Source organism: Novosphingobium percolationis (assembly GCF_020179425.1).
GTDB classification, from domain to species: Bacteria; Pseudomonadota; Alphaproteobacteria; order Sphingomonadales; family Sphingomonadaceae; genus Novosphingobium; species Novosphingobium percolationis.
Genome location: NZ_JAILYM010000003.1, coordinates 56766 through 113920 on the forward strand (window position 1 = coordinate 56766; position 57155 = coordinate 113920).

Below are 57155 nucleotides of genomic sequence, written 5' to 3' on the forward strand. Positions count from 1 at the left end.
CGGCCGATGCCCGACAGCACGGTGGCAAGGTGTTGCGCAGGCGTGACCATCAGCAGGATCGGGGCTTGGGCAAGGTCTGCAAGATCGCCCGTGGCGCGGATCGTCGGGTGCAGGTCCGCCGAGGGCAGGAACAGCCCGTTGCGGCGCTCGGCGTTGATCTGCGTAACCAGTTCGGGCTCGCGCGCCCAGAGCAGGACTTCGCGCCCGTCGCTGCTGAGCATCTGCGCCAGCGCGGTCCCCCATGCTCCCGCCCCCACGACGGCAACCTCGCAGCTCATCCCTTCACTCCCGCTCCGCGCACCGGCGCGGCATTGGCGTCGAGCGGCCAGCGCGGGCGCGCCGCCACGTCGAGGCCATCGGTATAGCCCAAGGCGAAGCGTTCCGCGCCCGCCCAGCCGATCATGGCCGCATTATCTGTGCAAAGTTTTGGAGGCGGGGCAACCAGCGGCAGGCCGACGGAAGCGGCCAGTTGTTCCAGCGCACCGCGCAAGGCGGCGTTGGCGGCGACGCCGCCCGCCACGACCAGCGCGGTGACCGGGCCGCAGACGCCCAGCGCGATGCGGGTGCGGTCGATCACGCAATCGAGCGCGGCCTGCTGGAACGACGCCGCGATATCGGCATCTGCGAAGGTTCCGGCCTGCTTGGCGCGCATCACCGCGCTCTTGAGGCCCGCGAACGAGAAGTGCGGCTCGCCGCTGCCCACCAGCGGGCGGGGGAGCGGCACGGCCTTCGGATCGCCTTCGCGCGCCAGCCTTTCGACCGCGGGGCCACCGGGATAGCCAAGGCCGAGGATCTTGGCGGTCTTGTCGAACGCTTCGCCCAGCGCATCGTCGATGGTGGTGGCCAGGCGGCGATAATCGCCGAGCGCGCGGACTTCCAGAATCTGGCAGTGCCCGCCCGAAACCAGCAGCAGCAGGTAGGGATAGGCCAGCGTCGGATCGGCAAGGCGCGGCGAGAGCGCGTGACCTTCGAGGTGGTTGACCGCGATCAGCGGCTTGTCGGCGGCCATCGCCAGCGCCTTGCCAGTGACGAGGCCGACCATCACCCCGCCGATCAGGCCGGGCCCGGCGGTAGCGGCGATGGCGTCCATATCGGACAGGGAAAGGCCAGCGTCGGCAAGCACTTGCGCCACCATCGGGCCGATCACCTCGGCATGGGCGCGTGCGGCGATTTCGGGCACGACGCCGCCATAGGGGCGGTGCATCTCGTCCTGCGAGGCGATGCGCTGCGCCACGATGCGCGCGGCAAGCGACGTGCCGTCGCTGTCGATCACCGCGGCGGCGGTTTCGTCGCAGGAGGATTCGATGCCGAGTATCAGAGCCATGGGAGCGCTTCCCCTTAGAGATAATCGGCGTTACGGCAACCTTGCATGAGCAAAGCTGAACGACACCTGGAAGCACCTGAACGGCCTCTAAGGCTCGGTACAAGGCGCTCACCGCTGGCCATGGCGCAGGCCGAGGAAGCCCGCGACCGCCTTTGCACCGCGCACGGCTGGGACCGCGCGATGGTGGAACTGGTGCCCGTCACCGCAAGCGGCGACAAGGTGCAGGACCGCCCCCTGGCCGAGATCGGCGGCAAGGCGCTGTGGACCAAGGAACTCGACGCCTGGCTCCATGCGGGCGAAATCGACTTCGCGGTGCATTCGATGAAGGATGTCGAGACGATCCGCCCCGACTGGCTGACGATCGCCGCTGTCCTTCCGCGCGCCGATGTGCGTGACGTGCTGGTGGGGGCGCAAAGCGTTGCCGCGATCCCGCCGGGTGCGCGGGTGGGAACGAGCGCGCCGCGCCGCGCGGCGCAGATGCTTCATGCGCGGCCCGACCTGTCGGTGGTGTCGTTCCGCGGCAACGTGGCGACGCGGCTGGCCAAGTTGCAGGCGGGCGAGGCGGACGTGACGCTGCTCGCCGCTGCGGGTTTGCACCGGCTGGGCGAGACGGGCGTGGGCCATCCGCTTGCCGCCGACGAATGGTTGCCTGCCCCGGCGCAGGGCGCGATCGGGATCGAGTGCCTGACGGCGCGGGTCGACGTGCGCGGCTGGCTGGCCGCTATCGACGACGCGGAAAGCCACGCCGCGATTCGTGCCGAGCGTGCGCTGCTGCTGGCGCTGGGCGGCAATTGCCACAGCCCGATCGCGCTGCTGTCGCGGGTCGAGGGCGAGGAGGTCGCCTTGCGCGCGGCACTGTTCAGCCCCGACGGGGCCGAGCGGGTGGAAGCCAGCGCGCGGGTGGCCGATGGCGATGCGGCGGGCCCGGCGGCGCTGGCGGCGGAGTTGCTGGCCCGTGCGCCCGAGTCGATCCGCGTCCATTTCCATGGCCCAGCGCAGGGCTGACATGCGCCCGCTGGTCGTGCTGCGCCCCGAGCCGGGCAACGCTGCGACATCGCAAGCTGCGCGGGCGCTGGGGCTGACGGTTCACGCCGCGCCGCTGTTCGCGATGGCGCCCGTGGCCTGGGCGGTGCCCGAACCGGGCGACCATGCCGGACTGCTGGCAGGAAGCGCGGCGCTGTTCCGGCTGGGCGGTGTGGGGCTTGATGCGCTGAAGGGTCTGCCGGTCCATGCCGTGGGCGCAGCGACCGCGGAGGCGGCGCAAGCTGCGGGCTTTGCCGTGGCGGAAACCGGCGAGGGCGGGATGGAGCCGCTCGTCGCGCGACTTTCGCCCGGGCGCTACCTGCGGCTGGCGGGCGAGCGCAACGTGCCGCTGATGCCGCCGGCTGGCGTGGAGGTAGATACGCGCGTGGTCTATGCCGCGCGGGCGCTGGACTTGCCCGAGGACCTGGCGGCAGTGGTCCAGGGCGCGGTGGTGGCGCTGCATTCGGGCGAGGCGGCGGGCCATTTCTCGGCCGAGTGCGCCCGGCTGGGTATCGCGCGCGGGGCCGTGGCGCTGGCCTGCCTTGCGCCTCGAATCGCGGAAAAGGCGGGGGCTGGCTGGCAAGTGGTTGAAGTTGCTGAAGCCAGAACCGACGAGGCCTTGCTGGCGCTCGCCGCGCAAATGTGCCAGACAGTGTGTCCCTAGGGCCACGGACAAGAAAAAAGGCGCGGATGCACGACACGACTTATACCGAACCGGGCGCGGACCGGACGGCAAGCCGCGGACGGGGCGCGGGACGGGGCGGTGGCGTGCTGGTCGCGCTGCTGATCCTGATCATGCTGGTGGGCGGGCTTGCCGCCGCATCCTGGCTGAGCTGGAAGCAGGGCTGGCTGCACGTCTCGCTGGAGCAGGACGCCGCGCCTGTTGCGCCTGTGCCCAGCCCGACCGCGGCGCTATTGGCCGATCGCGCCGCTGCCGATGCCGCGCTGGCCAGCGCCACCGCCAAGGTTTCCGCGCTGGAACAGCGGCTGGCCGAACTGAACCAGCAGGCCATGGCCGCATCGGGGCAGGCAGGCCATGCCGAAGCACTGCTGCTGGCGGTGGCCGCGCGGCGCGCGGTCGAACGCGGGGCTCCGTTGGGCTATCTGGAGAACCAGCTGCGGCTGAAGTTCGGACAGAACCAGCCGGGCGCGGTCGAGCGTCTGCTTGTTGCCAGCCAGAAGCCGGTGACGCTGGCCTCGCTCGACGAGGAGTTCGAGCGCGTGGCGCCGCGCCTTGTCGGCGGGGCGAAGGATGAAGGCGGCTGGGCCTGGTTCACGCGGCAGATGGGCTCGCTGGTGGTGATCCGCCATGACGATACGGCCTCGCCCACGCCGGAAAGCCGCATCGAGCGTGCGCGGCTCGCCATTGCGGGCGGGCGGATCGACGCGGCCATCGCCGAAGTGGAGCGGATGCCGGGGCGCGAGGCGGCGGTCGACTGGCTGGCGCACGCGCGCGACTGGATGATGACGCAGCGCGCCCTGGACCAGCTGGAAACATCGGCGCTGACACTGCCCGCGCCGGTGCAGGTGACCCCGCCTGCACCCCCCGTGGCGCCGAGCGCGACGGCTTCGGTAACGCCTGCCCCGGCGGCCAGCGCCGCGCCCTGATCTATTCGGCTGTCGTCGTGTCCAGCGGCGCGCTCGTCGGGCTGGGCGCTACGGCATTCGCCTTGCAGCGGCGCAGCACTTCGCGCAGCGGCTCCCCCGCGGAAACCTTGATCATGCCGCCGCCGGGCAGGGTGCCGTTGAACGCGCTCTGGAACACGGCCGCGCCGGGATCGGCGGGGTTGAGCGAGCCCTGCCAGAAATAGCCGCGCTGGCCGGGAATGGCGGTGGCATCGACCGGCACGCGCACGATGTGGCCCGCCCCCTGCAACGCGAACAGCGCCTGCGCGCCGACTTCGGCCGGCGAATGGCGCGTGACCGTGAGCACGCCGGACCGGCAGGCGATGGTGAGCAGCGGGCCTTCGCCTGCGTAGCCGAACATGGCGGCATCGCCACCGGGGGCAGCGCTCCAAGCGGCCTTGGCGTTTTCGGCACGGGGGGCCGACGGGCCTTCGCTCTGCGGCATGGAAAGGCGCACGGCATCGAGCGGGCCGTTTTCCGGCATCGTGCTGGCGGCAGACTTCGTGCAGCCGTGGAGTGCGAGGGCCGAGAGGGCGAGGAGGGGGAGCGGGATTTTCATGGTTATCTTGTCAGTGAGCGTGCCGCTTTTGGAAGGCGAATTCAAGACCGGGTGTGCGCGGGAAAAGCAAAGCTCCGGGGGCGGCCCGCGATCTCACTTCCCCCACTTCGTCTTCTGGCTCTTCCCGTAGCGCGTCTTCCTGGTCCCCGGCTTGCCTTCGTTGCTGCGGCCCACCAGCGGGGCCTTGCGGTCGCCTTCGGGCAAGCCGAGTTCAGTGGCTTCGAGCTTGCGGATCTCGTCGCGCAGGCGGCCGGCTTCTTCGAATTCGAGATCGGCGGCGGCGGCGCGCATCTTCTTTTCGAGGTCTTCGATATAGGCGCGCAGGTTGTGGCCGACGAGGTTGTTCGCGCCGTCCGCGTCGATATCGACCAGCACGCCGTCGCGGCTGGCGGTGTCGGCGACGATATCGTGGATGTTGCGCTTGATCGTGGCGGGCGTGATGCCGTGGAGTTCGTTGTATTCGCGCTGGCGGGCGCGGCGGCGGTCGGTTTCTGCGATGGCGCGTTCCATCGAGCCGGTCATGCGATCGGCATAGAGGATGACGCGGCCATCGACGTTGCGCGCGGCGCGGCCGATGGTCTGGATCAAAGAGGTTTCAGACCGGAGGAAGCCTTCCTTGTCGGCGTCCAGAATGCAGACGAGGCCGCATTCGGGGATGTCGAGCCCTTCGCGCAGCAGGTTGATGCCCACCAGCACGTCGTAGACGCCAAGGCGCAGGTCGCGGATCAGCTCGATGCGTTCCAATGTCTCGACGTCGGAGTGCATGTAGCGGACCTTCAGCCCCGCTTCGTGCATGAACTCCGTGAGGTCTTCGGCCATGCGCTTGGTCAGCGTGGTGACGAGCGTGCGGTAGCCGTTGGCCGCGGTTTCGCGGCATTCGTTGATGCAGTCCTGCACCTGGTCCTCGACCGGGCGGATGAGGACCGGCGGATCGATCAGGCCGGTGGGCCGGATGACCTGTTCGGCAAAGACGCCGCCCGCCTGCTCCATCTCCCACTGCGCGGGCGTGGCAGAGACGGCGATGGTCTGCGGGCGCATCGCGTCCCATTCGTTGAAGCGCAAGGGGCGGTTGTCGATGCAACTGGGCAGGCGGAAGCCGTATTCGGCGAGCGTCAGCTTGCGGCGGTGGTCGCCGCGCGCCATCGCGCCGACCTGCGGCACGGTCTGGTGGCTTTCATCGAGGAACAGCAGGCAGTTGTCGGGCAGGTATTCGAACAGCGTCGGCGGCGGTTCGCCCGGCAGGCGTCCGGTCAGGAAGCGGCTGTAGTTCTCGATCCCGGCGCAACTGCCGGTGGCGGCGATCATTTCGAGATCGAAGTTGGTGCGCTGTTCGAGCCGTTGGGCTTCCAAGAGCTTGCCTTCGGCCTCCAGCTCCTTGAGCCGCTCGGCCAGCTCGAAGCGGATCGCATCGGCGGCCTGCTTCATCGTCGGGCCGGGGGTGACGTAGTGCGAATTGGCATAGACGCGCACGTTTTCGAGCTTCGCCCCCGCCTTGCCGGTAAGGGGGTCGAACTCGACGATGCTCTCGATCTCGTCGCCGAAGAAGCTGACGCGCCAGGCGGTGTCGTCGTAGTGCGAGGGAAAGATTTCGAGCGTATCGCCGCGCACGCGGAAATTGCCGCGCGCGAAGCCTGCGTCGTTGCGCTTGTATTGCAGCGCGACGAGCTTGCGGATGATCTCGCCCTGGTCGACGCTGGTGCCGACCTTCAGGTCGAAGATCATCGCCGAGTAGGTTTCGACCGAGCCGATGCCGTAGATGCACGAGACCGACGCGACGATGATCACGTCGTCGCGTTCGAGCAGGGCGCGGGTGGCCGAGTGGCGCATCCGGTCGATCGCCTCGTTGGTCGAGGATTCCTTCTCGATATAGGTATCCGAGCGGGGGACGTAGGCTTCGGGCTGGTAGTAGTCGTAGTACGAGACGAAATATTCCACCGCGTTTTCGGGGAAGAAGCTCTTCATCTCGCCGTACAATTGCGCGGCGAGGATCTTGTTGGGGGCGAGGATCAGCGCGGGGCGTTGCAGTTCCTCGATCACCTTGGCCATGGTGAAGGTCTTGCCCGAGCCGGTGACGCCGAGCAGCACCTGCGTCTTTTCGCCGTCGCGCGCGGCGGCGACGAGATCGGCGATGGCGGTGGGCTGGTCGCCCGCGGGCTGGTATTCGGACACGACCTTGAACGCCCGCCCGCCGTCCGATTTTTCGGGCCGCTGCGGCTTGTGGGGAACGAAAGTGCCGGAAGTGTCGGGCTCTTCTAGCCCGCGACGGATAACGAGTTCGGCCATGGGGGGAGTATGGGTGTTCAGCTTGCGTTCCGCAATGGCCCGGCAGCTTCGGCGCGGCTGCGGGACCCGGCCGCCTGCCCCCACGTTGGGGCGACGACATGAGGAGCACCCAATGATCCGTCTGATGCGCCTTTCTGCGGCCCTGCCGCTGCTTGCCTTATCGAACATGGCCAGTGCCGAAACGCGGCCTGGTGAGACCTTGGCGGCCGAGACCAACCGCCCAGAATCGAGCACCTTTGCCGCCGGCGAGCCGATCACGCTGACGTTTCACGCCGAGGGCCTGCCAGCAGGCGAGAGCAGGCGGCTGGCGGTGCGGATCAAGGACGATGCCGGGAGAGAGGTGGCGCAGGTTTCGCCGGTGCTGACGGCGGATGCGCAGGGCCGCGCGGACTATGCCTTTGCCGCCCCGCGCGCGCGGCTGGGCTATTACGAGGTTTCGGCGACGCTCGACGACGGGACGACGATTCCCGAACAGGGCACGCGGCCTGCGGGGATCATCAGCTATGCCGTGGTGCCGGACCCTGCGACGCGGGTGGATTATGGTCCGGCGCTTTCGCGCTTCGGGATGCAGGGCGGGTTCAACCGCAAGGTCAACGTCATGCCGCTGCTGGGCGTGCGATATTACATCACCGGCACGCATTGGGTGACGTTCGAAGCCAAGGCGCCCGGCGAGTTCCCGGCGGCGCGGGCGGCGGCGCAGGCCAAGGGCAAGGCGTGGCCGTTGCGGTTCGAGGATCTGGTCGCGCCGCACTGGGGGGACAAGCCGTGGCGGGTCTATCCGCTGGGGCAGGTGGTGTCCTCGGCGTTGCCCGACTGGGCGCGCGTGCCCGGCACCGAGGGAACCGTCTGCCGCCAGTTCGGCGCGCTGAATGCGGCGGGCGCCAAGCGGCTGCCGGGCTTTGCCGCCGATTATGCGCGCTCTTTCATGGCCGATCATCCCGGCCTCAATCCGCGCATCTACCAGATGACGTGGGAGCCTGCCGACGGCTGGTGCTACAACGGGACGGCAGAGCAGCTCGTCCAGATCTACCGGCTGACCTACGATGTGATCCACAAGATCGACCCCAATGCGGTGATCGCCGGGCCGACGCTCTATCCTGCGCCCACCTTCACCACGCAGATTTCGGGGCTGTGGAAGGCGGGGCTCGGCAAGTATCTCGATGCGTTCTCGCTCCATGCCTCGGGCTGGGGTACGCCGCCCGAAACGCACGGCATTCCCGATGAAATGCGCAAGCAGATCGCCGAGGGCGAGCGCATCAGCGGGCGGCGCTTCAAGATCATCAGCACCGAACATGGCACGCACAGCGCGGTGCTGGGCTTGCGCGGCAAGGCCGCGGTCGACACGCGCGTCAGCCTGATCCTGCTGGGCGAGGGGGCGATGATGGATACCGCGTTCTACGTCGCCGACTTCTTCGACGTGAAGCAGGGGCCCAAGAGCCCGTCGCTGCACACGCAAGGGTTCTACTGGAACCTGCGCGATGGCGAGGCTTTCGGCAGCACCAAGCTGGGTCCGAAGATTTCGGTGCCGGTCTATGCCGCGATGACGAAGCTGATCGACGGCAGCGTCAGCAAGGGGCGGCTGAAGGGGCTGGCAGGCACGCAGTACGGCTATCGCTTCGTGCGCGGGGCAACGACGATCGACGCGGTGTGGGACTATGGCGCGCAGTCGGACTGGCCCGTGCCCGCAGGCGCGACGGTGTGCGACTGGATGGGCAACTGTGGTGCCACGCGGGGCGCGAGCGTGCGCCTGACCGATGCGCCGGTCTATATCATCGTCACGGGCGGGAGCTGATCCGAGCGAGACGAGACGTGACGTGGATCATTGTTTCGGGGGCAGCGGGTGGTAGCCTGCGCGCATCGAACCCAAAGGGGGAATCGCCATGCGTCACCTTGTCCTGCCTGCCGTGACCGTTGCCGCGCTGTCGCTCGGCCTTGCCGCCTGCAACGACCGCAAGGTCGAGGCCACCAACGAGAAGCCCTCTGCCGTCGCCAGCAAGGTGGCGGCGGCGGGCGGCGATTCGGTTCGGCTGAATCCCGGACGCTGGGAAACCCGCATCCGCATGGTGAAGATGGAGATCGAAGGCATGCCGCCCGAGGCGAAGAAGGCCATGGGCGACATGATGGGCAAGGAGCGCACGGTGACATCGTGCCTGACGCGGGAGCAGGCCGAGAAGCCCGATGCGAAGTTCTTCGGGCAGGCGGACGAGGCCTGCACGTATGACCGCTTCAGCATGGGCGGGGGCACGATCGATTCGAAGATGACCTGCAAGCACGAGGGCGGCCAGCAGACGATGACGATGCACGGCACCTATGGCGGCGACAGCTATGCCACCAGCATGGAGATGCAGGGGCAGGGGCCGATGGGCAAGGCGATGTCCATGCAGATGGAGCTTTCGGCCAAGCGCGCCGGCGACTGCACGGGCAAGGAAGACGGCTGAGTCTTTCAGGCGCTGAGCGGGCGTTCCCCGGAGGCGGGGCCCGGGATCAGGTCTGGGGAGTGTGCTTTGCCGGTATGTGTCAATTGTGACGTGAATTTGAAACATTTTTGAAATGCTGGCGTTATGCTGCGGTTCAGAGCAACGACCGCAGGCTATGGCGATGGTGCAGGGATTTCTTCGGACGGGCGCGGAGCCGTGGCAGCGGCTGGGCGGCAGGCTGGCGGCGATGACCGCCGAGCTTTCGCGGCGCCATGCGCTGGCGTTCCAGCCGCGCCCGACGCAGGCGCGTGGCCCCGCCGTGGCGCGGCTGCTGGCCGAACTGAAGACTCCTTTCGAATTGTGGCAGGCCAAGCGCGCCGCGACCGCCGTTGCGGTGCGGGCTGCGCAGTCGCACCCGGTCATGCTGCTGCCGGGATTCGGTACGCACCCGGCGCGGATGAAGGGCTTGCGCGTGGCGCTGACCGAAGCGGGGCATCGCGTGTCCGACTGGGGCCTCGGCTTCAATTTCGGGCCAAGCGAGGATCGCTTCGACCGGCTGTGCGAGCGCGTTGTCGCCATGGCGCGCAAGGAGGGCCAGCCGCTGGTGCTGGTCGGCTGGAGCCTTGGCGGGCTGTTCGCGCGCGAAGTGGCGCATCGCCATCCCGAAGCCGTGGCGATGGTGGTGACGATGGGTTCGCCCTTTTCGGGCGATCGTCGCGCCAACAATGCCTGGCGCGCCTATCAGGCGATTGCCGGGCACAGCGTGGACGAACCGCCGGTGGGCCACGCCTTTGCCGACAAGCCGCCGGTGCCGACCGTGGCGTTGTGGAGCCCGCGCGACGGGATCGTCTCGCCGCGATCGGCGCGCGGGCGCAAGGGCGAGCGCGATTTCGCGGTTGCGTTGCGCTGCACGCATCTCGGTTTTGCCGGGCATCCCTCGGTCGCGGATACGGTGCTGCGGTTGCTCGACGCGCTGTGATTTCCCGCCACTTCTGGCGTCGGAAGCGATCCATGTCAGATTGATGCAGATTTATTTCGCAGGTGCAGCATAGGTGCTTGCGGGGCGCTCGATCGTGTGCAAGCTTGGCGACCTAGACGGGATGCGCCTATGACCAACTCCTCACCCTCGTCCTACGACGAGATGGTAGACGCCGATGGGGCGACGCGCCCCGCATACGCCGGTTATCGCCAGTGGTTCGAGGAGCAGCCCCCCGATCTGTTGCGCCGCAAGGGAAGCGAGGCCGAAGCCTTCTTCCGGCGCACCGGGATCACCTTCAACGTCTATGGGGCCGAGGACGCCGAGGAGCGGCTGATCCCCTTCGACATGGTGCCGCGCATCATCACGGCGCACCAGTGGCGCCGCCTTTCGCGGGGGATCGAACAGCGCGTGCGGGCGCTCAACGCCTTCCTGCATGACCTGTATCACCGGCAGGAAATCGTGCGGTCGGGACGGCTGCCCGAGCGGCTGCTGAAGGGCAATGCCGCGTTCCTGCCGCAGATGGCCGGGTTCACCCCGCCGGGCGGCGTCTATACCCACATCGTCGGGATCGACCTTGTCCGCACCGGCGAGGACGATTTCATGGTGCTGGAGGACAATGCCCGCACCCCCAGCGGCGTCTCCTACATGCTGGAGAATCGCGAGACGATGATGGCGATGTTCCCGGAACTGTTCACGCGGGTTCGCGTGCGTGAGGTTTCGGACTATCCGCGCCGGCTCGCCCGCAGCCTTGCCGCCTGCGCGCCGCCTGCCGCGCGCGGGCACAAGCCGGTGGTCGCGGTGCTGACGCCGGGAATCTACAATTCGGCCTATTTCGAGCACGCTTTCCTCGCCGACCAGATGGGCGCGGAACTGGTCGAAGGCAGCGACCTGCGCGTCGAGAACGGGCGCATCGCCATGCGCACCACGCGCGGGTGGAAGCCGATCGACGTGATCTATCGCCGGGTCGATGACGACTACCTCGATCCGCTGAGCTTCCAGCCCGACAGCGTGCTGGGCGTGGCCGGGATCATGGATGTCTATCGCGCCGGCGGCGTGACGATTGCCAACGCGCCGGGCACGGGCATTGCCGATGACAAGGCGATCTACAGCTTCATGCCCGAGATCGTCGAGTTCTACACCGGCGAGAAACCGATCCTGAAGAACGTGCCGACCTGGCGCTGTTCGGAGCCCGAGGCGCTCAAGTACGTGCTCGACAATCTGGCCGACCTTGTCGTCAAGGAAGTCCACGGTTCGGGTGGCTACGGGATGCTGATCGGGCCGACCTCCTCGAAGAAGGAGATCGCCGCGTTCGAAGCCAAGCTGCGCGCGAGGCCGCACAACTACATTGCGCAGCCGACGCTGTCGCTGTCCACGGTGCCGATCCTGACCAAAGCCGGGCTCGCACCGCGCCATGTCGATCTGCGCCCCTTCGTGCTGGTCAGCCCCAATGGCATCGACATCACGCCGGGGGGGCTGACGCGCGTGGCGCTCAAGAAGGGATCGCTGGTGGTCAATTCGTCGCAGGGCGGTGGCACCAAGGACAGCTGGGTACTGGACGACTGATATGTTGGGACGCTCCGCAAACGGCATATTCTGGCTGTTCCGCTACCTCGAGCGCGCGGAGAACACCGCGCGGCTGATCGAGGCCGGGTTCCGCATGGCGCTGACGCGCGATTCGCATGACGCCAAGGACGAATGGCGCTCGGTGATCGTGACGCTGGGACTGCAAGGCGCTTACGAGGCGAAGTTCGGGCCGGACTATGCCGGGCCGCAGGCTTTCAATTTCGTGCTGCGCGACAAGGACAATCCCGGCAACGTGCTGGCGATGGTGGAGCAGGCGCGCACCAACGCGCGCATGGTCCGCACCGGCATCACGCGCGAGGTGTGGGAGGCGGTCAACGAAGGCTGGATGCGGCTGCGCGATCTGCTGGTGCGGCCCGTCACCGAAACGCGGCTGGGCGATGTGATCGACACGGTGCGGCGGCAGGCAACACAGGTGCGCGGCGCGATGGAAGGCACCATGCTGCGCAACGACATCTACAACTTCGCGCGCATCGGCACATTCATCGAACGCGCCGACAACACCGCGCGCATCCTCGACGTGAAGTACTACGTGCTGCTGCCGAGCCTGTCCTACGTGGGGTCGAGCCTCGACAACGTGCAGTGGGAGAACGTGCTGCGCTCGCTGGCGGGGGAGCGCGCCTATCGCTGGCTCAACGCCGGGCGGATGGAGGCGCGGACCATTGCCGAGTTCCTGATCCTTGACGGGCGTTTCCCGCGCAGCCTGGCGTTCTGCTATGCCAAGCTGCAATCGAACCTGGCGCATCTCGCCCGCGAATACGGGGGCGAGACCATGGCGCACGAAACGCTGCGCGACGTGGCGGGGAAGCTGCACAGCACCACCATCGATGCGGTGTTCGAACGCGGGCTGCACCAGTTCATCGGCGATTTCATCGCGGCCAACGCGCGGCTGGGTGGCCAGATCCAGCGCGACTACCGCTTCATAGCCTGAGGGAAAGGGAGGCACGGCCCATGCGTCTCGCGATCGAGCATACCACCCGCTACCACTTTTCCGGCCCGGTGACGCAGGGGCTGCAACGCCTGCGCCTGACGCCGCGCGCCAGTGCGGGGCAGGTCGTACTGGACTGGGCGATCACCTGCGAGGGCGCGAGCGCGCAGGTGGAATACGACGACCACAACGGCAACCAGGTGACGCTGATCGCGTTCGATCCGGGCGCGCACGAAGTGACGATCCGCAGTGCCGGGACGATCGAGACGTCGGATCAGGCGGGCGTCGTGGGGCGCCTTCCGGGGTTTCTGCCGCGCTGGCACTTCCTCCAGCCCACGCCGCTGACCACGCCGGGGGCGCGCGTCAAGGCGCTGGTGGCGCGGCTGCCGCAGGGGCTGGACACGCTTGCCATGCTGCACGCGCTGTCCGAACTGGTGGCCGATACCGTGACGTACGAACTGGGCCATACCGATGCGGAGACCCCGGCCGAGGCGGTGCTCGCCGCCGGGCACGGCGTCTGTCAGGACCACGCGCACGTGTTCATTGCCGCGTCGCGCCTGCTGGGCGTGCCCGCGCGCTACGTCTCGGGCTACCTGATGATGGACGACCGGGTGGATCAGGACGCAGGGCACGCCTGGGCGGAGGCCGAAGTCGAAGGGCTGGGCTGGGTGGGCTTCGACATATCGAACCGCATCTGTCCCGATGCGCGCTATGTGCGCGTCGCCAGCGGCGTGGACTATGGAGACGCCGCGCCGGTCACCGGCATCCGCACCGGCACGCACGACGAGACGATGCACGTGCAGCTTGCGGTGCAGCAGCAGCGTGTGGAACAATAGCGCGCTTCAAGCGAAGCGTGTGCTAGGATAGCGCGCTCCAGGAGCAGCGCCGGGGAAGACGATGACGTATTGCGTGGGGATGGTGCTCGACAAGGGCCTGGTCCTGATGAGCGACACCCGCACCAACTCGGGCGTCGACAACATTTCGGTATTCCGCAAGATGGTCAGCTGGTCGGAGCCCGGCGAGCGTATCGTCACGATCCTGACGGCGGGCAACCTTGCCACCACGCAGGCGGTGATCAGCCAGCTGGAGGAGCGCAACAAGACCCCGCACGAGCGGAGGCCTTCGATCCTGGAGGCGCCGACGATGTTCCAGGTGGCGACGCAGGTGGGACGCCTGCTGCGCGACGTGATCGAGGGACGACAGGATTCGGGAATGCAGTCCGAAGGGCCGCGCTTCACCGCATCGATGATTGTCGCCGGCCAGATCCGCGACATGGAGCCGCGGCTGTTCCTGATCTATCCCGAAGGCAACTTCATCGAGGCGAGCTTCGACACGCCGTTCTTCCAGATCGGCGAGACCAAGTACGGTCGGCCGATCCTGCTGCGCGGCTACGACCGGACGATGAGCTTCGAGGACGCGGTCAAGTTGCTGATGGTCAGCTTTGATTCCACGCTGGCGGCGAACCTGTCGGTGGGGCTGCCGTTCGACTTGATGGTGATCGAACGCGACCGGTTCGAGCCGTTGCACCAGAAGCGCATCCTGGCGAGCGATCCATACTTCACGTCGATCTCGTCGAGCTGGAGCGAGGCCCTGCGCCAGGCGTTTCATTCGCTGCCCGACTACAGTTTCGAGGACGCGCCTGCCGCGGCTTCCGGGCAAGCGGATACGTAATTCGACTTAGGATCCTCACTTAGCCTAAACGGTTAAGGAACATACCATAATTGGTAACCGGCGCGTGATGCGGCAAGGCGCATATCCGCGTCATGGACCACATCATCGAGCATGACGCGCCCTCCGACTTCGGCAATACGATCCGATATGGACGAAAGCACGCTAAGGGAAATCCGTTAGGATCGGCGCATCACCCTTCCTATTCGCTGGAGAACGAAGCTAACCTCGATGGCACGAATCCCGGCGGTGATGGCTTACTCCCCGGCATGGTCGAACGTGTCACACTCCACATCCTCGATAGCGACAGCGCCCGGCGGGCGCAGCTCGCCCGCCTCGCCTTTGCGGCAGGGCACCATGCCGAAATCTACGCCAACGCGGAGGAGTTGCTCTCCCACGCGCCGTCGAGCGGCCTGGTCCTTGCCCACGACGAACCGACAGGGCAGGGTATCGCCGCGCTGATCGGCGCGATGATGCGCGCCGGGCACTGGTTGCCGGTGATTGCCGTGGCCGAAACGCCCGAAACCCACGCGGTGGTCACCGCGATCAAGGCTGGTGCGCTCGATTACCTTACCGTGCCGCAGCAGATCGCGCCTTTGAATGAAGCCGTGGCGCGCGCGGCTAAGGAGGCGGAATCGCACCGCGCCCAGCGCGCCCGTGCCGCCGAAGCCCGCCAGCGCATCGCGCGCCTTTCGATGCGCGAACGCGAAGTGCTCGACCGTCTGGCCGAAGGGTGCAGCAACAAGGCGATCGCCCGCGATCTCGATATCAGCCCGCGCACTGTCGAAATCCATCGCATGAAGATGATGGGCAAACTGGGCGCGCGCCACGCAGCGGAGGCGGTTCGCCTGCGCATCGAGGCGACGGGGCTTGGAGATGTCGCGGCGTGACGGAGCGAACAACGCTGGCCGTATTGCAAAGCCGGTAACGCCCAGGAGGGATTTGGGCGCGGCAGGCGCACAAGGGGTGCGCAACGGCTGGATGGATCATTCGTCACGCCGCGGCTGCGAGCCGATGCACCGGCTTGGCCGGGTGCTGATCGAGATGCCATGCCCCAGCCCTCGGGGTCGCACGGGCGTGCCGTCCGGAAACACGCCGGGCGGCACGCCTTGCCGCCTTGGTCCGCGGGTGCAGCGGCGCATTCAGGGTCTGGTGATCCGAAGCTGCAAAGCGAGCGGGCCGTTGTTGATGACGGGCTGACGACGCACGGCTGCCGAGCGCAAGCGTCCTGGCGGGCCTTGCGATCCTGCGGAAAGCGGCTTCGCCTGCGCAAGCAGCGTGACGAGATCCACGCAGGGGGAGGCCTGCTGCCGGGCGGGTACGCTGGCGCGCGACCCGGTCCGTCCGCGCGGGATCCGCAATCAGCGCATGCTCGACCATCACGGCTGGCGCAGGAGGGAGCCGGCCCTGTGCGGCGGGAAAGCCCTGCGCGAGCCGGCGTTCGACCCTGTAGCAGCCGACGTTCGCCTCCGGGCATGGCTTGCGGTTGGCTCTGCCGTTTAGGCATGACCAGCTTCGCGACGCCAATCGCCTGAATCGAGCCTATCGGCAGAACGCCTTCGTGCCGCCCACTTCCAGATGCAGGTGGTCGCGGTGGGCCACGTTGTAGTCGGGCGAGAGCACGGTGCCGAAGCGCTTGCAGCCGCTGTCGCGCACGGTGCGCAGGAAGGCGCGGACCTGCGGCGATTCATTGTTCCAGTCGCGCAGCACGTTGATGCGGCGACCGTCGGCGAGCAGGAAGCCGCCGATGTCGATGGCATTGGCGGTGGCGTGGGCAGACATCCGTTCGGTGCCCGCCACGGTGCGGCAGTTGTAGCTGCCCATCGTCTCGATCCGCGCCAGCGGGCTGCCGAGGATCTGCCGGGCCGCGCGATCGACGCCGAACCGTGCCCAGCCGGTGAGCGTGCTGGCAAGCGGGCAGGTGACGGGCCCCAGGTTCGACAGTTGCAGCCGTGAATCGTCGCTCCGCAGGTAGTTGAGCCGGACCGTGCCGAGCGTGGAGCAGCCCGCGCCGTAATACTGGTCCGGCAGCGGCGTGAAAGTCGCGTCGCTGCGGCTGAGGCTGGCGAGGCACTGGCGCTGGTCGGGGCGCGGCGCGATGCGGTCCATGGTGGTGCGCGACGGGCGGTGCTGGGGGGCTTCGGGAGCACCGACGCAGGCGGCCAGCATCGCGGTCAATGCCAGCGTCGCCGACAGGCGGATCCGGTGCTGAGGCGACAGGCCTGCCATGGCGATTCGCTATCCTCCCGTCCGCCGGACCGCAGATGGCAAAATATTTTGCCCGGGCGGATCGGCGCGCTTGCGTGCTTTTGCCCCTCGGGGCGGAGAATCGCACAAGGCCGGGCGATTGACAATGCGGGGATCGCCGCTAGGGCCGTCGACGGGCCACGCGGTCCCAACGCCGCGCGTGCTCTCTGTGAGGAGAGTCTACATGACTGTTGGTATTCCGGCACGCAAGCCTGCGCGCCCGTTCTTTTCGTCCGGTCCCTGCGCCAAGCCGCCCGGATATTCCCCCGACAAGCTCGCCACCGAATCGCTGGGCCGCTCGCACCGCGCCAAGATCGGCAAGACGCGCCTGCAGTACTGCATCGACCTGATGCGCGAAGTGCTCGGCCTGCCCGATACGCATCGCATCGGCATCGTGCCCGGTTCGGATACCGGCGCTTTCGAGATGGCGATGTGGACGATGCTGGGCGCGCGCGGCGTGACCGCGCTGGCGTGGGAATCGTTCGGTGAAGGTTGGGTCACCGATGCGGTCAAGCAGCTGAAGCTCGAACCGACCGTGGTGCGTGCCGATTACGGCCAGCTGCCCGATCTCGACAAGATCGACTGGTCGGACGACGTGCTGTTCACCTGGAACGGCACCACCAGCGGCGTGCGCGTTCCCGATGGCGAATGGATCCCGGCGGATCGCGAAGGCCTGTCCTTCGCCGACGCCACCAGCGCCGTGTTCGCCTATGACATTCCGTGGGACAAGATCGACGTCGCCACCTTCTCCTGGCAGAAGGTGCTGGGCGGTGAAGGCGGCCACGGCGTGCTGATCCTCGGCCCGCGCGCCGTGCAGCGCCTGGAGGAATACACCCCCAGCTGGCCGCTGCCCAAGGTGTTCCGTCTCGTTTCGAAGGGCAAGCTGGCCGAAGGCGTGTTCAAGGGTGAAACGATCAACACGCCTTCGATGCTCGCCGTCGAAGACGCGATCTTCGCGCTCGAATGGTCGAAGTCGGTCGGTGGCCTCGAAGGCCTGCAGGCGCGTTGCACCGCCAACGCCCATGCGCTCGACAAGATCGTCGCCGAACGCGACTGGCTGGGCCACCTCGCGGTCGACAGCGGCACCCGCTCGAAGACTTCGGTCTGCCTGACCGTCGAAGGCGCGGATGCGGACTTCATCAAGAAGTTCGCCGCCCTGCTGGAGAAGGAAGGCGCGGCCTATGACATCGCGGGTTATCGCGATGCCCCGGCTGGCCTGCGCATCTGGTGCGGCGCGACGGTGAACGTCGAGGACATCGAAGACCTCGGCCCGTGGCTCGACTGGGCCTATGCCGCGACCAAGGCGGCGCTGGCTTCGGCCTGATCTCCCATACCACTTGGCGTCACCCCGGCTTCGTGCCGGGGTCCCGCTTCGTTTTCTTGCCCGCGCCAAAGCGGGATCCTGGCTCAAGGCCGGGATGACGAAGGACATAATGACATGACCAAGCCCAAGGTTCTCATTTCCGACAAGATGGACCCCAACGCCGCGCGCATCTTCACCGAGATGGGCTGCGACGTGGACGTGATCACCGGCGAGACGCCGGAGCAGCTGATCGCCCGCATCGGCGAATACGATGGCCTCGCCATCCGTTCGTCGACCAAGGTGACCAAGGAAATCCTCGCTGCTGCGACGAACCTCAAGGTCATCGGCCGCGCGGGCATCGGTGTCGACAACGTCGATATCCCGGCAGCGTCCGCGCAGGGCGTGGTGGTGATGAATACCCCGTTCGGCAACTCGATCACCACCGCCGAACACGCCATCGCGCTGATGTTCGCGCTGGCGCGCCAGATCCCGGAAGCGAACGCGCAGACGCAAGCAGGCCTGTGGCCGAAGAACGGCTTCATGGGCGTGGAAGTCACCGGCAAGACGCTCGGCCTGATCGGCGCAGGCAACATCGGTTCGATCGTCGCCGCCCGTGCGCTGGGCCTGCGCATGAAGGTCGTCGCGTTCGACCCGTTCCTGACGCCTGAGCGCGCGGTGGAGATGGGCGTCGAAAAGGCCGATCTCGACACGCTGCTGGCCAAGGCCGACTTCATCACGCTGCACACGCCGCTGACGTCGGAAACGCGCAACATCCTGAGCCGCGAAAACATCGCCAAGACCAAGAAGGGCGTGCGCATCATCAACTGCGCGCGCGGTGGTCTGGTCGACGAGGCGGCGCTGAAGGACGCGCTGGATTCGGGCCATGTCGCGGGCGCTGCGCTCGACGTGTTCGAGACCGAACCGGCCAAGGAATCGCCGCTGTTCGGCACGCCGAACTTCATCTGCACGCCGCACCTTGGCGCATCGACCACCGAAGCGCAGGTCAATGTCGCGCTGCAGGTGGCCGAGCAGATGGCCGACTACCTCGTCAACGGCGGCGTCACCAACGCGCTGAACATGCCGAGCCTGTCGGCAGAGGAAGCCCCGAAGCTGCGTCCCTACATGGCGCTGGCGGAAAAGCTCGGCACGCTGGTCGGCCAGCTGGCGCACGACAACCTGACCAAGATCGCGATCGAGGTCGAAGGCGCTGCCGCGCAGCTCAACCAGAAGCCGATCACGGCTGCGGTGCTCGCCGGTCTGATGAAGCAGTATTCGCAGTCGGTTAACATGGTCAACGCTCCGTTCCTCGCCAAGGAGCGCGGGCTGGACGTGCGCGAAGTGCGCCATGATCGCGAAGGCGAATACCGCACGCTGGTGCGCGTCACCGTCGGCACCACGGCGGGCGAACGCTCGGTGGCGGGCACGCTGTTCGGCAATGGCCAGCCGCGTCTTGTCGAGATCTTCGGCATCGGCATCGAAGCCGATCTCGACGGCGACATGCTCTACATCGTCAACACCGACGCGCCGGGTTTCATCGGTTCGATCGGGACGCTGCTGGGCCAGGCCGGGATCAACATCGGCACGTTCCACCTTGGCCGCCGCAACGCCGGTGGCGAAGCGGTGCTGCTGCTTTCGGTCGACAGCCCGGTGGAAGCCAGCGTGCTGAAGCAGGCCGAGGCACTGCCCGGCGTGCGCACGATCAAGGCGCTGAAGTTCGCCTGATCGACTGCCCACCCCTAACCCCTCCCGCTTGCGGGAGGGGGATGAGGAGCGTTTCCCGGTCCGCTCGCTTCACCTTCGACATTGGGGAAGCGAGCGGGTAGGGGGCGAATCGCGATGACCGACGATACCGACCTGCTGCCCGAGGGGCTCGAAGACCGCCTGCCGCGTGAGGCGGCCACCACGACCCGCGCGATGCGCGCGATCCAGGACGTGATGCACGGCCACGGCTATGACCGCGTGCTGCCGCCGATGATCGAGTTCGAAAAGAGCCTCGCATCGCGCATGGCGGGCATCCAGAGCCGCCGCATGTTCCGCTTCGTCGATCCGTCGTCCTTGCGGATGATGGCGCTGCGCAGCGACTTCACCCCGCAGATCGGTCGCATCGCGCAGACGCGCCTTGCCGAAGCGCCGCGCCCGTTGCGGCTGATGTATGCAGGCCAGGTGCTGACCATCAAGGGCGCCGGGCTGGACCCGGCGCGCGAGAAACTGCAGTGCGGCGCCGAACTGATCGGCAGCGACAACGTGGCCGCGGCGACCGAGATCCTGACCGTCGCCATCGAGGCCTTGCAGGCGGCGGGCGCGACTGGCGTGAGCGTTGATTTCACGCTGCCCGATCTTGTCGATACGCTCGCCGAAAAAGCCTTTCCGCTCGAAACCGGCCAGATCGAGGCCGTGCGCCGTGAACTGGATACCAAGGACGCGGGCGGGCTGGTCGATGCAGGCGGCGAAGCCTACGTGCCGTTGATCTATGCCACCGGCGATTTCGACAGCGCGATCGAGAAGCTGGCCGCGATCGACGCGGGTGGGGTTCTCAAGGACCGCATCGCCGCGCTGCGCGAGATTGCCGCGGCAATCGGGGAAAAGGCGCGACTGACGCTCGATCCGAGCGAGCGCCATGGCTTTGAATACCAGTCGTGGTTCGGCTTCACGCTCTATGCCGATGGCGTGCGCGGCCTGCTGGGCCGGGGCGGCACCTACCGCATCGCCGGGGCCGGTGCGGGCGAGGCTGCGACCGGCTTCTCGCTCTACCCTGACGCGCTGATCGAACTTCTGGCTGCCAGCGAGGAAGCGCCGGACAAGGTGTTCCTGCCGCTGGGCCACGACCGCGACGTGGCGGCGCGGCTGCGCAGCATCGGCTGGCGGACGGCGGCGGCGCTGAGCGAGGGTGACAGCGCCGAAACGCTGGCGTGCAGCCACGTTCTGGAAGGGGACGAGGTCGTGGCTCTGGCCTGACTTGGCCGGGGACGTGCTGCCAGAGCGCGTCTGTTCGAATTTCCTGTAAGTTTTGCCGGCAATTGTCCGACTGGTAGCGATTGAGATGCGCTGGCATCACTCTCGCTACCGGCGACGATGGTGCCGCCGATCATGCATACAGGGAATCGAGACATGACCGACCTTGCAGGCAAGACCGTCCTCGTGCTCGGCGGAAGCCGTGGCATCGGCGCGGCCATCGTTCGACGCTTCGTTGCCGGTGGCGCGCACGTTGGCTTCACTTACGCCGGCTCGCAAGCCGCCGCGCAGGCCGTGGCCGCAGAAACCGGGGCCGAAGCGATCAAAGCTGACAGCGCCGACCGCGATGCCCTGGTCGCAACCATCGCGGCGCGCGGGCCCCTTGACGCGATCGTGATCAACGCGGGCATCGCGATCATGGGCGATCCGCTTCAGACCGACGCCGATGCGGTCGACCGGATGATCGACATCAACGTGCGCGCACCCTACCACGCCGCCGTCGAAGCCGCCCGGCAGATGAACGATGGCGGGCGGATCATCGTCATCGGTTCGGTCAACGGCGATAGCATGCCATTTCCCGGCGGCGCGGCCTACGCCATGACCAAATCGGCGTTGCAGGGCATGGTACGCGGCCTTGCTCGCGATTTCGGTGCGCGCGGCATCACCGTCAACGTGATCCAGCCCGGGCCGACCGACAGCCACATGAACCCGGCCGATGGCCCGATGGCGGCGTTCATGCATAGCACGATGGCGATCAAGCGCCATGCGCGAGCGGACGAGATCGCCGAATATGCGGCCTATCTTGCAGGGCCCCACGCCGGGATGATCACCGGCGCGCTGCAGACCATCGACGGAGGCTTTGGCGCTTGAACCACACGCATTCACCTTCGCCCGGCACTTGACGACAGCGGGTGGCGATCAGGCCAATGACCGCTGCCGCCACGCGCCCGGCGTTGCCCCCGTGAAACCGCGGAATGCGCGCGTCAGGTGGCTCTGACTGGCAAAGCCCAACTGGTCGGCGATCTGCGCCACGGACAGGTCGGTGGTGGCCAGCAGATCCTGCGCACGTTCCAACCGCGCCTTCATCACGAACTGGTGCGGGGTGAGGTTGGTGGCGCGCTTGAACACGCGGCAGAAGTGTGACGGCGTCAGGCCAGTCATTGCGGCCATGGCTTCGATCGGGTGGTCGTCGCCGGGCTTCGCCAGGACGGCGTTCATGACCGCGTGGAGGCGATGCGCAGAGAAGTCCGAAGTGGGGATCGGCGTGCCATTGGCCGCGAGAGGGCCGCGCAGCATGTGTGCGGTCAGTGCATCGACCAGCGTCGAGACGTAGACCTTCCGCGCCTCGTCCTGCGGGGCGTAGATCTCTGCGAGGATCTGACGGGTGAGCGCGACGCCCAGCGGATCGGAAAAGGCGAAGCGCAGCGCGCGAAACTGGTCGGCGGCAGGCACGCCGTGCAGATCGCGCGAGGCGATGGAGAGCGTGACGACATCAAGCTCGCCATCGACCAGCCAGCCGCTGGGGCGACCCGAGGGCAGGATGGTGGCGCAGCCGGGGATGGAACTGGTTTCGCTCCATCCGTCGGCCAGGCGGGTGCGGATCTGCGGTTTTCCGGCGATGTGGACGACGAAAGTGGGATCGGGCAGCGCGGGCAGTTCATAAGTGCCGACAAACTGCCGCCAGCGCGACAGGCGCCAGGAATTGTCGCGCGCGCCGATCTGCACGTCGGCCCCGCGCCCCAGCGCATCGCTGATGATCTGTTCGTTGGTCCAGGTCTCTCCCATTCCCTGTCCTTTGTCGCCGGTCTTCAGCCGGGGTTGAGCACGACGTCGAGGTTCTTCAGCCCGTTGAGGAAGTTCGAGCGGAAGCGCCGCGAGGGGCCGGTCACTTCGAAGGATGCGACGCGATCGGCAAGTATGTCAAACGCCACGCGCAACTGCATTTCGGCAAGGCGCGAACCGACGCAGACATGCTGGCCAAAGCCGAAGCCGACGTGCGGGTTCTTCGCGCGTGCGATGTCGAAGCGGTCGGCGTTTTCGAACACGCCTTCGTCGCGGTTGGCGGAGGCGTACCAGAGCACGACCTTGTCGCCTTTGCGGATGGCCTTGCCGCCCAGTTCGGTGTCCGCCATCGCGGTGCGGCGCATGTGCAGGACCGGGCTGGCCCAGCGGACCATTTCGGGTGCGGCGGTCTTGAGCAGGCTGCGGTCGGCGCGCAGCGCCTGCCACTGATCGGGGTTTTCGCTGAACGCGCGCACGGTGTGCGACAGCGAATTGCGCGTGGTCTCGTTGGCGCCGACCAGCACGAGGATCATGTTGCCGAGGAAGTCGCGAAAGGGCACCGGCTCGCCGTTCAGCTCCATGTTGGCGAGCAGCGTGGCGATATCGTGCGAAGGGCTGGCCCGGCGCGTTTCGAAAAGCTCGCTGGCAAAGCCGACGAACTCCGCGAGCGTGGCGGCCATGGCTTCAGGGCTCTGGCGGAAGTCGGGATCATCCTCGCCGACGAAGGCGTTGGTCCAGTGATACAGCTCGCGCCAGAGGTCGGGCGAGAGACCCAGCAGTTCGCACAGCGTCAACAGCGGCAGCGGGGCCGACAGCAGCGGCACGAGGTCCACCGGCTCGCCAAGCGGGATCGCGTCGATCAGTTTGAGCGCCCGCTCACGGATGCGCGCCTCGATATCGCCGAGCCGCGCGGGCGAGACGGCGGGCATGATGTGCTTGCGATACTGGGTATGGCTGGGCGGATCGCGCGATATAAAGGCATGGCCGATGGCACTGTCGCCCGCGCCGACCACGCCGACTTCGTTTTCGTTGAAGATGCGGTGGCCGCCGTTGTCGTAGGCTGAGGAGAACAGCACCGGGTTCTTGGACACGGTGATGATGTCGGGCTGGCGCATCACCGACCAGAAGCCAGCGCCGTCGCTCTCCGGCGTCCAGTGGACGGGATCTTCGCGGCGCAGGGCCGCGAAGAGCTCCCAAGGGACCCCGGCTTCGTAAAGCGCAGGATCCTTGAGGTCGGTCGAAAGGTCGATCGCCATCAGAAATCCACCCGGACGGAGCCGCCGAAGGTGCGCGGCAGCGACGGAACGAGGAAGTTGTAGGGGAAGCCCGCGCCGCGCAGGTCGAGGCCATAGACGTAAGTGCGCGCGTTGAAGAGGTTGCTGACGTAACCCTTGATCGTGAAGCGCCCGGTCTTGAACGCCGCCGTCACGTTGACCTTGGCATAGCCATCCTGCGCCAGCTCGGAATTGACCTGCGCCGAGCCAGTGGCATTCACCGCGTTGAACGGCGAGAAGTACTGCTGGCTGAAATAGGCCACGCTGGGCGAGATCGTCAGCTTGCCCGCGCTGCCGTTGTAGGGCGTGATGTCGGCGCTGGCCTGCACCGTCCAGCTGGGCGCGAAAGGCAGGCGGTTGCCATCAAGCACGGTGCCTTGCAGCGCCAGCGTCTTGTAGCGGGCGTGCAGGTAGCCGACCGAGGCGTTGAGGCTGAGCATCGGCGAGACCTTGGCGCTGGCCTCGATTTCGCCGCCGTAGACTTCGGACTTGGGCGCGTTGACCAGGAACGAGACCGGGCCGGGGCGCGTGTCCTGCACCTGCTGGTTCTTGTAGTCATAGTAGAACGCCGCGCCCGACAGCGTGAGCATTCCAGCGATGCGGCCCTTGGCGCCCACTTCGAAGGCGTTGACCTTTTCCGGGTCGATGTAGCTGATGCCAGCCGACGAGGTGTAGCCGCCACCGTTGAACGCCCCCGAGCGATAGCCGCGGTTGTAGCTGGCGTAGATCAGCGCGCCGCCATCGGTCTTGTAGGAAAGCGCAACGCGGCCGGTCAGCGCGTTGTTGCCGCCCTTCAGGCTGAAGCGCGCGTCGGGATCGTACGCGCAAGTGCCCGGAACGCCCGCGCAGAGGACGGTGGTGGCGAGCGGCGTCATCGGATCATCGACGCCGCCTGCGAACAGGTAGGCGTAGCCGTCCTTGTAGGTCGCGCGGTCCCAGGTGTACCGTGCGCCGAGCGTGAGGGTGAGCGAGCGGGCCAGTTCCACATCGCCTTGCGCGAACAGCGCAGTGGACGAGCGGCGCTGGTTGTAGTGCTGGAAGAAGCCGCCATCGACGCCCGGCGCCAATGCACTGCCGATGTTGAAGCGGTTGTCGGTGACGACGCGGTCCCAGCCGTAGAACGCGCCCGCGACAAGGCTGATCGCGTCGCTCGAATAGTTGAAGCGGGCTTCCTCGCTGAACTGGTCGTAGTCCGACTGCCAGCGGATCTGGAGGATGTCGATCGGGCTGCCGTCTGCCGCCTGATCGAGATCCTGCTTGCCGCCATCGCGCGAGGTGATCGAGGTGAAGGTCAGCTTGTCGTTGATTTCATAGGCGATGTTGGCGGAAAAGCCCCAGGCGTCGGTGTTGGCCTTGCCGATGCGGTTCTCGTTGGTCTCGAAGAAGCCGAGGCCGCTGCGGAACGGCGCGAAACCGTGCACGGCGGTGCCGGTGCCGCGATCGCGCCCGCCATAGGCCTTGAGCTTGATGTCGAGCGCGCCGTCGCCGGGCTTGATCCGCAGCATGGCGCGGCCCTGCAGCGTATCCTGCGCGTAGGGATCGCGCGCGCCGGGGGCGACGTTCTTCATCTGCCCGTCGCCGTTGACGAGGTTGCCCGCCACGCGCAGGCCGACGTGGTCTTCGACCAGCGTGGTTTCGAGCGCGGCCTGCGCGGTCCAGGTGTTGAAGCGGCCATAGCCCAGTTCGCCATAGCCTTCCGTGCCCGAGAGCGACGGTGCGCGGGTGATGAAGTTGATCGCGCCGCCGGTGGTGTTGCGGCCGAACAGCGTGCCCTGGGGCCCGCGCAGCACTTCGACGCGGTCGAGATCGAACAAGCCCATGCCATGCGCGGTGCGGTTGGCGAGATATACGTCGTCGAGATAGACGCCGACGGGCGAGGCCTGGTTCGAGTTGTATTCGTTGGCGACCGAAATGCCGCGAAGCGAGAAGTTCGGCTGGGTCGAGCCATAGGGGCTGGAGATCTGCAGGTTGGGCACGGCCGATTGCAGGTTGGCCGAATTGGTGATGCCCTTGGTGGCGAGGGTTTCGCCGCCCACCGCCGAGATCGCGATCGGCACGTCGAGCAGCGACTGTTCGCGGCGCTGCGCGGTGACGACGATGACGCCGTCGTCGGCAGCAGCGGCGCCTTCCTGCGCCATCGCGGTGACCGGAGCTGCAAGGGGGGCGAACGTGCTGGCCAGCAGCAGCGCGCGCGAAAGGGGCCTGTTCATCGTATCGTCTCCCTGTTCGGGCCGGATGGGTCCGGCTTTCTCGATGACAGGGTGATAGGCGGGCGGCGCGGTAAAGGCTTTCCACACGATGACGCGAAAATTTGCACAATCTTGCGCGGGGGGATGGGTGGGAAAGGGGCAGGGCGATGCGCTCGCCGCCTTGACTTTCCGCCCCGTGTGCCCCTAGGGCGCGCACCGCACATCGGGTGCGTTTTTGCGCGCGCCCTTCATCCCGTCCGCTACGCCGAGTCCTGTCGAAGGGCGTTTCAGGATCCACCTGGGCAGGGTGGAGGAGTATATCCATGGCCAACGTAACCGTGATCGGCGCCCAGTGGGGCGATGAGGGCAAAGGCAAGATCGTCGACTGGCTGGCAAGCCGCGCCGATGCCGTGGTGCGCTTCCAGGGCGGCCACAACGCCGGGCACACGCTGGTGGTGGGCGAACAGGTCTACAAGCTTTCGCTGCTGCCTTCGGGCATCGTCACCGGCACGCTGTCGATCATCGGAAACGGCGTGGTGCTCGATCCGTGGGCGCTCAAGGCCGAGATCGAGAAGCTGACGACGCAGGGCGTGGTGATCAACGCCGAAAACTTCGCCATCGCCGACAACTGCCCGCTGATCCTGCCGCTGCACCGCGACCTCGACGGCTTGCGCGAACAGGCCGCGGGCGCGGGCAAGATCGGCACGACCGGTCGCGGCATCGGCCCTGCCTATGAAGACAAGGTTGGCCGCCGCGCGATCCGCGTGTGCGATCTCGCCCACCTCGATGCGCTCGATGTCCAGCTGGACCGCCTCTGCGCCCATCACGACGCGCTGCGCGCCGGCTTTGGCCAGCCGCCCGTCGATCGCGCCGCTCTGGTCGCCGAGCTGAAGGACATCGCGCCTTATGTGCTGCAGTTCGCCCAGCCGGTGTGGAAGCGGCTGAACAAGGTGCGCAAGGCCGGCGCGCGCATCCTGTTCGAAGGCGCGCAGGGCGTGCTGCTCGACGTCGATCACGGCACTTATCCCTTCGTCACCAGTTCGAACACGGTGTCGGGCACGGCGGCCTCGGGTTCGGGCCTCGGCCCCAATTCGACCGGCTTCGTGCTGGGCATCGTCAAGGCCTACACCACCCGCGTCGGGTCAGGCCCGTTCCCGACCGAGCTGGAGGACGCGACCGGCCAGCGGCTGGGCGAACGCGGCCACGAATTCGGCACCGTCACGGGCCGCAAGCGCCGCTGTGGCTGGTTCGATGCCGTGCTGGTCCGCCAGTCCTGCGCGATTTCGGGCGTGACCGGCATCGCGCTGACCAAGCTCGACGTGCTCGACGGCTTCGAGAAGGTGAAGATCTGCACCGGCTACCGCCTGCGCGGAAAGGTGCTGGACTACTTCCCCAGCCACGCCGCCGACCAGGCCGAAGTCGAACCGATCTACGAGGAAATGGACGGCTGGACGGGCACCACCGCGGGCGCGCGTTCGTGGGCAGACCTGCCCGCGCAGGCGATCAAGTATATCCAGCGCGTGCAGGAACTGATCGAAACCCCGGTGGCGCTGGTTTCGACCAGCCCCGAGCGCGAGGATACCATCCTCGTGCGCGATCCCTTCGTCGATTGAGGCCCGCGTGCGCCGCCGCCTGATCCTGACGGGATGGGTGGCGGCGCTGCTGGCTGCGGGCACGGCGCGCGCTGCCGATCCCGTAGAGCTTCCCACTGCAGCCTCGGTGCTGGTGGAGAAGGCGGCGCGACGGCTGACGTTGTTCGATGCCTCGGGCGCGCCGCTGCGCGTCTTTACCGGGATCGCGCTGGGCGGCGCGCCGACCGGGGCGAAGCGGTACGAAGGGGACCGCCGCACGCCCGAGGGGCGATACGTAGTCGACTACGGCAACGAGGACAGCGCCTATCACCTGTCGCTGCACATCTCCTACCCCGATTCGAACGACCGCGCGCTGGCGCAGGCGGCGGGACGCAGTCCGGGCGGACTGATATTCCTCCACGGTCAACCTAATGGATACGGAATGACCCGTATTCCCGGCGACTGGACCGATGGCTGTGTCGCGCTAAGTAACGAAGAAATAGAGGAAATATGGGGAATGGTAGCCGATGGGACGCCCATCGAGATCCGACCTTGATCCAAAATAGAGGTATCGCCGATTGAACCGGCGCCCCTGTTCCCGTGATGTTCGCTCAGGAGAAATACGCAGGGGACAGCGTTCATGGGACAGACGGCCGCGCCGTTCGAATATCGCCCTTCCGGATCGGCGGACGGGGGGCAGGCCTTGGCGCGCTGGCGGTGTCGATCTTCGCCGATCGCGGCTATGTCCGCGCCGAAATGGCGGAGGATGCCGCCGCTGCAGGCCTGCGGGTGGCGCAGTCGGGCGAACTGGAGCGGTTGCTGGGCGAAGGGGCCACCCCTGCGGGCAACCTCGTGTTGGTCGATTGCCCCGTGGCCGAGGTTGCGCAACTGGCGGCGCTGGCGCGGCTGGATATCGACGCGGCGCGTACCGGGTCGCATCTGGTGGTTTCCACCAGCATCGGGTCGCTCGACGACGTGTTCGGCTGCCTCGACCAGTCGGACGCGCAGATCCTTGTCACGCCGAGCCGTGCGGAACGGGTGATCGCGCTGGGCCGGGTGATGGCGCGTGCGGGCCATCGCGTGCGCGAACTGTCGGAGGAGGATCGGCTGTCGCTGCTGCGGCTGACCGATCAGGTGACGCAGATCGCGCAGAAGCTGGAATCACTATCGGCCGGTCGCAACGTCGCCTCGGCAGAGACGTCGGCGTTCCGGTTCGGCGAGGCCGAGGGCGCGGAGGCGGGGCATGTCGACCAGGGCGACCGGCTGGTGCGCCCGCCGCGCCCGCCGCTGCCCGATCCGCGCCTCGTGCGCCGGATCATCCGCCATCGCCAGGCGCGCGCGCGGTTCCTGCCGCCCGACCTGTTCGCGGATCCGGCGTGGGACATGCTGCTCGATCTCACCGCCGCGCGCGAGGAGCATGTGCGCGTTTCGGTCACGTCGCTGTGCATCGCTTCGGGCGTTCCGCCGACCACCGCGCTGCGCTGGATCGGGCAGATGACCGACGCGGGCCTGTTGCAGCGCCTAGACGATGAGACCGACCGCCGCCGCGCCTTCATCACGCTGACGGAAAAGGCGGCGGACGCGATCGCCCGCTACTTCGCGGAGGTGGGCGCACCAGCAGCGGCGGCGCTGGTGTAAAGCGGCCAGGCACCTGCGCTTGAAGGGGGGCAGGCTGGCGTCGGCGTACCGCGAGGCGCGCGGAGCGGTGTGCTGACCATCTGCGGACCATGGCGGCAGGCAGGCGCTGTCGACGTTGGCCGGTCGCGGCGCGGAAATCATGGATTTTTCGTGGAAATCCTGGTGGGCGGTGACGGGCTCGAACCGCCGACCCTCTCGGTGTAAACGAGATGCTCTACCAACTGAGCTAACCGCCCCTGCCCGGGAAGGGGCGCTATTGCGCGGTTTTTGGGGTTAGTCAATGCCGGCGGAGTGGCAGTAAGAGGCACCGAAGGACGTGGAATTGCATCCCCCGATGCAGAGAGTCCCACAAATGTCCCACATCAAAAAGCCAGGTGATCGCGCGGCACACGCTTTGATTTCGGACCTTTCAATTTCCTCCGTTGCATTTGGCGACCGATCAGCGTGCCGGGCCGATATGCACCAAGTGATCCGATCCACCGCCGTTGGTCGGCCGCGCTTTGCTTGGCCTAGTGCGCTGCGAGAGACACTCTGGTCGAGTAGCGCGTCATGCATGCCTGATCTGCGTCGGGAGGCTTGGCCGCCTGCTTGATCGGTCTTCAAAGGGCTCAATCCCGTGGGCGGGGGGGGGCGGGGCGAGCAACGGCGGCTGCACCCACTCGATGTGCTACACCTCAACAGCAGCACGTAGCCCCATTGCCTCGCGCCGCGATCGTCGGCATATCTCGCGCGTCCGCGCTGACGGGATACTTGTCGCCGGCGTTTCCTTTCAAGTCCGTGGGGACAGCCAGTGCCAGCACCGGAAGAATTAGCGCGCCAGACGATTGACACGCTGCTGTCTGCCGCCGGCTGGGTATTGCAGGATCGTGACGCCTTCGACCGCACCGCGTCTCTGGGGGTGGCGATGCGAGAGTTCCCGCTCACCTCGGGATACTGTGACTATCTTCTCTTCGTTGACGGCAAGGCGGCTGGTGTCATCGAGGCCAAGCCCACCGGGGTCACGCTCAGCGGCGTTGCCGAGCAGTCCGACAAATACATCGTCGCCGTGCCTTCGCACCTAGCCCGCTGGGACGACATCCTTGTCTATGGCTTCGAGAGCACGGGCGACGAGACGTTCTTTCGCAACCTGCGCGATCCCAAGCCGCGCTCGCGGCGCCTGTTCGCGTTCCACCGCCCTGAAACGCTGCGTGAGTGGCTCCAGCAGTCCAAGACCCTGCGCGCCCGCTTGCGCGAGATGCCGCCGCTGGACGAGACTGGCCTGCGTGATTGCCAGGTCGAGGCGATCAAGGGCCTTGAGCAGTCTCTTGCCGAGGACCGCCCCCGCGCGCTGATCCAGCTCGCCACCGGCGCGGGCAAGACCTTCACCGCGTGTTCGTTCTCCTACCGGCTGATCAAGGAGGCAGGCGCCAAGCGCATCCTGTTCCTGGTCGACCGCAACAACCTCGGCGACCAGACGCTGAAGGAGTTCCAGAACTTCCACCCGCCCGGCGCGGCCAACCGCTTCACCGACACCTATATCGTCCAGCACCTGCACTCGCACCGGCTCGATCCCGATGCCAAGGTTGTCATCACCACGATCCAGCGCCTCTACGCGATGCTGCGTGGCCGCGAACTGCCAGCCGAGGACGAAGAGGAGTCCGCGTTCGAGAAGTGGCAGGCCGATGCTGCCGACCAGCCGCCGATCGAATACAACCCCGACATCCCGATCGAGTCCTTCGATTTCATCGTCACCGACGAATGCCACCGCTCCATCTACGGTCTGTGGCGGCAGGTGCTGGAGTATTTCGACGCCTCGATCGTCGGCCTCACCGCCACGCCTTCGAAGCACACGCTGGGCTTCTTCAACCAGAACCTTGTCGCGGAATACCCTTACGAACGCTCCGTGGCCGATGGCGTGAACGTGGGTTACGAGGTCTATCGTATCCGCACCCGCGTCACCGAACAGGGCGGCACGGTGGAGGGCGATGCCGGGTTTCAGGTGCCCGTGCGCGACAAGCGCACCCGCAAGGTGCGGTATGAAAGCCTTGACGCCGACATGGACTACACGGGGCAGGATCTTGACCGCTCGGTCGTCAATCCGAACCAGATCCGCACGGTGTTGCAAACCTACCGCGACCGCGTGTTCACCGAGCTGTTCACCGACCGCAGTGGCGAATGGCTGCCCAAGACGCTGATCTTCGCCAAGGATGATGCCCACGCCGAGGAGATCGTCACGATCGCGCGCGAGGTGTTCGGCGAGGGCAACGACTTCGCCAAGAAGATCACCTACCGCAACACCAGCGAAGATCCCAAGTCGCTGATCAAGGCGTTCCGCGTCGATCCCTTCCCGCGCATCGCCGTCACGGTCGATATGATCGCCACCGGCACCGACATCAAGCCGGTCGAGGTGCTGATCTTCATGCGCGACGTGAAGTCGGAGGGCTATTACGAGCAGATGAAGGGCCGTGGGGTGCGCACCATCCCCGATGCGGACCTTCGCGCCGTGACGCCCGACGCCAAGACCAAGACGCGCTTCGTGCTGATCGACGCGGTGGGCGTGTCGGAGACGAAGAAGAACGTCAGCCAGCCGCTGGAGCGCAAGCGCACGGTCAGCTTCGACGCGCTGCTCGAACAGATCGCCATGGGGCGGCGCGACGAGGATGCGCTGTCCTCGCTCGCCGCGCGTCTTGCCGCGCTGGATCGCAAACTGGGCGATGAAGACCGCGCGCGCGTAGCCGCACTGACCGGCGGCCAGACCCCGCGCGATCTGGCCAACGCGCTGCTCGACGCGATCGACCCGGACAAGCAGCAGGCCGCGATTGAGGCCGCGCACGGCCCTACCGCCACGCCCGAGCAGGAAGCCGCAGTGATCGCCGGGCTGACCGACACGGCGTGCGCCGCGTTCGACAAGCCTGCGGTGCGCGGCGTGCTGAAGGACATCAAGGCCAAGACCGACGTCGTGATCGACGAAGTCACCACCGACGAGGTGCTGAGCGCCGGCTTTGACCTGAAGCGCGCCGAGGAAACCGTGACCAGCTTCAGGACGTTCATCGAGGACAACCGCGACGAGCTGACCGCCTTGCAGATCCTCTACAACCAGCCGGTCGGCAAGCAGCGGCTGACCTACGCCGCCATCCGCGAGCTGGTGCAGCGGCTGACCGACCCGCCGCTCTACCTCACCACGGCGAACGTCTGGCAGGCTTACAAGCGGCTCGATGCGGCCAAGGTGCGCGGCGCGCCTGTGGATGAACAGTTGACCGAGGTTGTCAGCCTCGTGCGTTTCGCGTTGGGGCAGGTCAGTAACCTGCGCCCCTTCGCGAGCGTGGTGGACTATCGTTTCAACTTGTGGCTGGGGCGCGAGAAGAAGGCGGGACGCGACTACACGGCCGAGCAGGAAGGCTGGCTGCGCGCCATCGCCGCCTTCATCGCCGCCAACGCCGAGATTGCGCCCGCAGACTTTCAGGAGGTTCCGAGCTTGGCCGACCAGGGTGGATTGCTGAAGGCGCGACCGCTGTTCGCGCCGCGCTTTGATGAGATGCTGGACGACTTGCAGACGGCGCTGGTTGCGTGAGCGACGAGTTGCCGGGCGGCTGGTGTCATTGCATCGTCGGCGATGTAGCCACGCTTCATCGAGGGGTCACGTATACCAAACCAGACGCGCGGAAGACCCATGCAACTGGGTTCTTACCGCTCATGCGGGCAAATAACATTGGCAACGAAATCAATTTCGATGACCTTGTATATGTCCCTCAGCGCCTCGTGTCCGAGGACCAAAGGCTGAAGGTCAACGACATCGTCATTGCGATGTCGAGTGGGAGCAAGAGTGTCGTTGGAAAGGCGGCTCAGCTTCGATCCCGCTTCGACGGAACCTTTGGGGCTTTCTGCGCGGTGGCAAGGCCAGACCCGGTAGTCGATGCACAGTTTCTCGGCTGGTTCTTGCAGACGAAAGAGTATCGCCAGCGAGTCTCGGATGATTCCAAGGGCTCGAACATCAACAATCTCAAGCGAGACGACATCCTCGGAGTGCCGTTCCGTCTCCCACCCCTCGCCGAGCAGGAGCGCATCGTCGAGAAGATCGAGACGCTGTTCGCCGAGATCGACAAGGGCGAAGAGGCGCTGCGCGCGGTGCGCAAGCTGCTGGCGCGCTATCGCCAGTCGGTGCTGAAAGCCGCCGTCACCGGCGCCCTCACAGGTCAGGACGGCTCCAAATGGCCTCTCACGCGCTTAGGCGATTTGCTCGAAGACATCCGCTACGGCACGGCGAAGAAGTGTCACCCGGACGCTGCCGGCACCGCAGTGCTGCGCATACCGAATGTGGTCGGCGGCAACATTGATTTGACCGATCTGAAGTTCACCGACCTGACGGATGGCGAACTCTCAAAGTTGGCGCTGCGAGTGGGCGACCTCCTTCTCGTTCGCTCAAACGGGAGCGCAAGTTTGGTCGGCCGAGGTTCGGTCGTCACATCAGACGCAGAAGGACTTGCCTACGCAGGCTACCTCATTCGGCTTCGAGTTGATCGTTCTCGCCTCCTCCCGTCTTTCCTGCATCTGGCGCTTTCTTCACCTGTGATCCGTGCATCAATCGAGCGGCAGGCCAAGTCGACAAGCGGGGTTCACAATCTCAACAGTGCTGAGGTGAAGGCGATCAGCTTCCAACTGCCGCCGCTCGACGAGCAGGAGGCGATTGTCCGAATGGTCGACGAAATGGAAGTTCGAACATTTCAGGCGGAAACTTGGTGTAGAGACGAGCTGCGCCGCTCGGCCGCCCTGCGCCAATCCATCCTCAAGGACGCCTTCGCGGGCAAGCTCGTGCCGCAGGACCCGGCCGACGAACCTGCCGCAGACCTCCTCGCCCGCATCCGCGCGTCGCAAGCCGCCGCGCCCACGCGCACCCGCAGGAAGGCCATGGCATGACCTGCGCCATCGCATTCCCATCCCGGCTCCCACATCGAGGCTGATCATGAACGACCCCCACGCGCTGCGCATCGAAGCGGCGCACAAGACCATCGGCGATGTGTTCTGCGATACCTATGCCTTTTCGATCCCGCCGTATCAGCGGCCCTATGCCTGGGAAAAGACCCAGGTGGAGGAACTGCTGAACGACCTGACCGAAGCGATGGAGCCGAACCCGCAGGCGGACGGGTTCTACTTCCTGGGCAGTGTGGTGCTGGTGAAAAGCCACGGGTCGCCCGAGGCCAAGGTGGTGGACGGACAGCAGCGCCTGACCACGCTGACCATCCTGTTCAGCGTGCTGCGCGATCTGACCGGGGACATGGCGGCGCGGCTCAATCGTGAACGGTATGTCAAGCAGGCGGCGAACGAGGATCTGGGCTTGCGCGAGAAGCTGCGGCTTCAGTTGCGTCAGCAGGACCAGCCCTTTTTTGAGCAATACGTGCAGACATCCGGCGCCACTGCCAGTTTGCCGGCCAAGTCCGGGCTGGAAGGCAGCAAGGCGCGGATCGTCGAGAACGCCGGGATCATCCGCAGCCGCCTTGAAGCGATGAGCGAAGAGCAGCGCAGCGCGTTCATCCGCTTCCTGCTGACCAACTGCTATCTGGTCGTGGTGGAAGTGCCGACCGACACCGCCGCGCGGCGCATCTTCACCGTGCTGAATGCGCGTGGTCTCGACCTGACGGCCACCGACATCCTCAAGGCCGACCTGCTGGAACGTGCAGGCCCTGCCGAACGCGCGCTGGCCCAGCGGTGGGAGGAGTGCGAGCGCGCGCTCGACCGCGATGGCTTCAGCGATCTCTTCATGCACATCCGCATGATCTTTGAACGCGAAAAACCGCGCAGCGCGCTGGAAGCCGGGTTCCCGGTTCACGTCCCCCCCTTCCGCGGCGATCCCGGCGCTTTCATGGTTCAGGTGCTGGAGCCTTATGCCGATGCGTTCGCGCTCAGCCTCGACGACAAACGGCTGCGCAATCTGTTCGGCGCGACGACGGCCGGGCTGATCCAGTCGCTGCACCGTCTGGACAACAAGGACTGGCTGCCGCCGCTGTTGTTCTGCCTGCGCCGTGCGGCAGACGACGTGACCGCCGATCTGCCCGATTTCGTGTTTCATCTCGAACGGCTCGCCTACTATCTCTTCGTCACGCGCGCGGATGTGAACACCCGCATGGCGCGTTATGCCGATGTGCTCGACACGCTGGACCCGATGACGACGCCGCGTGATCGCTCTGCCGGGCTGGCGCTGACGCAAGACGAAGCCTTTGCCCTGTTCGACGGGATGAACGGCCCGATCTACCTCGCCACCCGCGTGGTGAAGCCGCTGCTCCTGCGGCTTGAGCAGGCGTCGACCGACGGTTCGGCCACCTATGATTTCCCGACGATCACCGTGGAACACGTCTGCCCGCAGAACCCGGCGGAGGGGTCGGAGTGGAAGACGAATTTTCCCGACCCCGACGAGCACGCCGGGCTGGTGCACCGCATCGGCAACCTCGTCCTGCTTGCGCACCGCAAGAACGCGGCGGCCAGCAACTATGATTTCGAGGTCAAGAAGGGCACTTACTTCGCACACGGCGATACGTGCCCGTTCATCCTGACGAACGAGGTGCGGCTGCTGGCGACCTGGGACGCACAGCGCATTCGCGCCCGGCAGATCGAGATGCTCGGCCGCCTCGCCAAAGCCTGGCAACTGACCGACAGTTTCGTCACCTGGCAGAAGGTGCCCGCCGATGTCGAATGACCAACTCGTCGCCAAAGTCTGGAACTACGCGCATGTCCTGCGCGACCAGGGCATCTCGTATGGTGACTACGTTGAGCAGATCACCTTCCTGCTGTTCCTCAAGATGGATCAGGAGCGGGTCGAGCTGCTGGGCAAGGGCTCGTCGATCCCGGATGAATGGCGCTGGCCGATACTGGCGGGCAAGGACGGCGATGCACTGGAGCTGCACTACCGCCACACGCTGGAGGCGCTGGCCAAGGCCGACGGCCTGATCGGCACGATCTTCCGCAAGGCACAGAACAAGCTCTCAGACCCGGCCAAGCTCAAGCGCGTGGTCAGCCTGATCGACAAGGAAGGCCCGTGGATCGGCCACAGCGTCGATGTGAAGGGCGAGATCTACGAGGGGCTGCTCGAACGCAACGCTTCCGAGGTGAAGTCTGGCGCGGGGCAATACTTCACGCCGCGCCCGGTGATCGAAGCGATCGTGCGCTGCGTCGACCCGCAGATCGGCGAGACGGTGTGCGACCCGGCGTGCGGCACTGGCGGCTTCCTGCTCAGCGCCTATGACCACATGAAGGGCCAGAGCCAGGACCGCGAGAAGCTGCGCCACTTGCGCCACGATTCCCTGCGCGGGTTTGACATCGTCGACGAGGTCGTGCGGCTGTGCGCGATGAACCTCTATCTGCACGGCGTGGGCAACGAGAGCAGCCCGGTCGATCAGGCCGATACGCTGGCCGGCGACAATGGCGAACGCTTCGACGTGGTGATCGCCAACCCGCCGTTCGGCAAGAAGTCGAGCTACCGCGTCGTCGGCGAGGATGGCTCGGTCGAGACCGAGCGCGAGACCTACGAGCGCGAGGACTTCAAGTTCACCACCTCGAACAAGCAGCTCAACTTCCTCCAGCACATCATGACGATCCTGGAGACCCGTGGGCGTGCCGGGGTGGTCCTGCCCGACAACGTGCTGTTCGAAGCCAATCGCGCCGGAGAGGGCATCCGCAAGCGCCTGCTAGAGGGCTTCAACTTCCACACGCTGCTGCGCCTGCCCACGGGCATCTGGTATAGCCCCGGCGTGAAGGCGAACGTGCTGTTCTTCGACAAGCGCCCCGCCTCGCGTGAGGCGCAGACGCGCGAGCTGTGGGTCTATGATTACCGCACCAACGTCCACAAGACGCTGAAGACCAAGCGTCTGACCTCCACCGACCTCGACGATTTCGTCGCCTGCTACCACCAGCGCGAGGAGACCGAACGCTTCCGCCGGTTCAGCTACGAAGAGCTGGTGGCGCGCGACAAGCTCAACCTCGACATCTTCTGGCTGAAGGATGACAGCCTCGAAGACATCGACAGCCTGCCCGAACCCGACATCCTCGCGCAGGAGATCGTCGACAACCTCGCCGCTGCGCTGGAGCACTTCAAAGGCGTGAGCGAGGAACTGGCACCGGCTGACGTGGGGGACTGACGCGCAGGGTAGCCTTTTACGCCTCGAACGGTGGTGGCAATCGTTGGCAAAAGAATAACCCGATCCCGCATTTGCGGGTTCGGACTTAGCGTGCCAGAACGGTCGCAGGCTATCAGCCCGTCAGGCGGTTGCGGGATCCTCGGCTGTGGCGGCGCGGCGCGCCTCCCAGGTCGCGACGAGGAAGGTCGCCATAGATCCGGCAAGGTTGACGGCGAGCTCCGCGTGGCGTGCCGCAGGGCGTGCGCGCTTCGGTCCTCCGCCGTGCGCGTCGCCCAGCTTGTTGCGCAACGCCCCTAGCGACTCGACCACCGACTGGCAGTTGCCGAGGATCTGCTTGAACACCTGTTCGCTGTGATCGTCGGGCGCCAGCTTCAGCCCCTTCGACAGCTTGCGATAGAGCGCCGGTAGGTCTTCCTGATCCGCAGCCGGTATGGCGAGATCGTCAAGCAGCCATCGGCACACGTCCTCCAGCAGCGTGCGCGCCAGCGTGATCGCACCGGCGGGATCGTCGCTGCGTCGGTCGAGGGCGGCTGTCCACCGCGCATGGACCTGCTCGGGTTCGAAGTTGGCCAAAGTGTCTGATATCGCAGCGTCTGCGGGCGATCCGATCGCGGCTGCATTGACCGTGTAAACAGGACTGCCCGACATTCGACCACTTCGCGACAAGCGATAGCCGTCGTGCTGGAGGTGACGGTTGATCTTCTCGACCCGGTCCTTCTGACCGGCCTCGTCGATGGCCGTCGGATGCACGGAGGCTTCCAGAAAGCGGAAGAGGAGCGCGGTCGACGCGTCGAGCAGGCCGAGGCGCTCCAGCAGTTCTCGGTTGCTCCAGTCGTCGTTGCGGATCGTGTGCTGGATGATGTCGTCCTTCAGCGAGCGACGTCCCCAGACGTCGCCGTCGGAGGACGCCGCAGGCATGGCCGCGATTGGCCACAGCTGCTCGAGGAACTCCAGCTCGTCATATCCCGGACACAGCGGCTTTCCGTCGAAGACGTCGATGATGCGGCGGCGGGTCAGCACCGAAACCGCCGGTCTCCCCTCCTCGTTCACCTTCGCCACGATCTCGGCCAGCCAGAAGTCCCACTCCTGCCCCAGCAGGTCCTGCCCGATCTCGACGAGCCGTGCGGTCGGCTGCGAGAGCAGGCGCGAGTTCACGTAGCGCAACTTGCTCTGCATTGCCTCGTCACTGGTGCCGGCGGCAAGACCGAGCCGCGCGCAAACGGCCGGAACGTCATAGGCTTTGTTTGCCGCGACGATCTCGGCGATGCGCGTTCTGAGGTCGCGGACGCTGATGGTGCTCATATGGCGTAGCGTAATCATCGGCTCAAGGACTGCGAAATCCCTTACCGCCATAGCTGCCCTTGGGCATCAAAAATGTTTGCTTTATGTTCTAATCGGGCGGTGGCTGTGAACGGGAATTCGACGTCGAGGTGAGGACATAGACCAAGACCACAGGCCGCGCGCGACTGATCGTGCTATCTACGACGCCACGCTATCCAAGCGAGGCTTGGACCCCGGCCGGGTTCGATGAGGCCGCACGGGCCATCATCGGTAGGCCGTCGGCGCCCCGCAGCACGCTCGGGTTGAGCTAACCCGCGGCGATCCCCGTCCGGAATTGTTCAAGTGATGTCCTGGCGAGGATGTGGTGTCGCGATTGGCAAATACCAAATGCTGTTGCATGACCGCCGCCAAGGGGAATGCGATGCCGTTTCTAACTGACGCCGAACGTGACGACCTGCGTATCGACCGGATGATCTTCCATGTGGTCGGGCCCGATCTGGAGGAGCCGGTGCTGCTCGCCGAGTTCGACCCGCTGATCTTCACCGAGTTCTTCCTCAAGCGCATCAAGTCGGCGTTGGGCGGCAACGCCTACAAGTTCATGCATGACTCGCCGACCATGGCAACGCTGCGCGAGATCGGCGGCGATGATGCCGTCTTTGTGTCCGGTTCCGAGCGGCTCGCCGGAGCGTTCCAGCACGAGCACCGCAGGAACTCCATCGACGGAGTGTTCTTCCTCTTCCTGCTGAGCACGGTTGATGACCGCCGGCTGTTTGCGCTGGTCAAGTATGACAACGACCAGGTGCTGAAATACGACATCGCCGATCGCGACGGGCAGCGGCGTGCGATCCTAGAGGAATTTAGGCAGACCTTCTCGACCAAGCGCGAATCTTTGCAGAAGATCGCGCTGGTGCGGCTCGGCGAGGAGGACGGCGAGCTGATGGTGCGGGACCGTTCCCGGCCTGACGGCATATCCGAATATTTCGAGAAGTTTCTTCGGGTGCGTCGTGCGGCCACGCCGGCCGAGTTCACCAAGAAGGCCGAGCGGGTTTTCAAGGAAGTGTTCAGGCAGCACAGGGCGGATCTCGATCCCGACGTCGTGAAGGGCGGCGCCCGCCGCATCAACGAGCAGCTGCGCGCCACGCGTGAGTTCGGTCCCGAAACGCAGGGCCAGCTGTTCGATTCGATCTTTGGCATGCTTCCGGACGACTCCCCCGTCCGCAAGACGTTCAAGCGAAAGCTGACGGCGCAACGTCTGGACGAGGAGACCTTCAGGGTCGATCCGACCGCGATCCCCAAGCCGACACGCAAGCGGATCGAGACAATCGAGGGCATCCAGATCCTGTTCGACGAGGAGTTCAGAAACCGGATCGAGCGGCGGGAACTCGACACAGGAGATACCGAGATCCGGATCACGACCGCGCGTGTCACGGTGGACGACGACGATGCCCTTGGGCGTATCGGCGGCGCTTGACGCCTCGGGCGCCCTCGACGTCGGCGAAACTATCGGATCGCTGACGGTCGCAGGCACGCCCGACGAGGCCGCCCTGTCGGCGTGGCGGGAGGTCGCCCGCGAATGTGCTGGCTACGGCTGTCGGTTGACGTGCAGGGACGACCTGGGCGACGCCCACGACCTGCGGACCGCCGATCTGTCGGAACTCGCCGGCGAGCCGCTGCGCGTCACGCTCGAGATCGAGCAGTCGGCACACACCATTCGGGTGGCGACAAGCCAAGGGCTGCGCCGAGCGCTGAGCGCCGTCGACGCCTCGCCAAACGTGTCCGAAATCCGGTTGCTGGGCTTGGGCGTTCCGATCCCGACCCTTGGCGTGAACATCGTTCCTTGGCAGCCCAGCGACGGGGACGCCGTGCCGCGGTCCGCCTCGCCGTTTCCGTCGCCGCGGCGGTTCGCGCGAACCATCGCGGGTGACAGCCGGGCGCCGGCGGAGATCGGCAGTTGGCTGCTCAACGGAGAAGGCGATCGTGAGGACCAGCCGTATCTCGTGTGGCGCGCATTCGCAGCCGACGCCATCCGTCGATCCCTGGTGAGCGAAATCTACGACGTGGACAGCACCACGCGGATAGTGCTGGCCGGTTCGCCGACGCGTCGTCTCGACCTCGGCGATGGCGACGAGACCGTCGCGTCGTTCGCCGGTCTCCAGGAAGCGGCGCGCTGGCTATTTGTAGAAGGCCGCGATGTCGAACTGAGGCACACCTTGCTGGCAGGTGAGCTCGCGCGTGAATGGCGCGACGAGCAGCCGTTAGCGGCGGGTCTGCCGGGGCGCCTGCACGTCGCGCTGGAGAGCGCCGGTCTGGCGTATCGGGCCCATGTGCAGCAGAGCAGCCGCGAGACAATCAAGAGCCTTTCCGATTTGCGTAAGACGCTAGCCGAGGAGATTGGCAAGGTCACGCAGCAGACGCGGGATCTGAGCAGCGGCCTGTGGCGCGACGTGGCGGTGGCGATCGTGACCGTCGCGTTCCGGTTGTCGATGGACGCGACCAAGACGACGGCGACGCCGGTCTATTCGATTGTCCTGCTCCTGGTCGCCACCTACATCGCGGTCAGCCAGACTGTGACGGTGAAGAGCAGCCGTGCCTTCCTCAAGGTCGCCGCGGACGCGCGCGCGCAGTGGCGGCACAAAGGTTACGCGTATCTGTCCGATGCCGAGTTCGATGCGCTTGCAGGCAAGCCGTTGACGGATGCGCGGGTAATTTACGACCGCGTAGAACGGTCGGCGAACTGGATTGCGGGACTGGTCGCCAGTGGCTTGGTCGTCTTCGCGGCTTGGGAGGCCGGCGTGCTGACGGCGGCCTGGCGTGCTCTTTCCGCGTTCCCCTGCGGCTGAGCGCGATCGGGCCGATCGTTCGACTGCCAGGCACACAGTAAGCTGACGACGTCATCGTCCAGAGCGAGAATATTCCCGCTGCCTGAATGCTAGACTTCGATGGACGAGGGCCCGGTTGTCGGAACCCGCGGGAATAGCTTGATGTCGAGTGTCGGGCCTTAGCGATTCGACCACCAAGCTAAGCCAATGTCCGCTTCCCGCGATCCGACGTCGATATCTGCCAGTCCGCAACCGGTCCAATCTCCGTCAGTCTGCGGTGCAGGTCGAATAAGCGCCGGACGTCGGCTTCTGGCCACAACTGCCATTCAACACGTGGCTACGGAACGGCCGAAAAGTCCCAGACCCTGTCGATTCAGGACCACCGTTTGGCCGTGAATCGATGGCGGGTTTCGACACGCCTATCCAAGGTCAGGAACGTCGGCGTGCCCGGTCAGACGTCTTTCAGCGCGAGTGATTGGTGGCACACCATTCTCGTCAAGCTTAGACGGACTCAGGTTGGCGTTTCGAGCGCTCCCAGCAACAGTGAAGCGGCGAGCGTAAGCATGATGGCGCCAACGACGGCATCGAGCACACGCCACGCCTGAGGCTTCGCAAACACCGGCTGGAGCATGCGTGCACCATAGCCGAGCGCTGCGAACCACGCGATGCTGGCACTGGCGGCGCCTGCAACGAAGATCGGACGGAGCGCAGCAGGCTGGGCCGCGCCGGCGGCCCCCATCAGCAGCACCGTATCGAGGTAGACGTGCGGATTGAGGAACGTGAACGCAGCGGTAGCGGCGATGGCCCGGCCGAGCGGGACAGCAGCGCCCGTCTCGAAGGTCATCGATGCGGACGACGCCATGCGCTGGAGGGCCTGGACGCCATACCAGCCGAGGAAGGCTACACCACCCAAGGTAAGCACCAGCTTCAACTGCGGGACGGCCGACAGGAATGCGCCGACACCGCTCACCCCGGTGGTGATCAGCAGGGCATCGGCACACCCGCAAAACAGCACGATGGCACCGACATGTTCACGCCGCAGCCCTTGGCGCAGCACGAATAGGTTTTGAGCGCCGATCGCCATGATCAGCGCAGCGGACAGGGCGAAACCGTTGAGGAACGGCGGAAGGATGCTTGTCATGAGGAGGGTAATGGCGGTGCAGATCGCACCAGACCAACTTGTTCTTCTAACGCCAATGAAGCATTGCTTCATCATGCTCGACTATACCTCGCTCGCTGCGATCGCCGCCGTCATCCAGGAAGGCAGCTTCGAACGTGCAGCGGAACGTCTGGGTGTCACCCCGTCGGCCGTGTCACAGCGAGTCCGCGGGCTGGAAGAGCGGCTCGGCACCATCCTTGTCGTGCGGGGGCAGCCTTGCACTGCAACGACGCAGGGCAGCGCCCTGTGCGCGCACTTCGATCGCGTGCGACTGCTGGAAGCCGACCTTTCACCGATGCTGACGAAAGGCACCGAACAATCCGATGCACACTCGACGCTGCGTATCGCGGTCAATGCCGATAGCCTGGCCACATGGTTTGCCGAGGCGGCGGTCGCGTTCTCAAGGTCCACGGGACACCTGCTGGAACTGACCCTGGAGGACGAGGCGCGGACTGCCGACCGGCTGCGCTCCGGCGAAGTGCTGGCCGTGGTCAGCAGTGACCCGACCCCGGTGCAGGGTTGCAAGACGATCTCCCTCGGAGCCCTGCGCTATGTTGCCTGCGCCAGCCCTGCCTTCATGGCCGAGCGTTTCGCGACTGGTGTCGATGCTGCCACGCTCGCTGGCGCACCGTTCATGCGCTTCGATCCCCACGATCGGCTTCAGGCCCGCTGGGCGCGCGAGGCCCACGATGTCGCGTTGGTAGGCCCATCACACCGCCTTCCATCAACGCATGCCTTCCTCGATTTCGCGCTGGCAGGCGCTGCCTGGGGTATGCATCCGCTGCCGTTGGCACGCCGATACCTGGAAACCGGCGCGCTGGTCGAACTGCCGCCGCAGCGACCGCTCGATGTTGCGCTATATTGGACGGTGGCGCGCCTCCATGCCTCGGCGCTGCGTGCACTGACCGAGGCGGTCAGGTCCGCTGCCAGAGCCGCCTTGGTTCAACTGACCGCTTAGGTCCCTTCGGAGCGATTTCCAACCTCGGCGAATCGGCGGCACCGGAGTGGAGGTGCGTGCCGGCTCTAGGACTTCTCGATTCTCGCGCCGCACTCCTTGCGGCTGATTTTTTTGATCTTTCGGCTCATTTCCCACCCGCGCCCAAGCACCGAATGCGTCATGGTCACCTCGATACGACGCACGAGGTGATTGACATGATGGCGGTTTTCAAAGCGGCAGTCAGCAGTGCTCTGGTCCGCGATCCGGTGACGATTTTCGCCCGCGACTCTGCCCAGGCAACCCTGCTCTTCCAGCTCTGACGCGAGAAGCACACCCCGAAGTCGGTCGATGGCCCCGCTGTAATCATGCGGATCACCGCGCATGAGCTTACCCTGCACCCCCAACTCGCTGCAGCTGCAAACGCTGGAGCTTTTGGCTTCGCATGGTGGATTGGTCACCGTCAGCGGTGGTGGTCACGCCGCCCGACAGTCATTTACTCGGACAAAATTCGGCGCTGCGTCGACCGTGCGGTGATTCGCGTTCTCCGGTTCGTCGGAGTTCGACGCGCCCTGTGTCTTTGCGCTCAGCCACGAAGCAGCGATCGCAACGCTGAACGAGCCAGCCTCGACCAGTGCGGGTCGGAGGCAATCCATGCGCGCGCCATGCGGAGCACAGCGAATTGGGGAGCATTGGTCGCCCTAACCGGCCATCGACTTGCACGCCCGCGACCCAACCCGTTGATGCAAAAGCGGTTTGGAAGGTCGGCCGCAAAAAAGGAAGAACCCTAAAATGCCCTCGGAGCGCTTGTGAGGCCGTGCGCGGGCGCTTGGCTACACAGGTGGCCTCCGTGCGTCATTTCGCGCTGCAAGGGGCCTTGCAGGGCAAATTTGAGCATATATGTTCCGGTAATGTTCCGGATGAGGCAGATGCTGAACTCCGCATGCTGGTCGCTTCGCTGACACTCCGAGGATTTTCTCTTCCACCCACGAACTGTGTTCAGCCGAGCGCAGCTCTGTTTCTCGAACGAAGTGAGAGAAACCTAAGAATCTAGAATATATAAAATATATATTAAAAACAAACAATCAAACGTGCGCAAGCGCACGCGGCGTGCGCGGTGTGCCCGCGAGTTGCACGCGACAGGACCGGAGTCAAGATCAGTCTGCGGAGGGCAACGAAGCGGCTCCGCTGTTGCCGGCGATCAGGCTTGCGAGCTTCACGCAGCGCCTCGTTCTAGCTCGCAGCACGGGGATGCGCCTAGCAGTCCAACAGGCTCATTTTTCTCGATTGTCGGACCAATCCCAGCCCGCATCCAAGCACCGAATGCGTCATGGTCACCTCATCGACAACGAATGAGGTCACCGATCAATGGCTCGAGTATTCCTGGCGTCAGACTGTTCCTGGCGCACGCCGCTGACCATCATCGCGCGTGACGGCGATGAGGCATTTCGCTTCGCCTATCTCTGGAGCGTGACGCACGATCCTGCGGTCTTTGCCAATGAGATTGGGCTCACCGCGCTCTTTGATGAAGACCTGGCCTTCCAACCTCAACTGGCCGAAATCGCAAGGTCTGGTCTGCTCGGCGTGGCATGGTGGACTGGGGAGCAAAGCGGCTGGCTGGTCGGTCCACCCGACGGCGAAGCACTCGGCGAGATTTCACCGCCGGCCCCTTCTCTGCAGGTCTATGTGTTCCAAACCATGGAGCCCGGCGGCACCTATGTGGTGGCTGAAACTGACACGCACGCGCTCGAACTGCTCAACGCCTACAGCCGCCACAGGAACGGCTGGGATGCATCCTACCATCAGGTCATCAGGCTGTCGGCGTGGCTCCTGCATGGGCGTGTCATCACCCTCCGGGACGAGATGTTCGCCGGCAAGGTCGGCATTGGGCATGAGTGCCAGGACGGTTTCTACCGGGTCTTCGCGCCGGGGGAGGATAAGTCGATGGGCAAGCGGCACTAAAGGAAGATCTGACGCGCCGCGAACGTCCTCGATAGTGCGTGGCGCCTTGTGCGGAGCGCAAGTCCCAGCTCGGCAGCGGCTAGGCCCCACCGATGGCGACGCGCGGGGCGAAATTGCCCCACTGTCACCGTCGCTCAAGTGCTACGTGTTCACGACGATGGATCCCTTTGCCTGCGCATCCACCCCAGCGGTTTCTAAGCATGGCAGAAGAGCCCGCTGAGCCAGCGGGCTCGGGAAGATGCTCGGCAAACAGAGTTGATCCGGTGGGCCTGGAACGACAGCGGCAAAGTCTAGGGCTACCGCAAGCTGCACGATGATCTGCTCGATCATGCGGAGACCTGTTGCCCGAACTGAGTTGCGCGGTTGACCAGACTTGCAGGTATCAAGGCGCAGATCGGCTACAAGCGCAGGACGGGCCACCGTTCCGCTGCTCACTGTGACCGGGTGGGATCCAGACCTCGGCGTGCAGTGTTGCTTTAGCTGTCTAGCAGGTATTCGATGCCACCCATTAGGTGTTCCCACTCCGCGTCGGACATCCCCAAGGGCTCATGCCGTTGGATCAGGTCCAACAATGCAGCTTCATGGTCATTGACCCGCCGGGGTATCGGCTTGCCGCCCCGAAGCACTTCGAGAACGAAGTTTACCCGTTCGGTGGAAAGGTCGGGTGCGGAGGCAGCCGCGTCGCAGATCCGACGCACCTCGCTTGGCAGGTCCTCTTCGGCAGAATGTGTCAGCAGAGCCCAGACCATCGGCTCGCGTTGCTCGAGCACTGCGCGCGTGAACTCGACCGCGTTCATCTTGAGCATCTCTGCGAGTTGCGGGGCGCGCTCGAGAGGGATCGCCATTCTGCCATTACTCATATGGCTCAATACGGTCGCCTGTTTGATGCCCAGCGCACTGGCCAAGGCCCTGAGGCCGCCTGGGTGTTGGTCAGTGTGACGACGTATCGCGGCGTTGAGCATGATCGTCGCGCGGCTGTGCGCGTAAGGGAATGAAGTGGTCATCGGGACGACACTAGCCCGAACCCATTGACATTTCTACGTTGTGTGTCATTCACCACACATCTTGAAATTGTTTGAGGTGACCATGGAAAATTTCGAACTACTGACGGAAGCCGAAGTGGCCAAAGTGCTTCGCATCAGTCCTCGAGCGCTACGGAGTGCGAGGGCAGCCGGGGAGCTCCAGCATGTGAAAATCGGACGGCTCATCCGCTACCGGCAGGAACACGTCGAATCTTTCATCAGGCAGGCGACGGTGCAGGCGCCCGGTCGAGCAGCTCGAGTTCCCAGTGTGGTGCGCGGACGTCGGCAGCCAGTCCGCACGTTCACGGCTCGCAACCAAGGTCTGGCTGCATGAGCGTCTACAAGCGCGGCAACACGTTCTATTATGATTTCCAGTTCCGCGGTGTTCGATACCACGGGCCTACCGGGTGCACTTCAAAACGCAAAGCATTGGAGGTTGAACGGCGCGCCAGGGAAGACGCAGCATTGCCTTCCCGCCAGCGACCAAGCATCACCTTGGATGAGGCGTGCGGTCTTTATCAAGACAAGGTTGAAGCGCTCCCGTCGTGGCCTACCGCTCGCTACATGCTTGCGGCGTTGATCAAGGGTCTCGGCGGGGCGCGCACGCTGTCAGACGTGACCCAACTCGACCTTCAGCGTTACTATGCCAAGCGAGGCAAGGGTCGAAGCCCTGGGACGATCAACAGAGAAGTGGACGTCGCACGTGCCGTTTGGGCACATGCCGAGGCGACGCGGTTTGACTTCGGTGAAAAGCCGAACTGGCGCGCGCTGAAGGCAAAGGACCCTGCCAAACCGGAGCGAGAGCTATCCGTCGACGAAGAGCAGCGCCTGTTCTCGCATTTGCGCGAGGACGTTCGTGATGCGGTGGACTTTCTCTTAAAATCGGGCTGGCGGCGCAATGAGGTGCTCAATCTACGCTGGCAGGATTGCGATCTTTGCGAGCGAACAGCCATCACTCGTATCAAAGGCGGCGATGTGATCCGACGCCCGCTGACAAACGCACTGGTGGAGATCATCAGGCGCCAACCAAAGGTGGGGCTGGAGGTGTTCACCTATATCTGCCAGAAGTCGAGCAAGACGCGCCGCAAGGGGACGCGATACGCTCTCACGCCGACATCGCTGCGCAAGCCCTTCGCCAATGCGCTTATACAGGCCGAGATCTCGCAGCTTCGCATCCACGACCTGCGGCACACGCGCGCTACGAGGATCGTAAGGAGCACCGGATCGTTGCCGGCTGCAAAAGCCGCGCTAGGGCACAAGACAATCGCCACCACGCAGCGCTATGCGCATGTTCTAGACGAAGACACACGGCGGGCCCTCGATGCAAGCGAGTCCCACAATATTCCCACACGAAATTCTTCAAGTGCTGGATAACGCGAGGTTTTCTGCGCCCTATCGAGTGGTTGTGCATCACCGTGTAAACGAGATGCTCTACCAACTGAGCTAACCGCCCCTGCCCGGGAAGGGGCGCTACTGCGCGGTTTTTGGGCGGTCGTCAATGGTGGGGCGGAGCTGGGCCGGTTGCGTGCGCGCCTCCGGAATCGGCGACGCCATGCCGGTGCCGGCCCGGCGCTGAATGGCGCGCACCCTTCATGCCATAGGGGCATTCATACGGTACGGGCATAGGCCCATGCCGATTTTGCGATCTAATCTCGCGCCGCCCGACCAGCTAGAACCCTTGCGAGCGCCGCGCGCAATGGCGCTTGCGTTGCCGTTGCCAAGGAGACGATGATGACCAGCCAGCCATCCAGCGTGACGCTGAACAACGGCGTCGAAATGCCCATTCTCGGCTTCGGCGTGTTCCAGGTGCCCGATCCTGCGGAGTGCGAGCGCAGCGTGCTCCACGCGCTCGATGTCGGCTACCGCCTGCTGGACACGGCAGCCTCCTATGGCAACGAAGCTGCGGTCGGGGCTGCGATCAAGGCGAGCGGGATCGCGCGCGAGGAGATCTTCGTCACGACCAAGCTGTGGGTGGAGGATGCCAGCTACGACGGAGCAAGGGCGGCGGTCGAACGCTCGCTGAACAAGCTCCGGCTCGACGTCATCGACCTCTACCTGATCCACCAGCCCTACGGCGACGTTTATGGGGCGTGGCGGGCGATGGAGGAACTGCACCGCGCGGGCCGCATCAGGGCTATCGGCATCAGCAATTTCTATCCCGATCGCGTGGTCGATTTCGTGCTGCACAACGAGATCGTCCCTGCGGTCAACCAGATCGAGATCCATCCCTTTCACCAGCAGGAAGACGCACTGGCGACCTTGCGCGAACATGGCATCCAGGCCGAAGCCTGGGGACCGTTCGCCGAAGGCCGGAACGGGCTGTTCGAGAACGCGGTGTTGCAATCCATCGCTCGCAAGCATGGCAGGACCATCGCACAGGTCACGCTGCGCTGGCTGATCCAGCGCGGCATCGTCGCCATCCCCAAGTCGGTGCGCAAGGAGCGCATGGCCGAGAATTTCGCGGTGTTCGATTTCGAACTGGACGCAGCGGACGTCGCCGCGATCGGCGGCCTTGACCAGAAGGCGAGCAGTTTCTTCGACCACCGCGACCCTGCGATGGTGAAGTGGCTCGGCACGCGCAAGCTGGAAGGTTGAACGTCATGACGGCCACGCTCGGTCGCCGCCCCTTCATCGCCGCTCGCCTGATCGTTATCGGGCTGGTCGCGGCGGGCTTCACCCTTGCCGGGAGTTCCGCCATGGCCAATCCGCCCGTCGCATCGATCGTCGATGACCGTCACGCCCTGCTCGACCTTTCGCAGCAAAAGTGGTCGTGGATGGCCGAGCGCCGCACCGACAAGCTGGATGCGTTGTTCCACCCGGCCGCTCGCTTCGTCCACATGGGCGCGACGATGGACAAGGCGGCGGAGCTTGAGGTGATCGCCAGCGGGCGGATCCAGTACAAGCGCGCCGACGTCAGCGAGGCGTCGGTCGAACTGCTGGGCGATACCGCGATCGTGTTCAGCCGCCTGCGCCTGCTGGCGGTGGTCAACGGCACCGAGGTGACCAACCCCTTCAGCGTCACCGAAGTCTACGTCCGCCGCGATGGCCGCTGGTTGCTGGCGACGATGGCGTTCACCCGGCTTCTTGGAGAGTGACGAAGCGCCGTTGAATCGAGCGCTTCCCACAGGGCCTCGGGCAGCGGCTGATCCAGCATGGCGGCGTTTTCCGCTGTCTAGGCGGGGCACTTGGCCCCCGGCACGATCGCGTCGTTGGCCATGCCCAGCCCTTTATCGCGCCCTGATCGCGCGGGGAGCAGCGCGCACGGAATGCCCCGTCGCGTGCATGGCCAAGTGTTCGTTACACGCCTGACGATCGCGCAAATCTTGGCGCAATAGACCGATTTTCGGCTTCTCGTCTTTTCCCGCCGCGATGGTGCGAGCCTGTCGGCGCTTGTCCCCACATGAGGGTTGCCCTGAGTGAGGAATGGAACATAATAGGAACATATGAGAATCGTTCCAGCCCTGATGCGCTCGTGCGCGGTGTCGGTCGAGTCGTCCCGTCAGGCACTCGGCCCCGCTTCGCTCGGTATCGCCTCGCTCGATGCCGCGCTGGGGGGCGGGCTGGCGCAGGGGCGTGTGCATGAAGTCTATGCGGCCGAAAGCGATGATGCCGCCAGCGCGGCGGGATTTGCCGCGGGCGTGGCGGTGTGCCTGGGAACGGCCGATCCGGGCCGCTCGGTGCTGTGGCTGCGGGACCAGCGCGCAGCGCGCGTGGGCGGCGTGATGCAGGCCCCGGGCTGGGCCGAACTGGGCGGTGCGCCGGGCCGGGGGCTGGTGGGCGTAATGCCCGATGCGATGGCCCTGCTGCGCGCCGCCGTCGATGCCTTGCGCTGCGCCGCGCTGGGCGCGGTGATCGTGGAGTGCTGGGGCGCGATGCGCGAACTGGACCTGACCGCCAGCCGCCGCCTTGCGCTGGCTGCGGAGAAATCGGGGGTGCCCCTGCTGCTGCTGCGTCCTGACGCCGCGCCCGTGCCCAGCGCGGCGCAAACCCGCTGGCAGGTGGCCGCCGCGCCTTCGTGCACGCTTCCCGGCAACGCGCCGGGAATGCCGACTTTTGATGTGACCTTGCTGCGCCAGCGATCGGGCCCTTGTGGCATTTCCTGGCGGCTGGAGTGGGACCGTGACCGACGCTTGTTCCGTGACGCGGCGCTATCTGGCGCTGTGGTTTCCCCTGCTGCCCACCGACCGGCTGCGGATACAGGAAGGGATGGGGAGCGCCGCGACCGGCGGGCAGCTTGACGCGCCGCCTGATGCGCCGCTTGTCCTCGTTGCCAAGGTCAAGGGCGCGCTGCGGTTGGGTGCCGTCGATGCCCATGCCCGCGCGCTGGGGATCGCGCCGGGCCAGACGCTGGCCGATGCACGCGCGCTGCATCCCGACCTTGTCGTGGCCGACATGGACGAGGATGCCGATCGCCACTGGTTGCGGCGGCTGGCGGAGCACTGCATCGCCTGGTCGCCGCGCGTCACCGTTATTCCTCCCGACGGCGTGACGCTGGACATCGCGGGAAGCGAACATCTGTTCGGTGGCGAGGCGGGCCTTGCCGCGCAGGCAGAGGAGACCTTTGCCGCGATCGGGATGCGCGTGCGCATGGCCGCCGCCTGCACCGCGCAAGGCGCGCAGGCGCTGGCGCGCCATGCCCGCCTGCCCGTGGGGGACGAGCGGCAGGCGCTGCGGGCCCTGCCGGTGCAGGCGCTGGGGCTTGACGAGGAGGCGACGCTCGCCCTGCGCCGCGCGGGGCTGAAGACCATCGGCGATCTTGCATCGCGCGCCGCCGCCAGCATCGCTGCGCGTTTCGGCGCGGACGCGGTGACCGCGCTGCGCCGCCTGCTGGGCGAGGAGCACGCGCCGATCGACCCGCTGGCGCAACCCGAGCCGCTCCATTGCGAACGCCGCTTTGCCGAGCCGGTGGCGTTGCAGGCGAGCATCGCCGCCTGCTTTGTCGACCTGCTGCGCGAGGCGGCGCGCATGCTCGAACAGCGCGGGCTGGGGGGGCGACGCTTTGTCCTGACGCTGTTCCGCAGCGATGGCGCGCGCCACCGGCTGGCGATCGAGACGGGCCTGCCTACGCGCGATCCGGCGCCGGTGCTGCGCCTGTTCGACGAACGCATCGGCGCGCTGGCCGATCCGCTCGACCCCGGCTTCGGCTATGATCGCATCACGCTGTTCCTGCCCGTTACCGAGCCGCTGGCCGCCAGCCAACCGGCCCTCGATGGCGGAGAGCAGGAGGCAGGCGCGCTGGCCGACCTGATCGACCGGCTGAGCACGCGGCTGGGGCCGGGCACCCTGTGCCGCCTTGTGCCGCAGGACAGCCACATTCCCGAACAGGCGCAGCTTGCCCTGCCCGCGATCCACGCGCGTGCGCCCGTCCACTGGCCCACGCCGCCGGCAGGCGAGCCGCCGCTGCGCCCGCTGTTCCTGTTCGATCCGCCGCAGCCGGTGGAGGTCATCGCCGAGGTGCCCGACGGCCCGCCGCACCGCTTTCGCTGGCGGCGCAAGCTGCACGAGGTGCGGCTTTACGAAGGGCCGGAGCGGATCGCGGCGGAATGGTGGCGGCGCAAGGGAGGCGAAGATCCCGGGAAGGGTGGACTGACGCGCGACTATTACCGGATCGAGGACGTGCGCGGGCGGCGCTACTGGATCTTTCGCCACGGGCTCTACGATGAAAAGCCCGATCCGAAGTGGTATCTGCACGGGCTGTTCGCATGATGGCCCCGCCTGCTTTTGCCGAACTGGTCGCGGCCACCAATTACAGCTTCCTGCGCGGCGCTTCGCACCCGGCGCAGATGGTGGCGCGAGCCCATGCGCTGGGCATGGCGGGCATCGGCATCGCGGATCGCAATACGGTGGCAGGCGTGGTGCGCGCGCATGTGGCCTGGCGCGAGGTGGGCGGGCTTGCGGGCGGATTTCGCCTGGCTGTGGGGGCGCGGCTGGTCTTTGCCGACGGCACGCCCGACGTCATCGCCTATCCCGCCACGCGCCACGGCTGGGGGCGGCTGACCCGGCTGCTGACGCTGGGCAACCGGCGGGCGGAAAAGGGCGATTGCACGCTGCACCTGCCCGATCTGCTCGACCATGCCGACGACCTGCTGCTGATCTCCATGGGGCGAGACCGGGCAGTGCTGGAGCGGCTGGCCGAGGCGCGTCCGGGTGCGGTGTGGCTGGCGGCGACCATGCAGCGCAACGGGGCCGATGCGCGGCGGCTGGAGCAGGCGCGGGCGCTGGGCGCGGCTTGCGGCGTGCCGCTGATCGCCACGTGCGATGCGCTTTACGATCATCCCGATGCGCGGCCGCTGCACGATGTGCTGACCTGCATCCGCGAAGGCGTGACCATGGCCGAGGCAGGGCGCCGCCTGCTCGCCAATGCCGAGCGCCATCTGAAACCGCCCGCCGAAATGGCGCGGCTGTTCCGCGCGTGCCCCGAAGCGGTCACGGCCAGCACCGGGATCCTGTCGCGCATCGCCTTCACGCTCGATGACCTGCACTATGAATATCCGCACGAGCCGGTGCCCGAAGGCTGGCAGCCGCAGGCGTGGCTGGAACATCTGGTGCGCGAAGGCGGGCGGGCGCTTTTCCCCGATGGCCTGCCGGAAGCCTACCAGACCGTGCTGGGCGAGGAGTTCGGCCTGATCCGGCAGAAGAACTACGCTGCCTATTTCCTCACCGTGCACGACATCGTGCGCCATGCGCGCAGCCTCGATCCGCCGATCCTGTGCCAGGGCCGGGGCAGCGCGGCCAATTCGCTGGTTTGCTATTTCCTGGGCATCACGCCGATCGACCCGGTGCGCGAAAAGCTGCTGTTCTCGCGCTTCCTGTCCGAACAGCGCGACGAGCCGCCCGATATCGACGTGGACTTCGAGCATGAGCGCCGCGAGGAGATCATGCAGTACATCTATGCCCGCTATGGCCGCGAGCGGGCAGGCATCGCCGCCACGGTGATCCACTATCGCCCGCGCAGCGCACTGCGCGAAGTGGGCAAGGCGCTGGGGCTGACCGAGGACGTGACCGCGCGCCTCGCCTCCACCATCTGGGGCAACTGGGGCGATGACGTGCCCGAGACCCGCGTGGCGCAGGCCGGGCTGGACATCGCCAACCCGCAGATCGCGCGGCTGAAGGCGCTGGTCGATCAGGTGCTGACCTTTCCCCGCCACTTGTCGCAGCATGTCGGCGGTTTCGTGCTGACCGAGACGCGGCTTGATGAACTGGTGCCGATCCACAATGCGGCCATGCCCGATCGCACCTTCATCGAATGGGACAAGGACGATATCGACGCGCTGGGCCTGATGAAGGTCGACGTGCTGGCGCTGGGCATGCTGACCTGCATCCGCAAGAGTTTCGACCTGCTGCGCGTGCATGGTGTGGCCGACCTGACGCTGGCCACCGTCCCGCGCGAGGACGCGGCGACGTATGCCATGCTGCATCGCGGCGACAGCATCGGCACGTTCCAGGTGGAAAGCCGCGCGCAGATCGCGATGCTGCCCCGGATGAAGCCCAAGGAACTGTACGACCTTGTCATCCAGGTGGCGATCGTGCGGCCGGGACCGATCCAGGGCGGCATGGTCCATCCCTATCTGCGGCGGCGCAATGGCGAGGAGGCGGTGGTCTTTCCCAGCCCGGCACCTCCGCACGATCCCGACGAGTTGCGCGAAGTGCTGGGCAAGACGCTGGGCGTGCCGCTGTTTCAGGAACAGGCGATGAAGCTGGCTATCGTCGCGGCCGATTTCACCCCGCCGCAGGCCGATGGCCTGCGCCGCGCGATGGCAACTTTCCGTCACCACGGCACCGTTCACAACTACGAGGATCTGCTGATCGAAGGCATGGTCAGGCGCGGTTACGAGCGGGACTTCGCCGAACGCTGCTATGAACAGATCAAGGGCTTTGGCGACTACGGCTTTCCCGAAAGCCACGCGCAGGCCTTTGCCTGGCTCGCCTATGTCTCGTCCTGGCTGAAATGCCGCCACCCGGCTGCGTTCACCTGTGCGCTGCTCAACAGCCAGCCGATGGGCTTCTACGCGCCTGCGCAACTGGTCCGCGATGCGCAGGACCATGGGGTGGAAGTGCGGGCGGTGGATGTGAACGACAGCCATTGGGACTGCACGCTGGAAGGGGTTGTGCGGCGAGCGCTGGCGTTGCGGCTGGGGTTTTCCCGGATCGACGGTTTCCGGCAAGGATGGGCCGAGGCGATCGTGCAGGCCCGGCAGGATGGCGCGTTCGCCTCGATCGAAGATCTCGCCCGGCGCACCGCGCTGCCGCCCGCCGCCTTGCGCAAGCTCGCCGATGCCGACGCTTTCGGCGCGCTGGCGCCCTCGCGCCGCGATGCCTCGTGGGATGTGCGCCGCACGCCGCCCACGCAATTGCCGCTGTTTGCCTTCGCCGATGCGCCCGAACTTGGCCGCGAAGCCGATGCGCGCCTGCCTGCCATGCCGCTATCGGAGGAAGTCGTGGCCGATTACCAGACTGCGCGCCTTTCGCTGAAGGGGCATCCGATGCAGTTCCTGCGCGATGCGCTGAGCCGCGAAGGCGTGCGATCCTGCGCGGATGCCAACGCGCTGCCCGATGGCCGCAAGGTGCGCGTTGCGGGCGTGGTGCTGACCCGCCAGCGCCCGGGCAAGGGCAATGCCGTGTTCATCACGATCGAGGACGAGACGGGGATCGTCAACGCGCTGCTGTGGGCGCGTGATCTGGACAAGCAGCGCCGCGCGGTGATGGCCGCGCGCCTGATGCTGATCGAGGGGGAGATCCAGAAAAGCAAGGAAGGGGTGGTCCACCTGATGGCCGCGCGCGTGATCGACCGCACCGCCATGCTCGACCGCCTGACCGATCAGGAGCGCGTCTCTCCGCCGATTTCGCGCGGTGACGAAGTCCACCACCCCCAGCGCCCGCGCACGCACGGCCATCCCCGCGATGTCAGGGTTCTGCCCCGGTCACGGGACTTCCACTGAACCTTGCGCATCCAAGCGCGGCGCGTGCGTCATTTCGCCGCGCGGTCGTGCTTCCGCGCCCGGAAACTTTCATAGCTGTCGAGCACGGCGCGCATGTCCTCGATCGCCTTCTGCCTCGCCGCACTGTCGCGGATCCGGGCGAGGCGGCGCTTCAGGTTGAGCGCGAGGTCGGTGCAATCGTTCTGCCAGTCGCTCCCCAGCGCGGGACGCAGGTCCTCGCGCCCGGTCCTGACCCGGCGCGCCGGTTGCCCGGCCGACAATTCGTAGCTTTCGCCGATTTCGGGAACGATCACCGCTGGCGCCAGCTTGCGCGTCTGCGCCAGTTCCTGAAGTGCGGCGATCGCGCCCTTCTCGCCATGGTCGAGGAACAGGCCTCCGGCGATGGGGCCGCGTTCGGTGATCCAGTCGAGCAGCTCGCTCTGGTCGGCGTGCGCGGAATAGCTCTCGATCCGCCGAATCTGCGCCCGCACGCGCACGTCGCGGCCCGAGATACGCACCCGCTGCGCGCCATCGAGAATGACCCGGCCGAGCGATCCTTCGGCCTGGAAGCCGACGAACAGGATCGTCGAATCCCGCCGTGGCAGGTTGTAGAACAGGTGGTGGCGGATGCGCCCGGCCTCGCACATGCCCGAGGCCGACAGGATGATCGCACCCGACATCGTGTTGAGCCGCATCGATTCCAGCACGTCGTTGGTGTAGTGGATGGCCGGGTCTGCGAAGACGTTGCGCCCGCCTGTGTCTTCCAGTTGCCCGGCATATTTGCCGAATACGGTCGTGGCGCGGCTGGCGAGCGGGGAGTCGACGAAGACCATGGCATGGCCGATTCTTCCGCTGCGCGACAGTTCGGCGATGTCGAGCAGCAGTTCCTGCGTGCGTTCGAGCGCGAAGGCCGGGATCACTAGGTTGCCGCCCCGTGCGCGCGCTTCGACGATTTCCATTTCGAGCAGGCGGCGGCGCTCCTCGATCGAAACCCGCTGGCGGGCGCGATCGCCGTAAGTGCTTTCGCAAATCACGTAGTCGAACCCGGCGGGCGAGGTGGGATCGGGGTGGAATGCCTTGTTGTCTGGGCCGACATCGCCCGAATAGAGCAGGCGCACGCCGCCCGCTTCGACTTCGATGGAGGCCGCGCCGAGGATGTGGCCGGCGTTCCACAACCGGACGCGGAAGCCTTCGGCAGGCTCGAACCATTCGCCCAGGGCCACGGGGCGGGCCATGCGCCATGCGGCCAGCGCGTCGCGTTCGGTATAGATCGGCTGGAACGGATCTTCGCCCGCGCGATCGCGGCGCCGGTTGCGTCGTTCCGCCTCGTATTCCTGGATGCGTCCTGCATCGGCGAGCATGAATTCGAGCAGGTCGGTCGTCTCGCCCGTACACCAGATTGCGCCCTTGAACCCTTCTGCGGCCAAACGCGGGAGGAGGCCGCTATGGTCGATGTGGGCGTGGCTGAGGATCACCGCGTCGATGGACGGGGCCTCGAAGGCCAGCGGTTCATGATTGAGCGCTTCGAGCGAGCGTGAGCCCTGGAACATGCCGCAATCGAGCAGGACGCGGGATTTCCCGGCGCGCAGTTCGATGCACGAGCCCGTGACC

At 66.1% G+C, this 57155-nt stretch carries 46 protein-coding genes, 1 tRNA gene and 1 pseudogene (2 of these 48 cut by a window edge); 34 read left to right on the top strand and 14 right to left on the bottom strand.

Features of this window, described 5'->3' with window-relative positions; all coding sequences use genetic code 11:
- Together K3A84_RS08725 and tsaD are read right to left on the bottom strand one after the other, a co-directional pair.
- Window positions 1-278 carry the 5' portion of an NAD(P)H-dependent glycerol-3-phosphate dehydrogenase gene (locus K3A84_RS08725; protein ID WP_225008958.1) on the bottom strand. The gene continues 718 nt to the left of window position 1, outside the view, so 278 of the gene's 996 nt are visible here — the first part of the coding sequence; the start codon lies at window positions 276-278; the stop codon falls past the left edge of the window.
- A complete protein-coding gene (tsaD, locus tag K3A84_RS08730) occupies window positions 275-1324 on the bottom strand; it encodes a tRNA (adenosine(37)-N6)-threonylcarbamoyltransferase complex transferase subunit TsaD (protein WP_225008959.1) in 1050 nt (349 codons plus the stop codon). The genes K3A84_RS08725 and tsaD overlap by 4 nt, the downstream gene beginning before the upstream one ends.
- A 45-nt stretch (window positions 1325-1369) precedes the next feature.
- Between tsaD and hemC the strand changes: the two genes are divergently transcribed.
- Genes hemC through K3A84_RS08745 form a run of 3 tightly spaced genes read left to right on the top strand, consistent with a single transcriptional unit; the run spans window position 1370 to window position 3955 of the window.
- The gene (gene hemC, locus K3A84_RS08735) at window positions 1370-2329 is read left to right on the top strand and encodes a hydroxymethylbilane synthase (RefSeq protein ID WP_225008960.1); all 960 of its coding nucleotides are present in this window, start codon (window positions 1370-1372) and stop codon (window positions 2327-2329) included.
- The gene (locus K3A84_RS08740) at window positions 2310-3011 is read left to right on the top strand and encodes a uroporphyrinogen-III synthase (protein ID WP_225008961.1); all 702 of its coding nucleotides are present in this window, start codon (window positions 2310-2312) and stop codon (window positions 3009-3011) included. The genes hemC and K3A84_RS08740 overlap by 20 nt, the downstream gene beginning before the upstream one ends.
- 26 nt (window positions 3012-3037) lie before the next feature.
- Entirely contained in the window at window positions 3038-3955 is a 918-nt protein-coding gene (locus tag K3A84_RS08745; protein ID WP_225008962.1) for an MICOS complex subunit MIC60, read from the top strand.
- A gap of 1 nt (window position 3956) precedes the next feature.
- Here K3A84_RS08745 and K3A84_RS08750 read toward each other — a convergent pair whose 3' ends face one another.
- Window positions 3957-4532: a hypothetical protein gene (locus K3A84_RS08750; RefSeq protein WP_225008963.1), complete on the bottom strand. Its 576-nt coding sequence runs from the start codon at window positions 4530-4532 to the stop codon at window positions 3957-3959.
- Window positions 4533-4625: 93 nt separating this feature from the next.
- A complete protein-coding gene (gene uvrB / locus K3A84_RS08755) occupies window positions 4626-6815 on the bottom strand; it encodes an excinuclease ABC subunit UvrB (protein ID WP_225008964.1) in 2190 nt (729 codons plus the stop codon).
- Window positions 6816-6927: 112 nt separating this feature from the next.
- Here uvrB and K3A84_RS08760 point away from each other — a divergent pair, with 112 nt between their 5' ends.
- The 8 genes from K3A84_RS08760 (at window position 6928) to K3A84_RS08795 (ending at window position 15278) form a co-directional block, all read left to right on the top strand.
- The gene (locus tag K3A84_RS08760) at window positions 6928-8607 is read left to right on the top strand and encodes a hypothetical protein (protein ID WP_225008965.1); all 1680 of its coding nucleotides are present in this window, start codon (window positions 6928-6930) and stop codon (window positions 8605-8607) included.
- A gap of 88 nt (window positions 8608-8695) precedes the next feature.
- Window positions 8696-9253 (top strand): DUF3617 domain-containing protein, encoded by a 558-nt coding sequence (locus K3A84_RS08765; RefSeq protein WP_225008966.1) that lies wholly within the window; start codon window positions 8696-8698, stop codon window positions 9251-9253.
- A 154-nt stretch (window positions 9254-9407) separates the two neighbouring features.
- Window positions 9408-10211 carry an esterase/lipase family protein gene (locus tag K3A84_RS08770; RefSeq protein ID WP_225008967.1) on the top strand — a complete coding sequence of 268 codons (804 nt, stop codon included), beginning with the start codon at window positions 9408-9410 and terminating at the stop codon, window positions 10209-10211.
- A 129-nt stretch (window positions 10212-10340) separates the two neighbouring features.
- On the top strand, window positions 10341-11774 hold the full coding sequence (locus K3A84_RS08775) for a circularly permuted type 2 ATP-grasp protein (RefSeq protein WP_225008968.1): 1434 nt from the start codon (window positions 10341-10343) through the stop codon (window positions 11772-11774).
- 1 nt (window position 11775) lies between these two features.
- On the top strand, window positions 11776-12723 hold the full coding sequence (locus K3A84_RS08780; RefSeq protein WP_225008969.1) for an alpha-E domain-containing protein: 948 nt from the start codon (window positions 11776-11778) through the stop codon (window positions 12721-12723).
- Window positions 12724-12743: 20 nt separating this feature from the next.
- Window positions 12744-13556: a transglutaminase family protein gene (locus K3A84_RS08785; protein WP_225008970.1), complete on the top strand. Its 813-nt coding sequence runs from the start codon at window positions 12744-12746 to the stop codon at window positions 13554-13556.
- Between the two features lie 61 nt (window positions 13557-13617).
- Window positions 13618-14391, top strand: a complete 774-nt coding sequence (locus K3A84_RS08790; RefSeq protein WP_225008971.1) for a proteasome-type protease — start codon at window positions 13618-13620, stop codon at window positions 14389-14391.
- A gap of 266 nt (window positions 14392-14657) precedes the next feature.
- The gene (locus K3A84_RS08795; protein WP_225008972.1) at window positions 14658-15278 is read left to right on the top strand and encodes a response regulator transcription factor; all 621 of its coding nucleotides are present in this window, start codon (window positions 14658-14660) and stop codon (window positions 15276-15278) included.
- A gap of 652 nt (window positions 15279-15930) precedes the next feature.
- Here the strand turns inward: K3A84_RS08795 and K3A84_RS08800 are convergent.
- The gene (locus K3A84_RS08800; protein ID WP_225008973.1) at window positions 15931-16617 is read right to left on the bottom strand and encodes an extensin-like domain-containing protein; all 687 of its coding nucleotides are present in this window, start codon (window positions 16615-16617) and stop codon (window positions 15931-15933) included.
- Window positions 16618-16819: 202 nt separating this feature from the next.
- Between K3A84_RS08800 and K3A84_RS08805 the strand changes: the two genes are divergently transcribed.
- From K3A84_RS08805 to bdcA, 4 genes are all read left to right on the top strand, one after another.
- A complete protein-coding gene (locus K3A84_RS08805; protein ID WP_225008974.1) occupies window positions 16820-17959 on the top strand; it encodes a phosphoserine transaminase in 1140 nt (379 codons plus the stop codon).
- Between the two features lie 114 nt (window positions 17960-18073).
- Entirely contained in the window at window positions 18074-19660 is a 1587-nt protein-coding gene (gene serA, locus K3A84_RS08810; protein WP_225008975.1) for a phosphoglycerate dehydrogenase, read from the top strand.
- 114 nt (window positions 19661-19774) lie between these two features.
- Window positions 19775-20893, top strand: coding sequence for an ATP phosphoribosyltransferase regulatory subunit (locus K3A84_RS08815; protein ID WP_225008976.1), 1119 nt, complete (start codon window positions 19775-19777; stop codon window positions 20891-20893).
- Window positions 20894-21046: 153 nt separating this feature from the next.
- Window positions 21047-21760: an SDR family oxidoreductase gene (gene bdcA / locus K3A84_RS08820; RefSeq protein WP_225008977.1), complete on the top strand. Its 714-nt coding sequence runs from the start codon at window positions 21047-21049 to the stop codon at window positions 21758-21760.
- A 48-nt stretch (window positions 21761-21808) separates the two neighbouring features.
- Here bdcA and K3A84_RS08825 read toward each other — a convergent pair whose 3' ends face one another.
- From K3A84_RS08825 to K3A84_RS08835, 3 genes are read right to left on the bottom strand one after another with little or no spacing between them, the layout of a single operon-like run.
- Window positions 21809-22675: a helix-turn-helix domain-containing protein gene (locus tag K3A84_RS08825; RefSeq protein WP_225008978.1), complete on the bottom strand. Its 867-nt coding sequence runs from the start codon at window positions 22673-22675 to the stop codon at window positions 21809-21811.
- A gap of 23 nt (window positions 22676-22698) precedes the next feature.
- On the bottom strand, window positions 22699-23928 hold the full coding sequence (locus tag K3A84_RS08830; protein ID WP_225008979.1) for a cytochrome P450: 1230 nt from the start codon (window positions 23926-23928) through the stop codon (window positions 22699-22701).
- Entirely contained in the window at window positions 23928-26156 is a 2229-nt protein-coding gene (locus tag K3A84_RS08835; protein WP_225008980.1) for a TonB-dependent receptor, read from the bottom strand. The genes K3A84_RS08830 and K3A84_RS08835 overlap by 1 nt, the downstream gene beginning before the upstream one ends.
- A gap of 302 nt (window positions 26157-26458) precedes the next feature.
- On the opposite strand from K3A84_RS08835, the gene K3A84_RS08840 reads away from it, so the two are divergent.
- From K3A84_RS08840 to K3A84_RS08850, 3 genes are read left to right on the top strand one after another with little or no spacing between them, the layout of a single operon-like run.
- On the top strand, window positions 26459-27748 hold the full coding sequence (locus tag K3A84_RS08840) for an adenylosuccinate synthase (protein ID WP_225008981.1): 1290 nt from the start codon (window positions 26459-26461) through the stop codon (window positions 27746-27748).
- A gap of 7 nt (window positions 27749-27755) precedes the next feature.
- Entirely contained in the window at window positions 27756-28262 is a 507-nt protein-coding gene (locus K3A84_RS08845; protein WP_225008982.1) for a L,D-transpeptidase family protein, read from the top strand.
- Window positions 28263-28309: 47 nt separating this feature from the next.
- On the top strand, window positions 28310-29344 hold the full coding sequence (locus tag K3A84_RS08850; protein ID WP_263626235.1) for a helix-turn-helix domain-containing protein: 1035 nt from the start codon (window positions 28310-28312) through the stop codon (window positions 29342-29344).
- A 160-nt stretch (window positions 29345-29504) separates the two neighbouring features.
- Here K3A84_RS08850 and K3A84_RS08855 read toward each other — a convergent pair.
- Window positions 29505-29580: transfer RNA gene (locus K3A84_RS08855), tRNA-Val, on the bottom strand.
- A gap of 554 nt (window positions 29581-30134) precedes the next feature.
- On the opposite strand from K3A84_RS08855, the gene K3A84_RS08860 reads away from it, so the two are divergent.
- From K3A84_RS08860 to K3A84_RS08875, 4 genes are read left to right on the top strand one after another with little or no spacing between them, the layout of a single operon-like run.
- Entirely contained in the window at window positions 30135-32894 is a 2760-nt protein-coding gene (locus tag K3A84_RS08860) for a type I restriction endonuclease subunit R (protein ID WP_225008984.1), read from the top strand.
- Entirely contained in the window at window positions 32891-34237 is a 1347-nt protein-coding gene (locus tag K3A84_RS08865) for a restriction endonuclease subunit S (RefSeq protein WP_225008985.1), read from the top strand. The genes K3A84_RS08860 and K3A84_RS08865 overlap by 4 nt, the downstream gene beginning before the upstream one ends.
- A 46-nt stretch (window positions 34238-34283) precedes the next feature.
- On the top strand, window positions 34284-36011 hold the full coding sequence (locus K3A84_RS08870) for a DUF262 domain-containing protein (RefSeq protein ID WP_225008986.1): 1728 nt from the start codon (window positions 34284-34286) through the stop codon (window positions 36009-36011).
- Entirely contained in the window at window positions 36001-37449 is a 1449-nt protein-coding gene (locus K3A84_RS08875; protein ID WP_225008987.1) for a type I restriction-modification system subunit M, read from the top strand. Before K3A84_RS08870 ends, K3A84_RS08875 begins: the two co-directional genes overlap by 11 nt.
- Before the next feature lie 120 nt (window positions 37450-37569).
- Here K3A84_RS08875 and K3A84_RS08880 read toward each other — a convergent pair whose 3' ends face one another.
- On the bottom strand, window positions 37570-38751 hold the full coding sequence (locus tag K3A84_RS08880; RefSeq protein ID WP_225008988.1) for an abortive infection family protein: 1182 nt from the start codon (window positions 38749-38751) through the stop codon (window positions 37570-37572).
- A gap of 376 nt (window positions 38752-39127) precedes the next feature.
- Between K3A84_RS08880 and K3A84_RS08885 the strand changes: the two genes are divergently transcribed.
- Both K3A84_RS08885 and K3A84_RS08890 read left to right on the top strand, forming a co-directional pair.
- Window positions 39128-40201 (top strand): nucleoid-associated protein, encoded by a 1074-nt coding sequence (locus tag K3A84_RS08885; RefSeq protein WP_225008989.1) that lies wholly within the window; start codon window positions 39128-39130, stop codon window positions 40199-40201.
- The gene (locus tag K3A84_RS08890; RefSeq protein ID WP_225008990.1) at window positions 40173-41570 is read left to right on the top strand and encodes a hypothetical protein; all 1398 of its coding nucleotides are present in this window, start codon (window positions 40173-40175) and stop codon (window positions 41568-41570) included. Before K3A84_RS08885 ends, K3A84_RS08890 begins: the two co-directional genes overlap by 29 nt.
- A 490-nt stretch (window positions 41571-42060) precedes the next feature.
- Here K3A84_RS08890 and K3A84_RS08895 read toward each other — a convergent pair whose 3' ends face one another.
- Entirely contained in the window at window positions 42061-42690 is a 630-nt protein-coding gene (locus tag K3A84_RS08895) for a LysE/ArgO family amino acid transporter (protein ID WP_225008991.1), read from the bottom strand.
- Between the two features lie 10 nt (window positions 42691-42700).
- On the opposite strand from K3A84_RS08895, the gene K3A84_RS08900 reads away from it, so the two are divergent.
- On the top strand, window positions 42701-43666 hold the full coding sequence (locus tag K3A84_RS08900) for a LysR family transcriptional regulator ArgP (RefSeq protein ID WP_225008992.1): 966 nt from the start codon (window positions 42701-42703) through the stop codon (window positions 43664-43666).
- Between the two features lie 65 nt (window positions 43667-43731).
- Here K3A84_RS08900 and K3A84_RS08905 read toward each other — a convergent pair whose 3' ends face one another.
- Complete coding sequence (locus K3A84_RS08905) at window positions 43732-44028, bottom strand: DNA replication terminus site-binding protein (protein WP_225008993.1); 297 nt, start codon at window positions 44026-44028, stop codon at window positions 43732-43734.
- A 982-nt stretch (window positions 44029-45010) separates the two neighbouring features.
- Here K3A84_RS08905 and K3A84_RS08910 point away from each other — a divergent pair.
- Window positions 45011-45604, top strand: coding sequence for a hypothetical protein (locus tag K3A84_RS08910; RefSeq protein WP_225008994.1), 594 nt, complete (start codon window positions 45011-45013; stop codon window positions 45602-45604).
- A 168-nt stretch (window positions 45605-45772) separates the two neighbouring features.
- Window positions 45773-46021 (top strand): annotated as a pseudogene (locus K3A84_RS08915) (IS3 family transposase); the annotation flags it as partial.
- Window positions 46022-46080: 59 nt separating this feature from the next.
- Here the strand turns inward: K3A84_RS08915 and K3A84_RS08920 are convergent.
- On the bottom strand, window positions 46081-46608 hold the full coding sequence (locus K3A84_RS08920; RefSeq protein ID WP_225008995.1) for a hypothetical protein: 528 nt from the start codon (window positions 46606-46608) through the stop codon (window positions 46081-46083).
- A gap of 82 nt (window positions 46609-46690) precedes the next feature.
- Between K3A84_RS08920 and K3A84_RS20630 the strand changes: the two genes are divergently transcribed.
- The 7 genes from K3A84_RS20630 to K3A84_RS08955 all read left to right on the top strand — a co-directional run bounded on the left by K3A84_RS20630 (window position 46691) and on the right by K3A84_RS08955 (window position 55565).
- Window positions 46691-46960 carry a helix-turn-helix domain-containing protein gene (locus tag K3A84_RS20630; RefSeq protein WP_225009421.1) on the top strand — a complete coding sequence of 90 codons (270 nt, stop codon included), beginning with the start codon at window positions 46691-46693 and terminating at the stop codon, window positions 46958-46960.
- Complete coding sequence (locus K3A84_RS08930) at window positions 46957-48000, top strand: tyrosine-type recombinase/integrase (protein WP_225008996.1); 1044 nt, start codon at window positions 46957-46959, stop codon at window positions 47998-48000. The genes K3A84_RS20630 and K3A84_RS08930 overlap by 4 nt, the downstream gene beginning before the upstream one ends.
- A 357-nt stretch (window positions 48001-48357) precedes the next feature.
- Complete coding sequence (locus tag K3A84_RS08935; RefSeq protein ID WP_225009422.1) at window positions 48358-49221, top strand: aldo/keto reductase; 864 nt, start codon at window positions 48358-48360, stop codon at window positions 49219-49221.
- Between the two features lie 5 nt (window positions 49222-49226).
- Entirely contained in the window at window positions 49227-49721 is a 495-nt protein-coding gene (locus tag K3A84_RS08940) for a nuclear transport factor 2 family protein (protein WP_225008997.1), read from the top strand.
- A 348-nt stretch (window positions 49722-50069) separates the two neighbouring features.
- A complete protein-coding gene (locus K3A84_RS08945; RefSeq protein WP_225008998.1) occupies window positions 50070-50864 on the top strand; it encodes an ImuA family protein in 795 nt (264 codons plus the stop codon).
- On the top strand, window positions 50764-52332 hold the full coding sequence (locus K3A84_RS08950) for a Y-family DNA polymerase (RefSeq protein ID WP_225008999.1): 1569 nt from the start codon (window positions 50764-50766) through the stop codon (window positions 52330-52332). Before K3A84_RS08945 ends, K3A84_RS08950 begins: the two co-directional genes overlap by 101 nt.
- The gene (locus K3A84_RS08955) at window positions 52329-55565 is read left to right on the top strand and encodes an error-prone DNA polymerase (protein ID WP_225009000.1); all 3237 of its coding nucleotides are present in this window, start codon (window positions 52329-52331) and stop codon (window positions 55563-55565) included. Before K3A84_RS08950 ends, K3A84_RS08955 begins: the two co-directional genes overlap by 4 nt.
- 29 nt (window positions 55566-55594) lie before the next feature.
- On the opposite strand, the gene K3A84_RS08960 is transcribed toward K3A84_RS08955, so the two are convergent.
- Window positions 55595-57155, bottom strand: the 3' portion of a protein-coding gene (locus K3A84_RS08960) for an MBL fold metallo-hydrolase (protein ID WP_225009001.1). It continues 38 nt past the right edge of the window; 1561 of the gene's 1599 nt are visible here — the last part of the coding sequence; the start codon falls outside the window, past its right edge — the gene reads right to left on this strand; its stop codon occupies window positions 55595-55597.

What these genes read in the sequence shown, in the direction of transcription:
- tsaD (WP_225008959.1), bottom strand. Translation starts at nt 1,324, where the DNA reads ATGGCTCTGATACTCGGCATCGAATCCTCCTGCGACGAAACCGCCGCC.
- hemC (WP_225008960.1), top strand. Translation starts at nt 1,370, where the DNA reads ATGAGCAAAGCTGAACGACACCTGGAAGCACCTGAACGGCCTCTAAGG.
- K3A84_RS08740 (WP_225008961.1), top strand. Translation starts at nt 2,310, where the DNA reads ATGGCCCAGCGCAGGGCTGACATGCGCCCGCTGGTCGTGCTGCGCCCC.
- K3A84_RS08745 (WP_225008962.1), top strand. Translation starts at nt 3,038, where the DNA reads ATGCACGACACGACTTATACCGAACCGGGCGCGGACCGGACGGCAAGC.
- K3A84_RS08750 (WP_225008963.1), bottom strand. Translation starts at nt 4,532, where the DNA reads ATGAAAATCCCGCTCCCCCTCCTCGCCCTCTCGGCCCTCGCACTCCAC.
- uvrB (WP_225008964.1), bottom strand. Translation starts at nt 6,815, where the DNA reads ATGGCCGAACTCGTTATCCGTCGCGGGCTAGAAGAGCCCGACACTTCC.
- K3A84_RS08760 (WP_225008965.1), top strand. Translation starts at nt 6,928, where the DNA reads ATGATCCGTCTGATGCGCCTTTCTGCGGCCCTGCCGCTGCTTGCCTTA.
- K3A84_RS08765 (WP_225008966.1), top strand. Translation starts at nt 8,696, where the DNA reads ATGCGTCACCTTGTCCTGCCTGCCGTGACCGTTGCCGCGCTGTCGCTC.
- K3A84_RS08770 (WP_225008967.1), top strand. Translation starts at nt 9,408, where the DNA reads ATGGCGATGGTGCAGGGATTTCTTCGGACGGGCGCGGAGCCGTGGCAG.
- K3A84_RS08775 (WP_225008968.1), top strand. Translation starts at nt 10,341, where the DNA reads ATGACCAACTCCTCACCCTCGTCCTACGACGAGATGGTAGACGCCGAT.
- K3A84_RS08780 (WP_225008969.1), top strand. Translation starts at nt 11,776, where the DNA reads ATGTTGGGACGCTCCGCAAACGGCATATTCTGGCTGTTCCGCTACCTC.
- K3A84_RS08785 (WP_225008970.1), top strand. Translation starts at nt 12,744, where the DNA reads ATGCGTCTCGCGATCGAGCATACCACCCGCTACCACTTTTCCGGCCCG.
- K3A84_RS08790 (WP_225008971.1), top strand. Translation starts at nt 13,618, where the DNA reads ATGACGTATTGCGTGGGGATGGTGCTCGACAAGGGCCTGGTCCTGATG.
- K3A84_RS08795 (WP_225008972.1), top strand. Translation starts at nt 14,658, where the DNA reads ATGGTCGAACGTGTCACACTCCACATCCTCGATAGCGACAGCGCCCGG.
- K3A84_RS08800 (WP_225008973.1), bottom strand. Translation starts at nt 16,617, where the DNA reads ATGGCAGGCCTGTCGCCTCAGCACCGGATCCGCCTGTCGGCGACGCTG.
- K3A84_RS08805 (WP_225008974.1), top strand. Translation starts at nt 16,820, where the DNA reads ATGACTGTTGGTATTCCGGCACGCAAGCCTGCGCGCCCGTTCTTTTCG.
- serA (WP_225008975.1), top strand. Translation starts at nt 18,074, where the DNA reads ATGACCAAGCCCAAGGTTCTCATTTCCGACAAGATGGACCCCAACGCC.
- K3A84_RS08815 (WP_225008976.1), top strand. Translation starts at nt 19,775, where the DNA reads ATGACCGACGATACCGACCTGCTGCCCGAGGGGCTCGAAGACCGCCTG.
- bdcA (WP_225008977.1), top strand. Translation starts at nt 21,047, where the DNA reads ATGACCGACCTTGCAGGCAAGACCGTCCTCGTGCTCGGCGGAAGCCGT.
- K3A84_RS08825 (WP_225008978.1), bottom strand. Translation starts at nt 22,675, where the DNA reads ATGGGAGAGACCTGGACCAACGAACAGATCATCAGCGATGCGCTGGGG.
- K3A84_RS08830 (WP_225008979.1), bottom strand. Translation starts at nt 23,928, where the DNA reads ATGGCGATCGACCTTTCGACCGACCTCAAGGATCCTGCGCTTTACGAA.
- K3A84_RS08835 (WP_225008980.1), bottom strand. Translation starts at nt 26,156, where the DNA reads ATGAACAGGCCCCTTTCGCGCGCGCTGCTGCTGGCCAGCACGTTCGCC.
- K3A84_RS08840 (WP_225008981.1), top strand. Translation starts at nt 26,459, where the DNA reads ATGGCCAACGTAACCGTGATCGGCGCCCAGTGGGGCGATGAGGGCAAA.
- K3A84_RS08850 (WP_263626235.1), top strand. Translation starts at nt 28,310, where the DNA reads ATGTTCGCTCAGGAGAAATACGCAGGGGACAGCGTTCATGGGACAGAC.
- K3A84_RS08870 (WP_225008986.1), top strand. Translation starts at nt 34,284, where the DNA reads ATGAACGACCCCCACGCGCTGCGCATCGAAGCGGCGCACAAGACCATC.
- K3A84_RS08875 (WP_225008987.1), top strand. Translation starts at nt 36,001, where the DNA reads ATGTCGAATGACCAACTCGTCGCCAAAGTCTGGAACTACGCGCATGTC.
- K3A84_RS08880 (WP_225008988.1), bottom strand. Translation starts at nt 38,751, where the DNA reads ATGAGCACCATCAGCGTCCGCGACCTCAGAACGCGCATCGCCGAGATC.
- K3A84_RS08885 (WP_225008989.1), top strand. Translation starts at nt 39,128, where the DNA reads ATGACCGCCGCCAAGGGGAATGCGATGCCGTTTCTAACTGACGCCGAA.
- K3A84_RS08890 (WP_225008990.1), top strand. Translation starts at nt 40,173, where the DNA reads ATGCCCTTGGGCGTATCGGCGGCGCTTGACGCCTCGGGCGCCCTCGAC.
- K3A84_RS08895 (WP_225008991.1), bottom strand. Translation starts at nt 42,690, where the DNA reads ATGACAAGCATCCTTCCGCCGTTCCTCAACGGTTTCGCCCTGTCCGCT.
- K3A84_RS08900 (WP_225008992.1), top strand. Translation starts at nt 42,701, where the DNA reads ATGGCGGTGCAGATCGCACCAGACCAACTTGTTCTTCTAACGCCAATG.
- K3A84_RS08905 (WP_225008993.1), bottom strand. Translation starts at nt 44,028, where the DNA reads ATGCGCGGTGATCCGCATGATTACAGCGGGGCCATCGACCGACTTCGG.
- K3A84_RS08910 (WP_225008994.1), top strand. Translation starts at nt 45,011, where the DNA reads ATGGCTCGAGTATTCCTGGCGTCAGACTGTTCCTGGCGCACGCCGCTG.
- K3A84_RS08920 (WP_225008995.1), bottom strand. Translation starts at nt 46,608, where the DNA reads ATGACCACTTCATTCCCTTACGCGCACAGCCGCGCGACGATCATGCTC.
- K3A84_RS20630 (WP_225009421.1), top strand. Translation starts at nt 46,691, where the DNA reads ATGGAAAATTTCGAACTACTGACGGAAGCCGAAGTGGCCAAAGTGCTT.
- K3A84_RS08930 (WP_225008996.1), top strand. Translation starts at nt 46,957, where the DNA reads ATGAGCGTCTACAAGCGCGGCAACACGTTCTATTATGATTTCCAGTTC.
- K3A84_RS08935 (WP_225009422.1), top strand. Translation starts at nt 48,358, where the DNA reads ATGACCAGCCAGCCATCCAGCGTGACGCTGAACAACGGCGTCGAAATG.
- K3A84_RS08940 (WP_225008997.1), top strand. Translation starts at nt 49,227, where the DNA reads ATGACGGCCACGCTCGGTCGCCGCCCCTTCATCGCCGCTCGCCTGATC.
- K3A84_RS08945 (WP_225008998.1), top strand. Translation starts at nt 50,070, where the DNA reads ATGAGAATCGTTCCAGCCCTGATGCGCTCGTGCGCGGTGTCGGTCGAG.
- K3A84_RS08955 (WP_225009000.1), top strand. Translation starts at nt 52,329, where the DNA reads ATGATGGCCCCGCCTGCTTTTGCCGAACTGGTCGCGGCCACCAATTAC.